The following is a 57,076-nucleotide window of genomic DNA, read 5'->3' as shown; positions in this document are numbered from 1 at the left end:
ACCCGCCCTCCGACGATTACCTGCCCCGTCAGCGCACGCCGCGGATCGGAAGGACGGCGAAGGCGGAGCCGAGCGCGATCACGAAGGCCACGACCCAGATTGGCCCGTACTGACCGCCGGCGACCGCCACGACGACTCCCGCCAGGATCGGGCCGAGCGCCTGCCCAATGTTCTGCGCCATGGTGGCAAGCCCGAGGTCGCGGCCGGCCGACAGGCGATCCGGCAGCACCGAGATGAACAGCGCCTGGTCGATCACGATGAAGAGGCCGAGACCAAACCCCGCCACGATGGCCTGCACGAACATGCCCGTCAGGGTCGGCAAGATCAATGGTGCGAGGAACGACCCGGCGATGAGCACCGAAGCCGCGAACACAAAGGGCTTCCGACGTTGAATCTTGTCCGACCACCGTCCCGAGATGGCCATCGCCACGATGGTGCCGGGAATGGCCGCGAGCTGCAGCAGCGGAGCAGTGGCCGCGGCATCGCTCGTGGAGAGGGCCGGCGCGATGTAGCTCTGCAGCATGTAGATCGCATAGATGCTCCCGGCGCCGTAGCCGATGAACAGGGTCACTTTGGCTATCCAGGCCCAGCGATAGTCGCGATTCCGCAGGGCGATGACGTAGGAGGCTGCGATCGTACCCGCCTTGAGTTTCGCCACGGGCATGCCTGCGCTCGACTTATCACGGGCCATGAGCAGCAGGGGCACGACGCTGACCGCCAGCGCGGCGGCGAGTACGTAGTACGAGCCCAGACCAATGACTCCGAAGAGAGCGCCCACAGCGGCCACACCGAGTCCGGCCGCGAGGAAGCCGACGACACCCGTGATGGCCGACACCGTGCCCACGCGCTCCTGGGGTACCCGGTCGGCCACCGTGGCGGAGAGGGGTCCCTGCGCGGTGTTCACCACGAGCTGCACCAACGACCAGACCACCAGCAGCATCGCGATGCTGCCGACGATCGGGAGCACAGCCAGGAGGACCGCGCCGATGAAGGCGCCGCTCGCGATCCACGGGGCCCGTCGCCCCCAGGGCGAGCGGGTACGGTCGGAGAGCATGCCCACGAGCGGCTGGATCAGCATCGTAAGGATGATCCCGACGGAGGAGAGGATCGAGAGGCTGCCCGCCCGAGCGGCGTTGTACTCGGCGAGCAGTCCGAGCACGCGCGTCTGCTCCGCCGTTGCGACGGCCTCCCCGGCATCGACTTGTGTGCGCAGGGCCTCGAGCGCGGGCAGATCGACTCCAGCATCGGCGCCCGTGAAGATCTGCCCGAACTCGATCCCCTGCACATGCAGCGGGAGCAGGATCGCGAGGACCGCGGTCCAGAGCAGTGCGATCCCTGTGCTCGCGATCGCGTAGCCGGTGACGTAGCGCCGCAACTGCGGCGTCTTCGCCTCGTAGCGCACGGCTACATGGGAGAGTGACTCGCCGCTCGGCACCTGGGACTCAACGGTCATCGTGTGCCGCCGCTCGTCATTGAACTCATCTGGAACTCCATCGTCCGGATCTGTCTGCCGCGTCGTATGGCCCGGCAGGGGGCATCCTGACAGAAAAGATTCCACTTGGTCAATCAACGGAACGGCAGTTCCGTCCTTTTTGTTGCTTTAAACAGGACAACACACTTGAATGGCAGGACTTCGAGCATTCGATTCAAAGGAGAATCATGTCCGCCCTCACCGCTGTCCCTGCCGAATCCGACATCGATCTGTTCTCCGCCGAGACCGTGGCCGACCCGTTCTCAGCACTCGACGTGCTGCGGGAGGCTGCACCCGTCGTGCACATGACCGGTCCCGACTTCTGGCTGCTCACCCGATATGCGGATGTGCGCGCCGCAGCGGCCGACTGGGAGACCTTCTCCTCTGCCCAAGGCGTCGCCCTTACACCTCAGTTCAATGCCAATATCGCAGGGTCGGTGCTTGCCACCGACCCGCCCGAGCACGATCAACTTCGCGCAGTGCTGGCTTCCAAGCTCGCTCCCCGCGGGCTGGCCGTCGTCCGCGAACAGATCAGCACCTATGCCCGTCAGCTGGTGGGGCAGCTCGTCGAACGGGGATCATTCGACGGGGTGGTGGATGTAGCGCGTGTGTTTCCGATCAACGTTGTCGGCGATCTCGTCGGACTCCCCTACGAGGGTCGGGAACGGCTGCACCCTGGCGCTGATGCGACTTTCGCGGGCTTCGGACCGTTCACCCCCTACGTGCTTGAACGGCTCCCGTTGCTCGAGGAGTACCACAAGTGGATGGGTACGATGGCCGACCGCAGCAAACTCCGCCCTGGCGGCTGGGGCGAGGCAGTCATGGACGCCGTCGACGACGGGCGTCTCTCGATGCTCGGTGCCGTCCGCACCATGAGCGCCTATCTCACCGCCGGGATGGACACCACAGTCAATGCGATCGCCGCGATGATGCGTCTTTTCGCCGATCGGCCTGATGTCTGGGAAGCGTTCCGAGCCAACCGTAAGTTGGCCGGTCCGATCTTCGAGGAGATACTCCGTTTGGAGTCACCGGTGACGGGCTTTTTCCGAGTGACGACCCGGGATGTCGACTATGACGGAGTCGTCGTCCCAGCGGGCGCACGAATCATGCTGCACTGGGCTGCGGCCAACCGCGACCCTCGGCACTACGCCAATCCTTCGGCCTTCGAGATCGATCGCAATCCGCTCGACCACTTGGCTTTTGGTTACGGCACCCACGCCTGTGCCGGCCAGGGGCTGGCCCGCTTGGAGGTGGTGACACTGCTTGAAGCCTTCGCGGAGCGGGTTGAGCGATTCACTCTCACGGGGCCGGTCGAGCGCCGGCTGAACCCGATCGTTCGCAGCCTCGAATCGGTTCCGCTCGCGGTTACGGTGGCGTGAGGTGCAGATGAACATCGCCATCGATCTCGCCGTCTGCGAAGGCCACGGTTTGTGCGAACAGGTAGCACCCTCCGTCTACCGCCTCGACGATGAAGGCTACGTGAGCCTCGCAATCGAGCCCATTCCCGAGCGCCTGGAAGGGGAGGCCGCCGCGGGAGCGCGCGTGTGCCCCGTCGCAGCGCTCACGGTGAGACCATGACCAATCGCGGAATGGTCGTTGTCGGCGGTTCGATCGCCGCAGCAACCGCCGCGAGCACCTTCCGAAGTGCAGGCTGGCAGGGACCGGTCACCGTCATCGCCGCCGAGTCGGTGCCGCCCTACTCGAGGGTTCCCTTGTCCAAGGGAATCCTGGCAGGTACTCAGGACCCCTCTTCGTCGGCATTGGCAAGCCTGCCCACGGATGTCGAGCTCCGGCTCTCGACGACCGCGGTCGCGCTACACCCCGGGCTCCATTCTGTGGAGTTGTCCGACGGCGAATTCGTAGGCTACGCCGGCTTGGTGATCGCCACCGGGTCACGACCCAGAAGACTCGCCCGCCCGGGCCAGCTGGGCGAATATGTAGTCCGGACTCTGTATGACGCCGCGGCCATCGCCGCGCGCATGCCCGGAGTGCAGAGCGCGATCGTCGTTGGCGCAGGCTTTCTCGGGATGGAAATAGCGACGACCTTGGTCCAGCGGGGGATCACGGTCACTGTCGTCGACCGTGATCCCCCGCTGGAACGCGTGCTGGGTGAATGGCTCGCGCGACGGTTGGTGCAGCACGCCGTTGAGGCGGGTGTGCGGTTCGTCAATTCTCCCGACGGGGTGGAGCTGATCGGCAGGCCTGTCCACGGCATCCGTCACTCGCCGGACTCCGAGATCCATGCCGACCTGGTAATCACGGCCGCGGGCGACATCCCGAACGTGGAATGGCTGGAATCCAGCGGCTTGCGCATTGCCGGAGGCGTGGTGGTCGATCGGCACTGCCGAGTGACGAACGACATCACAGCGGCCGGCGACGTCACGGTTGTCGAATCCGCGCCAGGAAGCTTCCACCGCACTCCGCATTGGAGCAACGCAGTCGCGCAGGGGCGGGCAGCCGCCCTGAGCCTGCTCGATCCCCGAGCCGCGCCCACCTGTTCCGACCACTACTTCTGGACTGAGCAGTTCGGCATCGATCTCAAGATAGCGGGACGCCTGCCCGTGGCCAGCCACCCAATCGTCCTAGACGGCGATCTGGACAAGAACACGGCCCTGCTGCAGTGGCGTGACTCTGAGGGCGAGACGATCGCTTCGGCCGCCTGGAACTATCGCATACCCGTCGCGCGACTGCGAAGCCTCTAGAAGGAGCCCGCTCATCGCGGCGAGTTGTCGCTCGATCGGTTTCACATCCGCAGCACGACCTTGCCGACCTGCGCACCGCTCTCGAGGTAGCGATGCGCCTCGGCCACGTCGGCGAGGGGAAAGACGCGGTCGATCACGGGTGCGATCTGGCCGCGGCCGAGCATCTCCATGCACACTTCCTGATCGCGCCGCGTCGCCGCGCGCACGCCCACCACATCCAGCTCTCCGAAGAGGAAGGAGAGAGTGCTCATCTCCAGCGCGAAGCCGCCGTCCATGGGGGCTCCGAAGACGGCGATAGCTCCCCCCACCCGCACGCACGACGCGGCGATCCGGAACGACGGGGTGCCGCCCACCGTGTCCCAGACCACGTCGGCGCCGAGCCCTCCCGTGAGTTTCCTCACCTCGGCCACGGCGGTCTCCTCGGTCACGTCGACCACGTCGTCGAAGCCGAGCGCGAGCAGGGCAGGGATCTTCGCCGCTCGCGTGGTGGTTCCGATGACGACCGCACCGCTCAACTTCGCGATCTGCAGGGCGGCGGTGGCGAGGCCACCGCTCGCACCGGTGATCACGAGGGTCTCGCCGAGGGCCACCGGAGCGCGCCGCCTCGCGCAGTTCAACGGGGTCGTGTAGGCCCACAGGGTGGAGCCGGCCTCCTCGTAGCCGACCCCATCGGGTATCGCGATCAGTGCATTCTCGCGACGCGCGACGTACTCGGCGTAGCTCCCGAAGGCTTGGTGCCCCGGGTAGGACGTGTTCACGCAGAGGTTGTCCTGGCCTCGAATGCACAGCGCGCAGTGCCCGCAGGCCGGGTGCGGCATCTGCACCACCCGATCGCCCACCGACCAGCGGGTCACGCGGTTACCGACCCGCACGACTTCACCTGCTCCATCCCGACCGAGTTGGAACGGCAACGGCCAACCAGGGCGGCCAGGAAGCGGCAGCGGGGGCAGTTGCCCCGCCCGGTACTTCAGATCCCAGGCATTGATGGCCGCCGCGTGCATGCGCACGAGGACTTCATCCGGTCCGATCTCGGGGACCTCGACATCCACGTACTGGAGCACGGAGGGATCCCCGTGCTCCATGATGCGAACCGCCTTCATAGATTTATTCATGATTCGTCCTTTCCGCTTCGTTGTGAGACCCCGTGTTTCGCACGGAACATCCGCCCCTTCTGACTCGCAAACGGCGCCGTCAGCGGCAGGCGAGCAGGGGTTGAGATCGCGACGGATGGCGGAGCTTGATCATGGCGATGCGCTCCAATCCGCGGCATCGTGCGATGTCGATCCCTAGCCGGTGGGCCGCATCTTCGATGCCGAGCCCGTCTCCCCCGTCGAGGCCGAAGCGCAATCGAAGGATGTCGGCTTCGACCCTCGGTAAAGCAGAGATCGCCGCGCGCACGGCCGTGCTGCGTTCATGTTCCAGAAGTTCCTGGTCGACCGGGGCGCCGGACTCGTCCGGGATGAGGTCGCCTACCTCGACGCAGCCATCCCCCTCGATGAGACGGTTCAGCGAGCTCGGCTCCGCAGCTTGGTTCTTGTAGAGCGCGATCTTCATCGGCGACAGTCCCATGAGCTCCGCTACTTCGGCGATGCTCGCGGGCCGGCCAGTGTCGATCTGGATGTCGGCCTCGGCCTTCGCGATCTGGCTCATCACCAGCGCGAGACGCTGCCCGATTCTGATTCCACGCTGGTTGATGAGCTCATCGCTGATGGCCTTCCGGATCCACCACGTGGCGTAGGTCGAGAACTTGAACCCCTTGGCAACGTCGAACCGCTGCACCGCGGTAATGAGCGCGAGATTGCCGGCCTGCACGATATCGCCGAATCGCGCATCGTCGACCCGGCCTGCATGGGTTCGCGAGATCGAGATCACCAGGCGGAGATTCGCCTCAACGAAGCGTTCAAAGGCCGATTCTCCCCGACGTGCCACCTCGCGCAGATCCTCAACCCTGGCTCGTACCGTGTAGCGGCCCGTGGCCAGCTGTTCTTCGGCGAGTTGCCCGGCTTCGATCTCCCGCGCCAAGGTGATCTCCTCGGAAGGTTCGAGAAGTGCGGACGATCGCCTGATATTGGTCAGGTAATCCTGTACGACCCCGCTCGACATGTGAGAATCCGCTAGTCGAAACGGCGCGAGTCCCCCGCCTCGAGGGGCACGATCTGCGTTCCCTCCGGCGCGAACTTCGTGAGTAACCCGCGGTGCAGTCCTCGGTGCGCGGGAGCGAGGCCTGCATCGTGGACGGGAATGGCGACCTTCGGCTTCACCGCGATGAGGAAGTCGATGGCTTCTGCCAGCTTCATCCACGGCCCGCCGATCGGCAGGAGCAGGATGTCGACCTCAAAGTCCGGCGCGTCGAACGAGTCGCCGGGAGCGAAGACACGCCCTCCCACCAGATAGCCGAGGTTGCCGGGAAGGGGAATGCCCGGGTAGATGACCTCGTGCGCCGTCTCCACCGCTGTGATCTCCACCTCGCCGAGGTGATGGGCGCCCGCGCTCCACTCGGTCACCGCGATCTCATCTCCGGCCGCGGCATCGGCTCCGGCGACTCCGTAGATAGAGAGTCCCTCCGTGCAGGAACGGAGTCGTTGGAGCTGAACCGGGTCCAGGTGATCGGGATGCGGGTGGGTGACGAGAACGGCGTCGAGCGCGCTCACCTCGGTGAGCGGAGGGGTCAGGTTGCCCGGGTCGAGGAGGATTCGCGTCGGTTTCCCGGAATCCTCGGACAGCTCGACCAGAACACAGCTGTGTCCGTAGTACGTGACGGTGACCGGAGTGCTCTTCATTGATGCCATCCTTTTTCTCGTTCTTTCATTTGTCAGGACACTGTTATCCTAAGATAGGACTAGCGTCGACGACGACCAAGGGAGAATTGTGGATTCCATGCATCCGGCCGAGAGTGACCCCCTCCGATTCAAAGGCGATTGGGGCGGCGTCAATCTCACCCGGGCCGCAGGCTGGCTGGCCATGTATGTCTATGAGCACACGGCCGAGAGTCGTCTGAGCGTGATCCACACGGGCCGGGGCATGGGCGACAACATCCAGGCTCTCGCCGACGGCATCGTCGACATCGCGATCGCGACCCCAGCCCCCTTCGCCGATCTCGCCCTGCGGGGCGTCGGCCCGTTCGAGGGCCGGGCCATACCCGAGCTGCGTGCCATCGCGACCCTCCCGCACCATGACGCGATGGTTCCGGTGGCGCGCAAGTCGCTCGGCCTGACCTCGCTGAGCGATCTCAGGAACATCGACCGCCCGCTCACCTTCGCGATGGGCGTGAATGACCCGAACGGCCTCATGGGCTTCGCCGCCGATGCCGTTCTTGAAGCCGCGGGGCTCAGCGAAGAGGCCATCGTCGCGGCGGGCGGCACGGTCCTGCGCCACGAGCAGCCCTTCGCGGCGATCGCAGACTACCGCGAGGGCCGCGCCGACATCATGATCTCCGAGGCGATCATGACGCCGGACTGGATCGCGATCGGCGAGGAGGACGACTCCGATTTCCTCTCGCTGACCGAGGTGGAGGAGTCGTACCTGGAGAAGACCTGGGGTCTCAAGTCACGCGAGATCGAGGCCGACTACTTCCCGAATGTCGGCTACCCCGTCACCGCGCTCGACTACGGCGGGTGGATCATCCTCACCACCACGGCCCTCCCCGACGACGTGGCCGCCCTCCTGGCCACGGCTATCGCCGAGGACAGCGAGACCTTCGTGCGCGGATACTCCCACCTGCCGGTGCGGAACTCGCCTTTGCACTACCCCATCGACTTCCGTATCGCCCGGAAGACGCCGATCCCGCTCCACCCCGGGGCCGAGGCCGTGTACGACGCGGCCGCCAGGGCCTGAGTCAACGCTGATTCGCAACCAATCCACCAGAAGGGACACCTCATGGGTACCGTCACAGAGATATTCGATGCCTTTCCGTTTGACCGTAAGTCGCGCGTGCTTCAGCGCGATGAGCAGGCGCTATTGTCGCCTGCAGTCTCACCTATGCCTGCGATCTCTTGGGATCCGATCCCCCCGCTCGCCGTGGCTCGCTTCGACCAGGCGTACCAGGACAAGGTCTTCCTCCCTCCGCGGATCCTGTTCGAGGGCGAGACGGGTCGCATCGAGTGGCAGCAGATGAACTTCCGTCAGCCGATGTACCACCGCAACCTCGACGTCGACGAGCTCGCCTACCAGATCCGAGGTGACCGAACGCTCATGACCGAGCTCGGCACCGCAGAGCTCAGCGACGGCGACTTCGTGCGCATCCCCGTGGGGGTCGGCCACGACAATTACGGTCGCCAGGAGAGCCACATCCTCTGGTACTTCCCGGCCACGCTAGACGATGTCGCACCGACCGTGCGCGAGAGCGCGTTCGTGATGCCGCCCTTCGAGGGGTGGACCTCCGCCGTGGTGAACGAGGTGCACACGGATTGCCTTGGCGGGCGGCACTGCGACCGCGCGGTGCAGCTCTCGGACGAGACGCGGATCCTCGAGCAGTTCCACGCCGAGGAGGAGCGGCTCCAGGTGATGAACCCCGAGCCCGAGGTGAACTCGACGGTGTGGATCTGGAAGGGTGAGACCAACTGGGTCGGCCTCACCAATGTGACCGACGACGACGGGCGCACCTACCGCCGCCACCGCAACCTCGACGAGGTGCAGTACCAGATCTCCGGCACGCGCCTACTCATCTCGGCCAACGGCGTCGTGGAGATGACGCCAGGGACCTTCGTGCATCTCCCGGTCGGCGTCGCCTTCGCGAGCATCACCTCGGGATCGTCGAACCACATCACCACCGTGACCACGGGCAAGCTCGACTCGGTGTGGGACGGCGCGACAGAGAGCACCCAGTGGTCGCAAGCGGAGATCGAGGACTACCGGGCGCGGACGTTCGCGGGTGCGCCCGCGGGCTCGGCCGCTCCCTCCGTCTCAGCCGTTCCGGCGTGACCGCAGCCGATTCGGAGATCATCGAGCGCACGATCCGGGCGGGTCGTGCGCTCGCTGCTGCCGGTCAACAGGACATGGTCTGGGGGCACGTTGCCCTTCGAGACCCCGATGGCCGGGGCGTCTGGATGAAAGCCTCCGGCTGGGGCTACGACGAGATCACCCCCGAGAGGGTCGTGCTCGTGGGTTGGGATGGGAGCCGCCTTCACGGAGATGGCAAGGTCCACATCGAGAGCCACATCCACCTCGAGATCATGGCCGCGCGCGGCGACGTGACGGCGAGCGTGCACGCCCACCCGGAAGCGGTGAACGCGTTTTCCGCGTTGGAGGTGCCGCTGCGGGCGATTTCCCACGATGGCGTGCCCTTCGCCGACCCGCAGATTCCGAGAACGGGTCTTTCCGGCGATCTCGTCTTCGACGCCAAGCGGGGACGGACTCTGGCCGCCGATCTGGGGTCGGCGCCGGCGTGCCTCATGCCGCGGCACGGCCTGGTGGCGGTAGGCCCGTCGGAGGCCCACGCGGTGATGCATGCCGTGCTCCTCGACCATGCCTGCTCCGCGCAGCTCCGGGCCCAGTCCGCCGGCGAGATCACGTCGTACTCCGACTCGACCGAGGTCGCCGAGAAGCTCCGGCACGCCTGGCCCGACTCGCAGATCGAAGCGGGCTACGCGTTCCTGCTCCGTCAAGCGGGGTTCTGATACACCGAAGGACGGTCGACCAGCATGCCTGGTCGACCGCCCTTCGGTGTTGTCGTCGTCATTCGCGGGGTTCTGCCACCACGACGCTGTCGATGCGGCCGACACCGTCGATCTCGACCGAGACCTTCGATCCCGGCACCAGGAACAGCTGGGGGTCGCGACGGAAGCCGACGCCGCCTGGTGTGCCGGAGAGGATGACGTCGCCTGGTTGCAGTTCGGTGAACTCCGAGATCGTCGAGACGAGGGTCGGGATGTCGAAGATGAGTTTGGTGAGATCGGAATCCTGCACCGTCTCGCCGTCGACGATCGTGCGGATGCCTGTGGCCGTGAGATCGACCTCGTCGCGCGGCACGATGGTCGGCCCGATCGGGGTCGAGCCATCCCAGGCCTTGCCCTGCATCCACTGATGCGTCTTGTACTGGTAGTCGCGCATCGTGACGTCGTTGGAGACGGCGTAGCCGAGCACGTGCGCCATTGCGTCCTCGCGCGCGATGCGGCGACCGGCACTGCCGATGATCACGGCGAGTTCGCCCTCATAGTCGATCTGATGCGACTCCGAAGGCGCCAGAATGGGCTTGTCAGCGGCGATGAGGCTGCTCGCGTACTTCGGGAAGAGCACCGGGTAGGTAGGCAGTTCCCGTTTGGTCTCGACGACGTGGTCGTTGTAGTTCAGCCCGACGCAGAACACCTTGCCCGCTGCTGGAGAAACCGGCAGCAGCTCCACCTCGCTCGCGAGCACTCGCCCCTCCTCGTCGCGACTCGCGGCGAGGAGCTCCTGCTCCCCCGCCCCTGGGCCGATGTGCGTGATCCCCACGAGTGGGGTGTAGTGCTCTCCGTCGACGATGCCCACGTGGTCCATTCCGCCGTGGCGGTAGCTGACCCATGCCATCAGATGTGCTCCTCGCTCGTCTTGCGCCAGGTGGGCGTCTGCCCACCCCACAGATTCACGGTCTCCGGCACCGGCGTCCACCGCCGCGGCACGTAGACCACTCGGTCATCGTGGAACTTCTCCATCTCGGCCGAGAGCTCGATGTGATTGCCTGCCGGGTCGTCGAAGAACACGAACAGGTTGTTGCCGGGTCCGTGACGCCCCGGCCCCCAGGCCACGGGCACGTCGAGCTCGGTCAAGCGGTCGCACCACGACTTGAAGTCCTCCCACTCGGCGAGGTCGTAGGAGTAGTGGTCAATGTCGCCGCCGCCGCCCACGTTCACGATCGCAAGCGTGTGGTGGTCGCGGTCGCTCCTCAGCCAGCAGAACCGGCCGTCGGAGAGCTGATCCGAGATACGGAAACCGATCGTGTTCACGAAGAACTCGATCATGGGCGGGATATCTGAGGTGCCCAGTGTGGTGTGCTGGAACTTGATCGGGCGCCGGCCGGTGTCGGCGGCGTTCTCCCCGTGGCGGCGCACGGCGGAGTGGAAGTGCACGGGCGTACCGTCGGGGTCGATAACCACGATGCCGTCCGGCTCGCCGACAGCGTCGTCGACGACGGCGGGATCGAGGTCATCGAACGCGACGCCCCTGGCGGTGAGTCGTTCGCGGATGCCGTCCAGGCCGTTGGTGTCCCGCACCTCGAATCCGTAGTGTGTGAGCCCCTGGGGGCCCTCGGAGAGGTCGATCACGTGATGGCCGGCGCCCCAGCCGAGCCGCACGGTGCCGTCGGCGAGCACGGCGTGCCGCGACATGCCGAGCACGCGCGAGTAGAAGTCCTCCGCTGCGGCCAGGTCCGGCACGGAGAAGCCGATGTGCGAGACGGCCGTGCGCCGGAGGGTTCCTGCGTTCTCCGTCTCCACGAGAGTGACGCGTTCTGGTCGTTGCATGGGTGTTCCTTTCGTAGGAGGGTTCAGCTCGCGAGCGCCGAGACGACGACGCGGGGCCGGATTCGGGAGAGCAGATCGGCGATGGAGGCTGCGAATCCGCGCGGATGCGCCACGAGGGCGACGACTCGGTCGGGGCGCACGAGCACGAAACAGCCCCTGGCCGGGGCCAGCTCGCGCACGAGGGTGGTGTCGAGATCGATCGCGACGGCGATCCCCTCTCCGGGGCGGGACTGGGTGTCGTCGAGCGGAACATCGATGAGCGAAGGGTTCAGCTCGGCTGCGGACCTACGGGCGTCGGTCCAGGCTTCGGCATCGAGACCGACGCCGATCAGGCTCCATCCCGTTCCCAGGAGCTGGTCGAGCGGCACCTGCTGCCGCCGGCCGAGTGAGAAGACCGTAGGTTGCGCCAGGGGCAGGCCGACCAGGGGCGATGCGGCCGGATCCGAGACGAGTCCGGTCTGGATCCGGGCCGAGGGGCGGTAGCGCATCTGCTCGAAGAAAGCGCGGCCCTCTGCCGTCGCGAGCGCACGCTTGACCACGTCGTCGCGGAACCGGGCGATCCGCGGGTTGGTGGTCATCACCACGCGCCCGAGTCGCTCCGAGCTGCGGATCACGGCCTCGGCGTGGGGCCGACGCTCGGCTTCGTAGCTCTCGAGCACCGCGGCATCCGATTCTCCCTGCACCACGGCGGCGATCTTCCAGGTGAGGTTCACGGCGTCGCGGATGCCGGAGTTCAACCCCTGGCCGGCGAACGGCGGCATCATGTGTGCGGCGTCGCCGAGGAGGAATGCCCGGCCGGACTGCCAGGCATCTGCCGCCAGTCCGTGGAAACGGTAGGCAACGGCGCGCTCCACTTCCTGGGTCGTGATGGTGCGGTACGGGCGGAGCAGATCCTGGATGAGCTCGAGTGAGGGCGCTTCGGCCGGATCGCACTCTCCGGGGTAGGTGTAGAACTCATAGCGGCACCGCCCGTCGAGCCCGGGCACGATCACGTGCGGTCGCTTCGGGTCGCCATGGTGCATGCCGTAGCGCTCGACGTGCCCATCGTGCAGAGTGTCGATGACGAGCCACACCTCAGGGTGGCTGCGCCCGGTCATGCCGATGTCGAGGATCGCGCGGACCCGCGATCGGCCGCCGTCCGCGCCGAGGAGGAAATGGGCTCCGACACGGCGCTTCCCCTGCGCGTCGGAGATCGTCGCGCTCACCCGGTCGGCGTCCTGCTCGAAGTCGAGGAGCTCGGTGGAGTACGCCACCGTGACCTTCGGATGCTCCGCGAGGGCCGCCGCGAGGACCTTCTCGAGGTCAGGCTGCGCGAAAGGGTTCTTGAACGGAAATCCGTACCGGAACGGCTGCGGCGCTCCGGCGTGGAAGAGGCGCTCCCCGTCCGCGTCGTAGTAGCTGGTGCCCGTTCCGGGCACCACGACCCCGAGGATCTTCTCCGCAATGCCCGCTTGCGCATACGCACGAAGGGATTCGTCATCGAGGCTGATGGCCTTGGGGTCGTTCGCCGTGCCGGCGTTCTTCTCGACGACCAGGACCGTGAGGCCCCGCGCGGCGAGGAGGATCGCCGAGGTCATCCCGACCGGGCCCGCTCCGACCACGATCACGTCGTGTGTCGTTCCGTTCAGCGACATCGCTGGTCTCCCTCGACTGATTCCTACTTTACAGATCACTGTACCTGAAAAATAGAAACTGAGTCGAGGCGTGCAGTGCGAGGTCCGGTTCGGAGCCCTCGGAGGTGCGTCATTCCTCCAAGAGCGAGATCTGCTCAGACAGCAAAGCCCCCGCCGCGGTGACGCCGTCGACGATCCTCTGCCGGTCCGCATCCGAGACCCTCGACTGGATGAGCACGATGCTGATGGCAGCGACGACCCGGCCATCGGACCCGAACACCGGAGCCGCGACACCCATCGCCGCCTCGTCGACCTCGCCGTAGGAGATGCCCACGCCGGCCTCCCGGATCTCGGCCAATCTCTTCAGGATGTCCTCGGGCTCCGTGAGCGTCGCATCCGTGTAGCGCTGCAGCTCCACCGACGCGAGCAGGCGGCGCACCTCACCCTCCGGCAGCCAGGCGAGCAGAACGAGAGCCGAGGCCCCCGCATTAAGGGTGAGCAGAGTCCCTCTCTCGTAGGAGAGCCGGATGTACTGCGAGGGCGATTCCTCGCGCTCGAGGCAGATGATCATGTTGCCGGACTGCTTGGTGAGCAGCGTGGTCTGGTGGAACTCCGCAGCCAGCGAGCGCATGGCCGGCACGGCGACATCGGCCAGACCGTAGCTCTTGCGAGCGAGCCGAGCGAGCTGCAGGACCTTCATGCCCAGGCGGAATCCACCGCGCCCGTCTTCCGAGAGGAATTGCGCCTGCACGAGTGTCTGCAGATACCGGTAGGCCGTGGATCGCGCCACCCCCATGTCTTCGGCCACCTCATTCGCCGAGATCACGAGGCGACCGTCGTCGAACATCTGCAGCAGCGTGAGCGCGCGATCCGCTGTGCTGTTGCGTTCCCGATAACCCGTTCCTGTGCCTGTGCGCGTGCCTGTGCTCATCGCCTCATTGAATCAGAGACCCACCGCGCGGCAGCGCACTTACCCGAAATGCTCGGACATGTCGTCAGAGATCGGGTCGCTTGTCAATGGGACGTCAACCCCGTTGTTGCTTTATTCAGGACTACAGGCTTGAATAACAGGACACAGCTTCGGATTCAAAGGAGAATCATGGTCACCCGACGCACCACACTCACCAGTAGCTCTGCACTGGCTTTCATCCTCTCCGTCGGCCTGCTCGCCGCCGGTTGCGCCGGTCAGGCCCCGAGCGGCGCCGAAGCTCCGAGCGGAGCCGCCGAGACCGAGGGTGCTGCCACCATCGGGCTCTTCGTCACCAACGCCTTCGGCGACCACAGCTACTTCGACGCTGCGGCCGGCGCGATCGAACCCCTCGAGGAGGGCGGGGCCACCGTCACCACCTACGAGGCGAAGCTGGACCAGCAGAGTTTCGCCCCGCTCCTCCAGGACGCCGCCGACGCCAACGAGCTCGTCTTCGTCGTGGGCCAGGAAGCGATCGACGCGACGTCCCAGGTGGCGTCGGAGAACCCGGACACCATCTTCGTCTTCGTCAACGGGGTCGTTCCGAGCGATGACGTTGTCTCCGTCGCCTTCCGCAACGCCGAGGGCTGCTACATGGGCGGAGCGGTCGCCGCCACTGTCAATGCCCAGGCCCAGCGCGACACCATCGGATTCATCGGCGGATTCAACGCACCCATCGTGCTCGATTGCGAAGCCGGATTCAAGCAGGGCGCCACAGATCTCACACCTTCGCTCTCGCTGGTGAGCCAGTTCGTCGGCTCGTTCAACGACCCGAATAAGGGCTTCGAGGTCGCGAGCGCCGTAGCTCAGCAGGGGGCCTACGCGGTCTACAGCTTCGCGGGGCTCTCCGGCCAGGGCGCCGTAAAGGCGGCGGAGAGCGGGGTCGACATCCTCCCGATCCTCGCCGATTACCCCTCGCTCGGTGCGAAGGTGCCCGCCACCATCAACAACCACACCGAGGTGCTCCTGCTCGACACGGCCGAGCAGTTCTCCACCGGGGAGCTCGAGAAGGGCACCTCGCACTTCTACGGCTTCGCCGAGGGCGCCTACGACGTCACCTACAACGACGACCTGCTGACGGCCGACGAGCAGGCATCGCTCGAGGCCATCCGCGCGCAGATCGAAGACGGAACGATCACGCCGAAAGGCGCCGGATCCTGATGAGCTCGAACCCCGAACCCATCCTCCGAGTCGCCGGGATCACCAAGGCCTTCGGACCGGTCGTGGCCAACGCCGACGTGAGTTTCGAGCTTCGGGCCGGAGAGGTGCACGCCCTCGTCGGGGAGAACGGCGCAGGCAAGTCGACCCTCATGAACATCCTCTACGGACTCCATCTCCCGGATTCTGGCACGATCGAAGTCGAGGGGCTGCCGGTGTCGTTCTCGCATCCCCGAGACGCCATCCGGGCCGGGATCGGCATGGTGCATCAGCATTTCACGCTCGTGCCCGAGTTCTCGGTGCTCGAGAACGTTGCGCTCGGCGACGAGGTCTCCCGGTTCGGGATGGTGCAGGAGTCGGCCATCGTGGAACGGCTACAGCTGCCGCTTCGCATGCTAGGCATGCCGATCGACCTCGGTGCGAAGACCGGGAGCCTGAGCGTGGCGACCCAGCAGCGGATCGAGATCCTCAAGGTGCTCTACCGAGGGGCGAGGATCATGATCCTCGACGAGCCCACGGCCGTGCTGACCCCGCAGGAGTGCGTGGGCCTCTTCGACACCCTGCGCACGCTCGCCGACGAGGGATTCGCCGTCGTCTTCATCTCGCACAAGCTTCGCGAGGTCATGGAGATCGCCGATCGGGTGACGGTACTGCGGGGAGGCCGGACGGTCGTGACCCTCGACCGCCGTGCCACAACCATCCCCGAGCTCGTGGCCGCCATGACCGGGCGGGAGACCGTCAACCTCGGCAGGGTTCCACGGGCAGCCCCCACCCCACGGCCGTTGCTCGAGGTGAAGGGGCTGAGCGGGGGCGTCGCGGGTGACGCCTCCCTCGTGGCTGCGGACCTCGTGGTGCACCAGGGTGAGATCGTGGGCGTGGCAGGAATCGACGGCAACGGTCAGAACTCCCTGTTCTCGCTGCTCACCGGCACGTCCCGTGCGGCGGGGAGCATCGAGCTCGACGGCAACGTCGTGACCCACTCATCGATAGCCGGGCGGCGCTCCGCCGGGCTCGCTTCCGTTCCGGAGGATCGCCATCGGGAGGGGCTGCCGGTGGCGGGATCGGTCTTCGAGGCACTGCTCGGCGGCCGGCTGGCCCGCACTTCGGTGGCCGACGGCCTCAAGCGCTCGCGCAATTCTTCCAATCGAGGGTGGGCCGACGAGTTGGTGCGCCGCTTCTCGATCAAGACGTCGAGCTCCTCGGCCGCGTGTTCGAGTCTCTCCGGCGGGAACCAGCAGAAGGTCGTGATCGCCCGCGAGCTCGCGGGCAGCCCGCGTTGCGTCGTGCTCGCACAGCCCACGCGGGGCGTCGATCTGGGCGCTGCGGACTTCGTCTACGCCACGCTCGCCGAGCACGTAGCTGCGGGCAACTGCGCCGTCGTGATCTCGGCCGATCTCGACGAGTTAATCCGACTCTCCGACCGCATCCTCGTGCTCTTCCGCGGTGTGATCGTGGCCGAGCGCCGAGCAGAGTCGACCACTCGCGAAGAACTCGGTCACTACATGACCGGCGGAGCGTCGGCGGACGCCGCATGAGCGCCGAAGTCGCCGTGGCGAAAGGCGTCGGAGAGTCGCCACCGACGAAGACCGGAAGGGGCAGGATGATCCGGGCCCTCAGGGTTCTGCTGGCCCCCGCAGTGGGTCTCGTCTTCGCCGTCGTGATCATCCAGTTCTATGGCTACCAAGCCCTCCCGACCATTGGCGTGGGCCTTCAATACGCCCTCGGGGATCCCGCAAGCATCGCCAGGACCCTCGCCTGGGGGCTGCCGCTGGCGCTCGCCACCGTCGGGGTCACCGTGGCGTTCAAGACCGGGATGTTCACGATCGGCGCCGAGGGCCAGGTCTACATCGGCGCGCTCAGCGGAGCCGTCGTGGGCGCCTATCTGCCTGCGGTCTTCCCCGCGGCCGATCAGATCGTTCCCCTGCTCGCCGCCGCAGCGGTCGGAGCACTCGTCTCCGCAGGGCTCGGCTGGCTGAAAGCCTACTGGGGAGTCGACGAGGTGCTCTCGTCGCTCCTCTCCAACTACATCCTGCTCCTGCTCTGCGGGTTCCTCGCGAACGGCATCTTCAAGGATCCCGCGGCGCAGTCCCCCGGTGCCACCGTTCCTGTAAAGGAGTCGGCGCTCTTCGCCGACATCCTTCCCCGCACTCAGCTCACGTGGGTGATCGTGATCGCCGCACTCGTGATCGCCGTGACGTGGTGGATCGTCGAGCGATCGACGATCGGCTACCGCTGGAAGATGGTGGGCACCGCTCCCGGCTTCGCACGAGCCGTCGGTATCGACGTGGCGAGAGCGCGCGTGCGTTCGATGGCACTGAGCGGAGCGCTGTGCGGCCTGGCCGGCGGCGTTCTCGTCGTCGCCGGCCACGGCCGCTACTCCACCGAAATCGCTATCGGGCTGGGGTGGGTCGCCCTCATGCTGGCACTCATCTCCCGATCGAAGCCCGGTCTCGCGCTGATCTGGGTGATCGTCTACTCGATCATGCAGAGCGCGGGTCGCAAGATCGAACAGATCGCGGGGGTTCCCACCGAGATGTCCCTCATCATCATCTGCGTGATCCTCATCACCGCCTCCAGCACCGCTGGCCTCATCGGGGCCGCAACCATCGTGGCCGCCCGCCTGCGCAGAAAGGTCGTGACGCGCTGATGGAATGGATAGACGCCTTCTTCGCCTCCGGCGTGCGGGTCACCACACCCATCCTGCTCGCCGCATTGGCATGCCTGCCGACGCTGTGGACACGAGACATCAACATCGGCCTCGAGGGCATCATGATCTTCGGCGCCTTCTTCGGCGTGGCGGCCGGATTGTGGTTCGACTCGGCACTGCTGGCCGTGGCCTTCACCCTCCTGCTGTCGATCGGCGCGGGGTTGGTGTTCGGCCTCCTGGTCACCAAGTTCAAGCTCAACGTGTTCATCGGGGGGATCGTGCTCTTCATCTTCGCCGGTGCCGCGACGGTCCTTCTCCTCGATGCGCTGTTCGGAGTGAAGGGGAACCTCTCCGATCCGGGCATCCCCGCTCTGCTGGTCGTCACCATCCCCGGGATCGACGCCGTGCCGATCCTCGGTGCGGTTCTCTCGGGCCAGACCATCCTCACGTGGGTCGGCTGGCTCCTCGTCGTTGTGATGATCGCCCTCGAACGCCGCTCGGTGATCGTGCGCCACCTCCGGGCCGCGGGATCCCTGCCTGCCGCTCTTGCTACCTCGGGTGTGTCAGTCGATCGGGTGCGGATCTCCGCCCAGGTGTGGTGCTTCGCCGTTTGCGGTCTCGCCGGCGTGCAGATCAGCCTCGGTCAACTCTCGGTCTACACCGATGGAATGACGGGCGGCCTCGGCTTCGTGGCCCTCGCGGCCGCCATCTTCTCCGGCGGCCGCGTCTACTTGGCCGCCCTCGTGAGCGTGGGCTTCGGCTTCGCCACCTCGCTGAGCTTCCAGATCGACAAGAACGTCATGCCCACCGAGCTCACCCAGATGATCCCCTACGCGGCCGCGTTCATCGGCCTCGTCGTTCTGGCACGACGCACGACAGGAAAGAAGGTCCTCACATGACAGATCGATCCCGGACAGCCCTCGCGGCGGTGGCCGAAGTTGGCGGGGGCATGACGCTCTCCTCCGTGGAACTCGACGAGCTGCGCGACGACGAGGTGCTCGTGCAGGTGGTCGCCGCGGGGCTCTGCCACACCGACAGCAGCGCCGCGGCGGGAGTCATCCCGTTCCCCCTGCCCGGGGTGCTCGGCCACGAGGGCGCGGGCCGGGTGCTGGCCGTCGGCACCGGCGTTCGCCGCACAAAGCCGGGCGACGCAGTGCTGCTCAGCTTCACGTCCTGCGGGCGCTGCACCTCGTGCCGCGCAGGTCACCCCGCATACTGCGACCATCACCTGCCCTGGAACCTCCTCGGCGGTCGACGACCGGACGGCTCGGCGACCCTCCGGCGCGACGGAGCGGAGCTCAACGCCCACTTCTTCGGCCAGTCGACCTTCGCCGAGGTCGCCATCGCAGATGAGCGTTCCGTGGTCGTGCTGCCGCCCGACACCACCGACGACGAACTCATCGACTTCGCTCCCCTCGGCTGCGGCCTGCAAACGGGCGCGGGCGCGGTGCTCCGGATCCTCCGGCCGTCGCCGGACTCCGTTCTCGTCGTCACCGGCGCCGGTGCCGTCGGCCTGGCCGCGGTCATGGCCGCCGCGGCCGTCTCGGTCTCGACCATCGTGGTGGTGGACCGTGTCGAGAGCCGGCTAGAACTCGCCGCCGAGCTGGGCGCCACCCACATCATCGACGCCTCGACCAGCGACACAGCCGAGGCCATCGCGGCCATCACCGGGGGCCTCGGAGCCTCCCACGCCGTCGAGACCACCGGCAGCACAGCCGTGCTGGAGATGCTGATCGGCGCCTTGAGCGTGCGCGGGACCGTCGCGGTGATCGGGGCTCCCCGCGCGGGGAGCCGCGCCTCCTTCGACGTCAACTCCCACCTCCCCGGCCGGTCGATCGTCGGCGTCACCCTCGGTGACAGCGAGCCGGAGCAGTTCATCCCCGAACTGATCGCGCTCTATCGCGCCGGACGGTTCCCGTTCCCACGGCTCGAGAGACGCTATCCGTTCACCGAGATCGAGAAGGCCCTCGCCGACGCCTCGAGCGGCGCCACCATCAAACCCGTGCTCGTCATGAGCCACGCTGAAGCGAAATGAGCGATCCTATGACAACCCGCATCCTCTCCTCAGAACGGCCGAGCTTCGATGACGTCAGTCCGATCGACGGCTCCGTCGTGGGCACCTTCCCCGCGCGATCGCCCGAGGAGGCCGTCGAAGTCGTGGCGGCCGCCCGAACTGCGGCGTCGGAATGGGCCGCGGCTCCGTTCACCGACCGTCGCGCCGTACTGCTCCGTGCCGCCGATGTGCTCGAGGAGGGCCTCGAGGAGACCGCAGCGCTGTTCGCCTCGGAGACCGGATCGGTGCGTCCCTGGGCCGAGATGAATGTGCGCGAATCCTCGGCCACACTCCGCGAGGCCGCAGGGCTCACGAGCTCGCCGCTCGGTCAGCTCCTTCCCTCGGAGGACCCCGACACCCTCAACCTCTCGATCCGGCAGCCGGCCGGTGTCTCGCTATCAATCGTGCCGTGGAACGCTCCGCTCATCCTCGCCACCCGCGCGAGTGCGATCTCGCTCGCGGTCGGCAACGCGGTGGTCATCCGGCCGAGCGAGGAGGCCCCCCTCACAGCTGGCCATTTGCTTGCGGGTGCGCTACGGAAAGCGGGTGCCCCCGAGGGGGTTGTCTCCGTGGTCACAACGGCACCCGGCGGGGGGCGGCGTGCGATCGAGGCGATGATCGAGGACACCGCGGTGCGTCGAGTCGTCTTCATCGGATCAACCCCCGTGGGCCGGTCGATCGCGTCGATGGCGGGGCGCGCCCTCACCCCGGCGGTTCTCGAACTCGGCGGCAAGAACGCCACCATCGTGCGGCAGGATGCCGACCTCGACATCTGGGCGGCACCGCTCGCATTCGCCTCGTTCGCGAACTCCGGCCAGGTGTGCATGTGCACCGATCGACTGCTCGTGCACCGTTCCCGCTACGACGAGCTCGTCGAGCGCCTCTCGGCGATCGCAGCCGACATGCCGGTAGGCGACCCGCGGGATCCCACCAAGGCCCTGGGGCCGGTCATCAACGACGCGGCGGCCGACCGCTTCGACGAGCTCGTCGCCGATGTGCGCTCCTCGGGCGGCAGCATCGCTCAGGGCGGCGGGCGCTCGGGCCGGTACCTCTCCCCCACGGTGGTCACGGGCCTGGCTCCGCAGGCGCGGCTGGCGAGCGAGGAGGCGTTCCTGCCCCTGGTCGAGGTCATCCCCTTCGAGACCGACGCGCAGGCGGTGTCCCTCGCCAACCAGGGTGACTTCGGCCTCATCGCGAGCGTCATCTCGAAGGAGTCCGGCGCCGCGATCTCGCTAGCCCGCCAAGTGCGTGCCGGCGCGGTGCACGTGAACGGGCCGTCGGTGGGCGACGAGCCCCACGTGCCGTTCGGGGGTCTCGGCGCGTCGGGGCTCGGCCGGCTGGGCGGCGAGGAATCGGTGCGGTTCTTCACCGACCAGCGCACCATCTACTGGCACGGCGGCCTCTGAGCCCAAGCGAGAATCAAGAGGGGGCGGCCGATCCACATGGATCGACCGCCCCCTCTTGGTCGTGCCCGACTAGCGCAGCTCGGGGCGCACCACGGCCATCCACATGGACTCGGCGCGAGTGGCGAAGTTGTCGCGAGCCCGCCCGGCCTCGTCGAGCGCGAGGCGATGAGTGATCAAGCGGCCGTAGCGTTCCGGGTCGGCCTGGAGCAGTCGGATCGCGTCATGAGCATCCTTGCGTGTGCCATTGCGGGTGCCCACGAAGGTGATGCAGTTGATGGAGAAGGCGGCGGGTGGGATCACAAGCGGCACGGGATTAACACCCATGTGCACGATCCGCGCTCCGGTGCGGAGCCCGCCGAAAACGTAAGAGGCACCGAGGCCGGAGGGGATGTAGTCGATGGCCGCATGAGCACCCTCGGGTTCGGTGGCCCGGATGCGGCCCGCGATCGACTTGGGGTCGGCCTCCTCGCCGACCGCGACGGTCGTGATGCGCTCCGGATCGAGTGCCTTGACCTCGGCGAGTCGATCTTCGTCGCGGCCTACCGCGATGATTCGATGCACGCCGTACTCGGCGGCGAGGGCGATCGTCGCCACACCCATGGCCCCGGTGGCGGCCGTCACGATGAGGGTAGAACCCTTCTCGAGTTCCGCGAGCTTTAGGGCGCGAACGGCGTTCGCGAAGTCGTGCACCTTGGCTCCGAGTTCCATCGACAGCGAATCGGGGAGCACATCGAGGTTGGCCGTGGGCGCGAGCACCTTCTCGGCGAGGCCGCCGTTGTGATATCGGGCGTAGCGGGGCATCGCGGCAGGACCGAAGATGGCGTGGCCGATCATGGCGTTCTGCGCGCACATCATCTCGCGATCGGTGCTGCAGTAGTCACAGGTGCCGCAGGAGAGCAATGGGTGCACGCGCACGCGCTTTCCCACGAGGTGCGCCGACGATTCGTCCCCTACCGACTCCACAACACCGGCGATCTCGTGGCCGAAGATCGTGGGGACGATGGGCACCGCGCCCATGCGCAGGAGGCTGAACGCGCCGGGGGCCAACCCGGCCACCTCCACGCGCACCACCGCTTCCCCCGCCCCGGCGATGGGGTCGGGCACGTCACCGATCTCGAGGGTGCCGTCGTTGTCGATTACCTGGGATGCGAGCATATGGGTCTCCTTTGACGTGTCCTACTATACACGTAGGCCATCCTGAATTACGAGACTCTGCTGCCGTTTGAGGCCATTGCAGTCGTCTCCGCGGCGGTCCTTCTAAGGTTCGTGCGCCGGTTCACCAGTGCGGACAGCCCACCGAGCAGGCCTCCCGGAAGCAGCTTGATGAGCACCACGAGGAGGACTCCCTCGATCAGGATGCTGAGTGTGGGCAGGCCCCGCAGTTGCACCGTGATGACGTAGTAGACGATGACCGCACCAAGGGCGGGGCCCCAGACCCGGCCGAGGCCTCCCACGATCGTCATGACGATGAACGTCATCGACCAGTTCAGGCTGAAGGCCGAGAACGGCTCGATCGTGATCTGCTGCAGCGCCACGATCCCGCCCGCGATCGCGGTGATGGTGCCGGAGAGCATGATGGCGCCCAGCTTGAGACGGAACGGCGAGAGGCCGAGGCTGTCGGCGACGTCCTGATCGTCGCGGACGGCCATCAACCGCAGGCCGAAGGCTCTGTGGGAGGTGCGGATGCTCACCGCGATGGCGATCGCCGCGATGCCGAGGCCGAGGAGGTAGAGCGTCGTGCGGTCCGGAGCGCTCGCCATCGGCACGCTGATGCCCGTCGCCGCCCCTGTGAAGTCCCAGTTCGACATCCAGATGAGCGCCGCGAGCCCCACGGCCATTGAGCCGATGGTGAAGTAGGCGTCGCGGAGGCGGAAGAGCAGGAGCCCCATCAGGAGCGACAGCAGGAGGCCGCACGCTCCGGCCGCGACCAGGGCCGGCAGGAGACCCCAGCCGAGGTCGCGCAGCACGAGTACGGTCGCGTAGGCACCCGTGCCGATGAAGGCCGAGTTCGCGAGCGAGAACTGGCCCGCGAAGCCTCCGATGAGGTTCCAGGCGCTGGCCGCCGCAATATAGAGGAAGAGCGTCGTGAGCAGATCCACCTGGTAGCGGCCGAGCACGTTCACCAGAATCAATCCCACAACGACGACCACCACGAGGCCCGACCACGAGAGACGCTCTCCTCTGAACGTCTTCACCAACCGTGCAGCCATCACGAACCACCTTTCAGAACGACGCCCCGGGCCCTCGAGGCCCGCACCGAGTCGGCGATCCGCCCAGCGAAAGGCTTCACCAGCAGGATCACGATGAACGCCACATAGATCACGAGATCCCGGTACTGACCTCCGAGCACCGAGCTGCCCGCGCTCTGGATGAGACCGAGTGCGAGTCCACCCCAGAGTGTGCCGAGGATGCTCCCGGTGCCGCCGAGCACAACGACCGTGAATCCGATCAGGATGTACGAGGCGCCCGTCGTGGGGGTGAAGGAGTAGCCCACACCGATCAGCACCCCCGCCACGGCGGCGAAACCGGCCGCCGCGGCGAAGGTGAGGGCGTAGATCCGCTTCACATCGATGGCCATCAGGCCCGCCGTCGCCGGATCGGTCGCCGCCGCCCTGAGTGAGGTGCCGAAGCGCGTGCGGGTCATCACGAGGTGGCAGGCGACCACGAGCACGACCCCGATCGCGAAGGCGATGACATCCGAGAGCCGCACCGTGATGCCCGCGATCTCGATACCCTGCAGAGCATAGGCCGCGGGCAGCGAGCGAGCGTTTCCGCTGAACGCGATGACGAGCGCAGAGCTCACGAGGAGCGATACACCGAAGGTCGCCACGAGCGGCGGTTCGAGCCCTCTGCGCAGGAGGCCCGTGAGCACGTAGCGCTGAAGAGGGTAGGCCAGGAGCGCCACCACCGGGGCGACGATGAGGATCGACAGCAGGGGATCCCAGCCCAGGATGGTGACCGCGAGCGAGGCACCGTACGCGCCCAGCACGATGATCTCGCCGTGCGCGAGATTGACGAGCTTCATCACCCCGAACACGAGCGAGAGCCCGAGCGCCACCACCGCGTAGAGGCCTCCCGTGAGGAGCCCCGAGAGGATCACGCCGCCGTCGATCATGGACCGCCCTCCCCTACCGCTGAAGCCCGGCCACGGGCGCCTGAAGCGCGCCCGAGGTATCGGTCTCCGGGTTGACTTCGACCATGCTCGTGCCCTGCCACTGAGCGGAGACCGGCGTGATGTCGGCGACGTTTTCGTCGTTGAACGAGATCGCTCCGCCAGAGAACTCGCCGTCGGTGGCTCCGATGGCCTCGTTGATGGCCTCCGGATCGGTCGATCCGGCGTCGGCGATCGCGGCGAGCATCACCGCGGCCGCCGTCTGGGCCATGATCAGGTTCGACAGGTCGATGTTGTCGCCGAGCTCTCCCACGAACGCATCGACCACTCGAGTGGTCTCGTCGTTGTCGGCGCGCAGGTAGTCGGTGGTCGTCGTGCCCTCGGCCGTCTCGCCGAGCTCGGTCTGGAAGGCGCCGGTGGCCCCGCACTTCTCGCAGAACACCACCTCGGGCACGAAGCCGAGGGCCTTCATCTGCTTCCACAGCGCGAAAGCATCCGGAGGTGTCATCTGGGCAATGACCACGTCGGCGTCCGCCGACTTCGCGTCGTTGATGAACGAGGTGTAGTCGGAGGTGCCCACCGGGAACTCGGCGCGGCTGGCGATCTCGTAGCCGAACTTGGGAGCCTTCTGCTCCCACAGTCCGCCCATGGTGATCCCGTCCTCCTCGTTGTCGGTGAAGAGGGCGACCTTCTTGTTGGTCTCCACGAGATCCGAGGTGGTGAACTGCAGCTCGGTCATCTGTTCCTCGTCGAAGAAGATATCCCAGGCGTACGACCAGCCGTCCGCGTTGGCCCCCCGCCACGCGCGAGTCGGCGTGAGCGAGGTGATGAACGGCACCTTCTCAAGTTCTGCGACGTTCGACATTGGGATGTTGAGGGGAGGGCTCACCGAACCGAGCAGCGCGACCGCATCGTTCTCGAGGATCAGGCTCCGCGCCTGCTCGCCCGCGGTCGTCGAATCGGACTTGTTGTCGAGCACGACGAGCTCGACCTGGCGCTGGGTGCCGTCGATCTCGATCCCGCCCGCGTCGTTGACCTGGGCGACGGCGTCTTCGTAGCCGCTCTGGATGAGCGGGGCGAAGCCCGCTAGAGCGCCCGTCAGCGGGATGCTCGCTCCGATCACGACGGAGTCCGAGGAGCCCTCGCCGCCGCCGCCAGCAGCGCAGCCGGTGAGGATCAGCGCGGACGCCACTGTCGCGGCGATGATGGTTCGTCTCATCTTCATTGATGGTTCCTTCCGGATGCGCGACCGAGGTCGCGAGGTGGGTGAGGCGGAGTCACCGGCCGAGGTAGGCCTGGTGCAGCACCTCTTTGGTGAGCTCTCGCGGGGACCCTGCGTAGACGACGGCACCGCGGGAGAGTACGTAGGCGTGGTTCGAGATGGAGAGACTGCGCTCGACGTCCTGCTCCACGAGCAACATGCTGGTGTTCGAGGCCGCGATGCGTTCGAGCGCCTCGTAGATCTCATCCGCGACGAGCGGGGAGAGCCCGAGGGTGACCTCGTCGCAGAGCAGCAGAGCGGGCCTCGACATCAGGGCCCGTCCGATCGCGACCATCTGCTGCTGACCGCCTGACATCGTCACCGCGATCTGCTTACGCCGCTCTTTCAGGATGGGGAAGATCTCGTAGATCTCGGCTTTGCGCTCCTCCCGCTCCGCCGCTCGGATGCGTAGCCCGCCGAGATCAAGATTCTCCGAGACCGTCAGCCCGGCGAAGAGCTTGCGCCCTTCCTGAGTGTGCGCGATTCCCTTGAGCGCTCGGCGGTGCGCGGGCAGGTGCTCGATCGCCTCGCCCTTCCAGTGAATCGCACCTGAGGAGACCTGCAGCAGTCCGCTGATGCACTGGGTGAGCGAGGTCTTGCCCGCCCCGTTCGCTCCGAGCACCGTGACGACCTCGCCGCCGTGGATGGCGATCGACACCTCGGCCAGGGCCACGATGCCGCCGCGATGGGCCGAGATGGCTTCCACTCGCAGGCCGTCATTGTGTGCGGCGGCTTCTCCGGCCGGCGTTGCGGCCGGGCCACGATCGGCAACCGCGACCGCGTCGGCTTTGGCCGCCCGGCCCCCGCCGAGGTAGATGCGGCTGACCTCCTCGTTCTGCGTGACCTCGGCCGGGGTGCCCTCCGCGATGAGCGAACCCCAGTTGAGCACGAGCACCCGATCCGCGAGTTCATGGATGACCTTCTGCACGTGCTCCACGATCAACAGGGAGGTGCCTGTGGCATGGATGGCCCTGATCATGTCGATCGCGTCATCGAGCTCGCCCTCGTTGAGGCCCGCGCTCACTTCGTCGAGCAGCATGAGGCGGGGTTCGGTCGAGAGGGCGCGCGCCACTTCGAGGCGCTTGAGGTCGAGCAGCGGGAGCTGCCGCGCCAGGCGCCGCCGCTTCGAGTCGAGCCGGGTGAGCTCGAGGATCTCGTCGAGCCGGTCGGCCGCTGACGAGTCGCGTCGGTGCCGCCCGGCCGCCATCCCCACTCGCAGGTTCTCCTCGACAGTGAGGCTCGGCAGCGGGCGCGGCACCTGTCGAGCGAGCGCGATCCCGGATCGGGCCGACCGGTGACTGATGCCGTGTGAGACGACACCGACCCCTTCGAGCACGACCTCCCCCGCGGTGGGCTTGTCGGCCCCGGCGAGAAGCTTGAGTAGAGTGCTCTTGCCGGCACCGTTCGGCCCGATGACGGCGAGTTTCTCACCTCCCGACAGGGCGAACGAGACTCCGGCGAGTGCTGTCACACCGCCGAATCGGCGCGACAGATTCGTGACCGTCAACAATGACACGTGTTCTTCGGGCTCCATTGCCATCCTGTCTGCAGATCGTCAGGTCATCGAGTTAGCGGGGTCAGACCGGAACGGTCGTTCCTCCGACCGACTCGAGGAACCCGAGTTCCAGGTCTCGGAGCTGCTCCACCGTGCGAGCGGTGCCGAACACGTAGAAGTCCTGGCGCACGAGCACCGCACCCGTGTCGAGCAGGCTCAGCCAGGAGCGGTAGGTGCCGTTGACATCATCGAACATCTGCACGCCGGCGGGGACATCGTCGGTGGCGGTGAACGCGGTCACGGCGATACCCGCGGCGGCCAGCGCCTCGATCGTCGCCGCGTCGACGGATCGCGCGAGCTCCGGGTCGCCGATGATGAGGGCACCGTGGCCGAAGACATCGTCGAAGCGAGTGGCCGTCGTCGTCGTGGCAGTGGTCACCTGCCCCTGCCAGGAGAGGTGACCTCCGTGTTCACCTCGGTGCAGGCCCGGGCCGAGGCGCGGCTCCGGCGGCGGTTCCGGGGTGGTGCCCTGCGCGCGTGCCTTCATCATCTGCTCGTCGCGCGCGCGGGCCTCGTCGACGTCGGTGATGCAGATGATGCGACCGAGCGACATCGAGAACTCGATGAACTCCTTGACGTGATCGAGTCGCTCCGACTCGTAGCTGTCGAGCAGGCTCTGAGGAGCGCTGCCGGCGAGCACCCGGTCGAGCTTCCACATGAGGTTGAGACAGTCTCGGAATCCTGCGGCGAGTCCCTGACCGGCGAACGGCGGCATGAGGTGCGCCGCGTCGCCCAACAGCAGCACGCGGCCCTTCCGCCACTGCTCCGCCCAGCCGGAGTTGAAGGTGTAGACGACACCGCGCTCGAGCGAGGCATTGGCCTCCGTGACGCCGAAGCGCTCGAGGAGCTGCCAGATGCGCTCGGGGCGAGTGAGCTCCTCCTTCGTCTCGTTCTCGAGCCGCATGAACTCCCAGCGGCGCCGACCGGGGCCGCCTGGCACGACCGTGGTGGGGCGCGCCGGATCGCAGACCTGGATGGCGGAGCTCGCCACGGGCAGCTGCTCCTTGGGGAGCACGTCGACCACGAGCCAGTCGAAGAAGTAGCCGAGGTCGTGCCACTCGATGCCGAGCGACGATCGCACTCCGCTGTTGGCTCCGTCGGCACCGAGGGCGTAGCGAGCACGGAGCTCCGTGGTCGTTCCGTCGCCCAGGTCGGTCAGCACTCCCGTGACGGAGTGCTCGTCCTGGTCGAGGACCGCGGCAGCGACGCCTCGAACGGTCCGCACTCCCGCGGCGGCGGCGAGCTGCTCCTCGAGGTACCCCTCGAGGGCGGGCTGGTTGTAGAAGTAGGTGTTGTTCCAGCCCGAGGGGTCGATGCCGGTCCAGTCCACCTGGTGCAGGACCTCGCCTTCGCCGTTCACCCAGGTGTACATGTCGTCGTAGGGTTCGACCGCATCCGGCATCGCGTTCGGAGAGAGGCCCGCCGACTGGAGGATGCGAGCGATCTCGGCGTCGTGGGCCACCGCACGCGGCAACCGGTAGGTGTCGGCCTTGCGGTCGGTGATGATCACGGAGTGGCCGGCGCGGGCCAGCAGTAGGGCGGCGAGCTTGCCGACCGGCCCCATCCCGATGATCAGGACGTCGACGTCGGTCGTGGTGGATGCAGTCATTGGATCCTCTTCAGCGTCGTGCTCGGCTCAGCGAGCCACAGGTGGGATGCCGTGGTCGAGGATGCCGGCCGGAACCTGGCCATCCCATTGGTTGATCCAGTACAGGTCATCTTCATCCCAGTGCCGGATCTGTCGTTCAGGATCGAAGATCCGTTCCAGATCGGTGTAGAGCTCGATCACCGCTCCCGTGGGTTCGACGTAGTAGACGGCGATGTTGTCGCCCGCGCCGTGCCGGACCGGCCCCCAGGCCAGTCGCGAACCGCGGCGGGCGAGTCGGTCACCCAGATTGCCGAGGTCGACGATGCTCTGCGTCTGCCAGGCGTGGTGGTGGAGCGCCGGCCGAGTGCTCTTGAAGACCGCGATGCCGTGGTGGTCGTTGTTGCAGCGCATGAAGAACGCCGCGTCGTGACCGATGCGGTCCGAGACCCGGAAGCCGAAGACGGTGCTGAGGAAGTCGCGCATGGCGAGCGTGTCGACGGCCTGGATGTTGACGTGCCCGAACCGGTCGGGGCCGAACCCGCCGTTCCTCACCATGCTGTAGGAGAAGTTCTCGGTGTAGACGTGCCAGGTGAATCCCTCGGGCCCCACGAATGCGAAGCCCTGTTCGATGAAGTCCTCGAAGGGGTGCTCGGAGATGACGTGATACCCGCCGCTCCTGACCTTGTCGCGGATGCTCGCGAGCTCGTCCGCGCTCGACGCCACGAGCCCGACATGGTCGAGTCCGTCTTCCTCGCCCTGCCTGTAGACGATCTCGCGTCGGCCGGCCTGAGCGGCGAAGACCGCCTTGCCGCCGCCGCTGTCGACCTCGTCGAGGCCGAGGATGTCCGTCGCGTTGCGAGCGACGGCGGAGAGGTCACGGGCGCGGAGTGCCACGTAACCCAGTTCACTGATCGAACCGGTGCCGGTCATGACGTGCCTTTCAGTCTGTTCGAGTGCGCCGTGGTCACTTCGCCGTGGCCACGGAAGGGGCAGCGACGAATCGCTGGTGGAGCTCGCCGATGCCCTCGGCCCAGGTGCGCAGCTGCTCCCCCGGCTGAAGGAAGCGCTGCGGGGAACGACCCACGCCCACACCCTCGGGCGTTCCGGTGAAGACGATGTCACCGGGCTGCAGGGTGATGATCTCACTGATCTTGGCCAGCAGAGCGGAGATCGGGAAGATCAGGTCGCGGGTGCTGCCGTTCTGCACGGTCTCGCCGTCGATGGCGCAGCCGAGGGAGATGGCATCAGGGTCGGCGAACTCTTCGGGGGTGACGAGCCAGGGGCCGATGGGTGCGAAACCGGGGAAGGACTTGCCGAGGGAGAACTGGGGAGCGGGGCCCTGCATCTGGGTGACGCGCTCGGAGAGGTCTTGACCGATCGCGAGTCCGGCCACGTGGCTCCAGGCCTCGCTCTCGGCGATCCTGCGCCCACCGCGGCCGATGATCACCACGAGCTCGGCCTCCCAATCGGTGTTGCCGCTGGCCGGCAGTTCCACCTCGGTGTCCGGACCGGTGATGCTCGAGACGAACTTCGTGAAGGTCGGCGGGAGGGTGTCGGGAACGGCGAAGCCGGATTCGGCCGCGTGCGCACGGTAGTTGAGACCGACGGCGACGGCTTGACGCGGGCTCGGGGAGGGGCTGCCGAGCCGCTCGCGGTTCAGTGGACTCGACGGCGCGGTGGCCGGATCGATCGCGCGGACGTTCTCGACGAAGTCGTCCCACTGCTCGAAGATCTGCACGAACGACGCGAAGCGGTCGCCCAGCACCTCGGCGAGATCGATCACCGCCGCCTCGTCGGGCGTCACCAGGTGGGGGCGGTTGTCGTAATTGGCGATCTTCACGGTTCTCCTTCGAACAGACGACGGGATGACGTGGCACCGGCCTCATCAACGCTTCGACACTGCCACAAAATTATCGAACATTACAAGGACATTCGGTATTTCGGTCGAAACTCATACCTGACATGATGGTGCGATGGCCAAGGCGACCCGAGCGGATGAACTCGCCGTTCAATTGCGCGCCGACATCCTCGGCGGTCGCCTCCGACCCGGTGAGCAGCTCAAGTTCCAGCCCCTCGTGGAGCGATTGAACGCGAGCATCGCCGTTCTCCGGGAGGCTCTGTCAAAATTGGTCGACAGCGGGCTGGTCGAGGTCGTGGCGCACCAGGGATATCGGGTGAAGTCTCTCTCCTACGCCGAACTGCACGACCTGACCACGGCACGCATCCAGGTCGAGGTAGCCGTGTTCATCGACTCCGTGCGCAACGGAACACTCGAGTGGGAGTCCGAGGTTGTGGCCGCCCATCACGTGCTCGACCAGACCCCCCTCTACGACGCCCTCGATCCCTCCCGATTGAGCGACGAATGGTCTCAGGCGCACGAAAGGTTCCATCGCGCACTGCTCTCTCGGGGCCAGAACCAGAGGCTCTCCGTCTTCGCCGCTCGATTGCGGGAAGAAGCCGAGCTCTACCGCCGATGGTCGGTCTCCCTCCCCGCCCAGAAGCAGCGCGACGTGCCGCACGAGCACCGGGTGCTGCTCGAACTGGCAATCGCCCGCCGCGCCGACGAGGCCGGGACGGCTCTCGCCGCGCACATCGAACGCACGACCGAACTCGTTCTCGCGACCTCGGGCGACAGCCGGGCTGCTCCCGTCGGCCGCTCCCGCGAGCCCTGAACCGCCGGAGGCGCCATGAGAAGACTCGAACCACTGCTGCCCGCCGATCTGTCGGAGGACCAGCTCGCCCTCTACTCCGACATCACGACGGGCCAGCGTGCGAAGGGCCCGCAGCACTTCGCCCTCATCGACGACGACGGCGGACTGGCCGGGCCTTTTAACGCCTTCTTGCTCTCCCCTCGGCTCGGTTCCGCTCTGCAGGCCCTCGGCGCGGCGGTGCGCTACGACACGGCCCTCTCGGCCCGTTGTCGCGAGATCGCCATCCTCGTGGTGGCCGCGTCATGGGACTCCGCGTTCGAACGGGACGCGCACGAGGCGGTCGGTCGCGCCGCGGGCCTCACCGAGGCCGAACTCGAGGCGATCCGCCTCGGCAAGGAGGGTGCCTTCGCAGATCCCACCGAGACCGCGGTTCTCGAACTCGCCCGGGCAGTGAGTGCGGGAGACCTCACCGATGCGGAGTGGGCCCGGTTCGCGAGCGAACTCGGCCGACGAACCGTGTTCGACGTCTCGACCCTAGTCGGCTACTACTCGACCCTCGCGCTGCAGCTGCGGATCTTCCGCGTCACCGGCGCGAAGCCGTAGCCATTCCCTCGGCCGCTTCGTCCACGATGACCTCCGCCTCCGCCGGACTGATCCCCAGAGCGAGACCGAACTCCACCACGAGAGTCGAGCGCGCCGAGCGGAGCAACTGGCTCTCGGACGACGCCGACGACTTCGGGTGCCTCCTCGTGACTTCCCGGACGACGTAGCAGAGCTGCTCCACGTCGCCCGTGTTGACACGCTCCTGGTAGCTCTTGATGCGGCGCGACCACCCCATCGGCTGATCGTCGATCGGCCCGCGCAGTATCTCTACGAGCTCGGCGATCCGGTCGGGCGACGCGACGGGGCGAATCCCGACCGAATCGGCGTTCGCAACGGGCACGCTCACGTCGAGCGGGTGCCCGAGTGATCGCAACTGGAGGTGGCTGAGTGTGACTCCGCGCACCGTGCGATCCGCGATCCGGATCACCCGGAGCGGGCCGTGGAACGGGTGGACGACGGTCTGGCCTTCGACGAATGGCATTCTGGAACCTCGAGGTGTGGGCGAGTGTCCGGCCCAGCATCTCGCAGCGGCTGAGCCGCTGCGGACGACTTCAGCGATGCCCGAGAGAGGCACGTGAAGCACGAGAATCCCGATCACCGCACGGACGGTTCGAGGAGGTCTTGTGAGTTCGACAGTGACTATTTTATCGCACAGCGGGAACGCGCTTCAGGAGATTCTCAGCTCAGAACCGGCTCGAGCGGCGCAGAGCGATCAGCCGCTCCTGCGAGGCGGTCGCGCCCCCGACGACGGTCTCGACGTCGTGCGAGACCATGCGGCCGAGGCGCTTGACCCTCGCCCCCGCCACGAACACCGTGTCCACGTTGCCCTCGTGCGCGCCGAGCACGACAGCGGCCACCGGGTCGAGCACCGGGGCCAGGTTGAGGTCTCCCGCCCGGATGCACACCAGATCGGCTTGCTTTCCCGGGGTGATCGAACCGATTCGGTCGGCCAGACCGAGCGCTCGAGCGCCGCCCATCGTCGCGAACTCGAGAACGTCGCGCAATCGCAGCGGGACGGGTTCTGCCACGCTGCTGTGCCCTCCGCCGATCCACGACCGGTAGTAACCGAAGAGCGATCTCATCTGCGTGAACATGTCTCCGCTGCACTTGGTCTCGGTGTCTCCGCTGAGACTCGGCCGGATGCCGCGGGAGAGCAGGCGATCGAGGGGGATGTCACCCATCCCTTGCGAATTGAGCTCGCAGTGCACGCCGAGCGAGACGGTTGCGCCGGTCTCGGCGATGCGGTCGAGCTCCGAGTCGGAGAGGTGATTGCAGTGCACAATCGTGAAGTCCTCGGCAAGGAGGCCGGCCGCGTGGTACTGCTCCACCGCGTGGAGCTCGGCGTTGCGAGCGTACGCACCCGCGTGCACGCTGATCCGGATTCCCAGATCTCGAGCGACCCGCACTTCGTTCCGCCAGACCTCGTCGGTCGCCATCTCCGGCCCGCGCGCGGAGAGCGCGAGAGTGAGCAGGGGGTCCCCCTCGAGCTCCCGCCCGACTCGCCGAATGTCGGCGGGGTGGTCGAGCTCGCTCCGCACCGTCCACTCGCCCGTGGACACCAGCGGCCACCCGTGCCCGAACACCCCGCGGATGCCGGATTCCCGCAGAGCGGCGACGCCCGCGTCGGAGTGGGCCGGGGAGTTCTGGATGTGGGCCCAGTCGAACAGGGTCGTCGTGCCGGCACTCAGTGCGGAGACGGCTCCAAGGAGCGTGCCGACGCGCACATCCTCGGGGGAATAGCGGGTTCCGAGGCCGTCGAGCACCTCGGTGAAGTAGACGAGGGGGTCGATGTCGGCGTAGCTGTGCCTGATGGCGCTTTGCCAGGTGTGCCGGTGCGTGTCGACGAAGCCCGGCACGACGATCCACCCTGAAGCGTCGAGCACCTCGGCTCCCGGCGCCTCCAGCTCGGAGCCGACCGCGGAGATGACGTCGCCCTCGATCAGGATGTCGCCCTGGTCGATGTCTCCGACGGCCGGGTCCATCGAGACGATCCGGGCTCCCGCCAGCAGGATCCGGGTCATGCGATCGCCCACTCGGACAGCCGCTCGCGGAGCCTGACCTGGTCGCCATCGGTCCCGACCCAGTCGACGTAGCCGTCGGGCCGCACGAGGGCGCAGGTGACCTCCGCCCAGTCGGGGGTCGGGCGGGGCACGACTCCGCTCACGACCAGGACCCCCGGCTCCGCGACGTCGGCGAACCGTCCGTCGCCCGTGAGATCCAGCACCAGGAGCCGGCCGTCCACCAGGTGCGTCGCGACCCGGCTGAGGGTCTCGCCGACCTGGATCGAGATCGGGGGAACGGGCCGTCCGATGGCCGGATGGCTCGTGGGACTGGTCTCGTAGGGCGCCGACAGCCCGTTGAGCTGCAGGGCCAGCTCCCGGTTGAGCGCCGGCAGCGGCAGCAGGTCGCGCTTGAACATGCGACGGTGGGCGATCCCCTCGTCAGTGAAGTCGAATTGAACCGAGCACTGCGCGCGCACGCTCTCGAGAAGTGCCTCCACGACGGGGCGGCGCTCGCTCTCGTAGGTGTCGAGGATCGCTTCGGGGGAAGTTCCGGCGACCACCCGCCCGAGCTTCCAGCCCAGGTTAAAGGCATCTTGAATGCAGAAGTTCATGCCGACGCCACTGGCCGGGTAATGGATTCGGGCACTCTCCCCTACGAGGAACACGTTCCCCTTCCGGAATTCCGACGCCAGCCGCATCGCATCCGTGAATCGCGAGGCCCAGGTGATCTCGTCGAAGTCGAACTCGCGCTCGAAGATCTGCTCGAGGCACGAGCGCACCTCCTGGGCGGTCACCGGCTCGGACTTGTCGGCGTGCCGGCGTTCGGCGTGCACGATGTTGAAGCGCGTGGTCGCACCGCGGTCTCCGAACGGGAACGAAGCCGCCCAACCGTGGCGGTTGTCGTTCATGCCGCGCCCACCCGGCCACTTCATGTCGATCGGCACGTCGGCGATGATGCCCGTGAAGGTGGCGTCGTGGCCCTCGAAATCGATTCCGCTGAGCGACCGCACCGCGCTTCGACCGCCATCCGCCCCCACCACGAATCGAGCCGAGAGCTCGATCCGGTCGCCCCCGTCGAGCACGCCACCGACCGTCACGCCCTCCTCGGATTGCTCGAGCCGGTCGACGGTGCAGCCCGAGATGAATCGCGCTCCGTCGTCTCCCACGATCTCGCGCAGCACCTCCTCGGTGATGTTCTGCGGCAAGATCAACCGATACGGGAAATCGGTGTCGAGGTTCTGCCAACGAATGGGCTGCATGCCCGCCCAGATGTGGGCGAGGAGGAAGGGATTCTCCCTGATCTCCTTCGCCCGTTCGATGAACCGGCCGGCGTGCCCGCGGTAGTCGAGCAGTTCGAGCACTCGAGGGAGCACGGTTCCCGCGCGGGACTGCACCGGCGCGGTGCGGCGCTCGAGCACGATCACGCGACTGCCCTGCAGTGCGAGCTCCGCGGCGACCGTGAGTCCTGACGGTCCCGCCCCGACGATGATGACGTCTGCGTCCATGAGTGGTCTCCTATCGAATGGTCGCACGGGTGCGATGGATGAAAGCGGCGATCGTGCCGATCGTGTGTTCGGAGGCGAACACCGGGTCTTCGTGGTTGGCACCGGGAAGGAGGTGGAGCTCACTTTCAACCCCCAGAGCGAGTGCGCGCTCGTGCAGCCTCTCGGAGTGCCGGTGGTCGACGACGGCATCGCCCGTGCCGTGCAGCAGCAGGAGCGGCGGAGCGAGCGGGTGGAGTTGCTGGACCGGACTGATCCGCGCGAGCACGAGGTCGTGGAGGTCGTCAGGTCGCACCCCCGCGAGAAGGGCGAGCCTCTCGGCGTGCGTACGGGCGCCGAGCGGCGGGGGCGGCCCCCCGGTGATGTCAGCGGGGACCTCGAGACCCTCGACCGGTCGGAGACCGTCGGCCTCGGAAGTGAGGTCGTAGCGCCCGAACAGGCCGATGAATCCCGCGATACCGTTCGAGGAGAAGGCGGTGAGGGCGGCCAGGTGGGCGCCGGCGGAAGCTCCAAGAAGCCAGATCGGCCCTGCGGCGATCGGTCCTGCGGGGCCCGGCCCTGCATGGCTACGCTCGCGGAGGAGGCGCACGACCGCGTCGACGTCGTCCCGCTGGGCGGGATACGGGGCCTCGGTGGCGAGGCGGTAGTCGAGAGCCGCGACGGTGACTCCCCGCTCGCGCAGGGCGCGATAGCGTTCCGCGTAGTCCGATCGCGAGCCCAGTACCCACGCACCGCCGTGCAGCGCGATGACCGCCGGCGCATCGGGCCGGTCCGCCTCGTAGAGGTCGACGACGGTCGAGCCGACCGCAGTGGTGCGTGGTTCCTCCAGGGCGGAGAACTCCAGTCGATTCATTTCCAAAATCCTTCGAAGTTTGAAATCATAGGGCGATGCAAGCTCCACGTACCCGGGTCGAACCCGTGCAGGCCAGGCTGCGATCCGCCATCCTGTCTGGGGAGCTTGCCCCCGGGGCCAAGCTCCCCCTCGCCGAACTCGCCGGCCGGCTCGAGTGCCGTGTGGGACTTGTGCGCGAGGCGTTGATCCGGCTCGCGTCGGAGAGCCTCGTGGTGTCCGAGCCCCAAGTGGGTTTCCGGGTCGCCCCGGTCTCCGCTCGCGATCTCCGCGAGCTCATCGAGACGCGCTGCGTGATCGAGTGCGAGGCTTTCTTGCGAGCGATCGAAGAGGGCTCCCGGGAGTGGGAGGGCGCGGTGATGGCGGCCTACCACACCCTCGAGGGGCTCGAGCACGACGACGGCGTGCGCACGAGCGGGGAGTGGGTGGCGGCGCATCGGCGCTTCCACGAGGTGCTCATCGAGGGCTGCAACAACCGGCGGATGATCGCGGTCACCATGTCGCTGCGCGACTCGGCGGAGCTCTATCGCTCCTCCTCGACCGCGTCGATGACCGACGGGCAGAGCGCGCATCGCGACAGCGAACACTTGGCGCTTCGCGACGCCGCACTCACGAGGGATGTCGTGGGCGGCCCTGCGCTGCTCCGCGAGCACATCCGCATGACCGCCCATTACTTCAACCTCTCGCACTGAGGCGCCCGGCCGGCCCGGTCAATCCGACTCGACACCCTCGGCGATCGTTGAGTCGACCTCGATCTGCTCGGTCGTGATGCCGGCGGTCTGAGCCCACACGAAACCCGCTTCCAGGCCGGACAGTGACAACCCCGAGTCGTACTCGTAGCCGGTGATCCGGTCCTTCAACTCGCTCGTGTCCGGAGTGCCGCTGTCGACGGCGATCTTCGCGACCTCGTCGATGTTCGCCGGATCCTTGATGTAGTCGACGGCAGCGGCGATCGCCTTCTGGATCCGCCCTCCGGCGTCGGGATGCGCGGTGAGAGCCGCCGCCGACAGGAACACGGCGGCGTTGGTCTGATCGGCGAAGGCCGGCACATCCTTGCCGAGGCTCAGAACTCGCTCGCCGAGGTCGTTCTCGATCAGCGGTGCGTCGAAACCGCCACCCGATAGCACGGCGGTGACCTGCCCCGCGGCCAGAGCATTGCCGGCGGCGGCACCGGGAGTGTCGACGAGCGTGTAATCGCCATCGGCCACGCCTGCCTGGCGCATGAGCTCGGAGACGGTCAGGCCGATTGGTCCGGCCTTGGCGGCGACTCCGATGGACTTGCCCTCGAGCGCGGCGAAGGAGGCCTTCCAGCCATCCTCTCCACTCGTCGGATCAGGCACGTCCGCGCCGATCGCCCGAACGAGGGTGAAGTCCACCGAGTCGTCGAGCCCCGAGACGTACTTCACCTCGACACCACTGCCGAGGTAGCGGGCGACGTTGTAAACGACATCGGCCGACATGTCGATCTGACCCCCGCTGAGGGCCGCCGGCAGAGCTTGGGCCGAGGTCTGCTGCACGGTGACGGCGATGTTCTCGTCATCGAAGTAGCCCTTCGCGACGGCGACGTCCACCGGGAGGAAGGGCAGAGCCCCGGCTACCGGCGGACTGTAGTTGAGCTCGATCGCCTCGCCGCTCGCGGCGGGGGTGGACGACGCCGATCCGGCGTCGGAGTTGCAGGCGGCGAGGCCGCCTGCGAGGAGAAGTGCGACGGCGACGACTGCTGCGTTGCGGTGCGTGGTGCGCATGGTCTTCCTTTCGGTGAGGTGGTTTTCGAGCGCGTTGTAGTGCACGTTCCGGGGTGCGCGGCGTGGGCCCGCCGCGTGGCGTACCCTCAGTCGCGCTGCCAGCGGAGGAGGATCCGTTCTCCCCAGGCGACGATCCCGTTCATGAGGGTGGCGATGACGGCGAGGAAGACCAGCACGGCGAAGACGCCGGCTGAGTTGAAGTTCTGACCGTAAAGCACGATTTTCTGACCGAGCCCGCTCGAGGACGCGACGATCTCGGAGGAGACCACGCCGAGCAGGGAGACCACGACCCCCAGTCGCAGTCCGGCCATGATCGCCGGAATACAAGCGGGTAGAAGGACCGTGCGGAATCGCTGCCAGGGGGAAGCGTGGAACGCCCCTGTCAGCTCGATGAGGTCCGGCGGAACGGACTTCATGCCCGAGGCGGTCGTGACGAGGACCATGAAGAACACGAGTGAGATCGCGAGCGCGACCTTGGAGGTCTCGGTGATTCCGAACCAGAGCAGGAAAAGCGGCGCAAGCGCGATGCGCGGAATGCTCATGAGTACCGAGATCCAGGGTTGGAGGATCCGGTCCAGCAGGGGGACGGCGTTGATCGCGAAAGCCGCCGCGATGCCGGTGACTCCGCCGATCAGGAAGCCTGCGATGGTAGCCCGGAGGGTGACGAGGGTGTCGCTCAGGAGGGTTTGGAAGTTGCCGACCATGAACTCCGCGATCGCGGTGGGCTGGGAGAAGAACAGCGGGTTGAGCACCCCGATGGCCGCGAACAGCTCCCACAGGGCGAGGAAGGCGACGAGGCTGAGCACCTGCAGCACCCGCACGAGTACGCTGCGGTTCTTGCGCCGAGCGCGAGCGGTGGCCTTGGAGGCGGCTATCGCGTCGGCGAGGTCCTGACTGCGCACGGGCTCGGCCTGGGTGACGGGAGTGGAGGTCATCGTTCCATCCCTTCGGAGAACAGGTCCCACAGTCGTCGCACGAGATCCTGGAAGTCAGGTTCGAAGCGCAAGGCGTCGAGATTCCGAGGCCGCGGGAAGTCCACGGCGATGTCCCTCTTGATCGCACCATCGCTCATAACGATGATGCGGTCGGCGAGTAGTGCCGCCTCCGTGAGATCGTGGGTCACGAAGACCACGGTCTTGCCCGTTCCCTCCCAGATGCGCAGGAACTCGCCCTGCAGTCTCGCTTTCGTCTGAGCATCAAGTGCCCCGAACGGCTCGTCGACGAGTAGCAGTTCGGGATCGACCGCGAGGGTGCGTGCGAGGTTCGCCCGCTGCCGCATCCCGTGGGACAGCTGTTTGGGAAGCATGTGTTCCTTGCCGCCGAGGCCGACTAGGCCGATCATCTGCTCTGCTCGCTCGCGTCGTTCGCGGCGGCCCACCCGGCGAAGTTCGAGGCCGTACGCCACGTTGTCGCGAATGTTCCGCCACGGCATGAGCGAATCCCTCGCAAACATGTAGCCCACCGCTGAGGCGACAGGTTTGGTCGTGGTGACGGAGACGCTTCCGCGCTCCGGCTGAAGCTGCTTCGAGATCATGTTGAGGAGTGTTGTTTTGCCGCAACCGCTCGGACCCACAAGGCACACGAACTCGCCCCGCTCGATCGTGAGCGAGACGGACGAGAGCGCCACGTGGGTCGACTTCTCCGAGGGGAACCAATGGGTGAGATTGTCGATCTGCACAACTGCAGGACTTGGTTTAGATTGGCGCCCGGCCGGCTCCGTCAGGGTCTGCTTCGGGTCTGTGTCCACCAACATCGAACCTCCATTGCGCGTCGTTGCGTGTTAAGTCTGTGGAGATATGTTCGATTTGTCAACGGATTTTCGAACATTTTGCTGACATGGGGAATAGCAGTGTGCGCACACTGAACCGTGCTCGAACTTGAGCTGTTCATTGCAGGTGAATCCGGATTATCGGCTGCAGAACGTGTATTTGATGCCTGCGTCGACAATGACGAAGCCGAGAATTGGTTGAAATTGACGACAATTTAGCGGCGAGGTCCGTAGGCACGTAGAAGGCTGCCTGCGATCCTTTTTTTGCCCGTCACAGTCGAATTCTCGGGTCGGAACTGCAGCAGTGAGGTTCAGTGATCACTAAGTGAGGCGTGATGTCGTCTGTCGGGTATATGGGAAAGTGAATTCCATGACTTCGCCGCACTAATCCCCTCGGCGCAAAACGCGGGGGCCATAGGTGCGGAAGGCCGAGATGAGACGCCGGGTTCTCGGTGCTGCTCTAGAGGTGATCGCCGATTCGGGTTATCGTTCGGGGTCGCTCCGGGAGATCGGCTACTAGATCGGAATCACCGACGCCGAGTGCTGCGTCACTTCGGCAATAAGCGCGCTCTGCTGGCTGGTGTCCTCGACCGCCGGGGCGAGGTGATCGCGCACCTGCCGCCTCCAGGGGACGACGATGGGATCGAGACGCTCATTGGCGATGTCGCGGCCTTCATCCCGACCCACCCCAGTGTCGTAGAACTGCACTGCACGCTCCATGCCGAGGCGACGACCCCGATCATCCGGCTCACGCATATTTCGTGGCGCGCTAAGCGCGCACCCGCGATCAGCTGGAGCGGACGTGACGAGCGTCTCTATGAGGGGTTGATCCCCACTGGCCCTGTTGGACGACCTTCATCTGCAGTGGCTGCTGAATCGCGACGCTGTAGACATGCCGCGGACTCTCCGTGCCCACTTCCACAATTTCGTCGATCTCCGCCCCAGGACCGCTGCTAATCCTCGGAGGGTCTGATCGGCGGAGACCATATCCGTGCACAGAGGGTTCAACGGCGACTAGGAGCGCTCGGCCACCGACAACTGGTACCTAACCGTTCGCGTCGCGCAGCGGCCGAGCACTACCCAGGATGTCATCGCCTCCCGGATACCGAACCTGCGCTAAGTCGGCAAGTACGTCCGTTCTTGACTCTGGGTCAATTCCCCCGCTACCGTGCCCGGCGTCGTGGTTGAGCTGGTCGCGTCCCCCTCCCGCTTACCGGCATGGGTCGGCAGCGCCGGTCCTGGCATTGCTTCAGTCACGAGCGTGCACCTGCTCGAGATCGCCGAGGGCGAGGGATACCGAGTGGAGGAGCGCCCCGGCGTCGGCACAGTTCTGTCCGCTCTCGTGCACGTCCTCCCGCCCCATCTGGTGACCGGCAACCCCGGGCAAGCTCAGGACGCCGCGGCCCCTCCCCTTTGGCCCCGCATCGACCGGGTTGCAACGATTAGTGGGGGCTGCCCTCTGGTCGTGCTGCACGCTGGTGTCTCGCGGCATCCCGACCGCAGGACTGATGGCGGTACCGGCAGCCGGTGCCGACTCTTCGGCAGGCGGGCTTTCGGTGTTCGATCTCGACGACAAACGCTCGGTCGCCCTCAAAGATTCGGCCTCGCACCGGAACATGCCACTCGAGCAGGAAGGCAACCACGCGGCGCTGCAGCTCTCTCAATCTCGGCCCAGGATCGCGGCAGACCGCGATCGGCACACGACGCCTATGACCAAGATGAGCGGCCTTCGTTACGACCGAGGACCGGGACATCCTCCGCAGAATCATGGGTTAGGTGATTGCGCTCACCGGGCCGGCCCCGCCCGCCCGCCCGCCCGCCACCCGCACGCTGACCGGACGCTGGCCTCCACGCCGACATCTGGGTGACGCGTTGCGAATCAGTGCACCATGGCGGGTTCCGCGTCGGGGTCGACTGGAAAGGAACCGCTTTGGAACATGACCGCTGTGAGCGCCGCGATCCCCACGAAGATGGCCGAGGCGATCCAGAACACGACGTGGTCTTCGGCCAGAGTGGCATTGATGAGGGTGGCGGGCTCACCGGCTGCCACTGCATGCTCGGTGATGTAGCCGCTGATCGCGGTCGCCGCCGAGCTGAACACCGCTATACCGACGGATCCGCCGATCTGCTGAGCAGTGTTGAGCATGGCTGAGGCGACCCCGGCAACCCGAGTGTCGACGCCGCTCCTCGCCGCGTTCTGCGCCGGGTGCTCAAGCGCGTGATCTGATCGCGGTGCGGCTCAACGGGCCAGAGAACCACGTGGTGCCGCCTCGCATCCGCTGGTCGGCGCCACGTCACTTCGACTGGGTCAGCCACGACGAGTAGGACCAACTCTTACTCGAAGACGCGGTAGTTCAGGGCATAGAGCCCCCTAGAGTTCGGCGGCCGGTGACTTGGTCGGCACTACCTGCGGCTGATTCATCCGAGTTGAACTAACGCCTCTTTCGTTCGAGGAGTCCTGCTGCTTGTTCCAGCTTGCGGTACGAGCTTTGAACGCTGCGTCCTTCTCTGCTTCCTGCTGCGGGGTGCCAGGCCGCGGCGCGGTCGGTGCTCCTGCGGACGGGGCTGGGTTGCCGAGCAACCGGGCGCGGCGCGCGATAGCTGCCTGCTCGGCCCCGCGTGCGGCGTCGAGGTGGGCGCTTGCCCCTGGGCGGGTTGCGGCGCGCGCCCACGCCACTTTCTGGGCGGCGGGGGCGGTTGGTGCCGGTGCGGCCTTGTGGTTGGCCTGGAAGCGGCTGCGTGCCGCCTCGGCGTCCTTCTGCGCGGCGCTGCGCCGGATCACGGATGCGGTCTGAGCTGCGGACTCGGCTTGGGTCACGGCGGCGTAGTCGGTCGACCACTGCTGCTCGCCTGCGCTGACCCCCTCGGCCGCGGTGGTGTTCTCGAGGATTTCGCGTGCCGCGGTTGCGTCGCCGGCAGCGACCTCGGCCGCGGCCGCGGCCGCTGGGTAGTCGGCCACGGGCACGTCGGGGTTGGCCTGCTGCCAGCGCTCGCGCGCGGCCTCCCCGGCTCGCATCTCGCTTTGGAATACTCGTTCCTCGGCTGCCAGGCGCGCGGCGCGTACCTGCGGGTCGTGAGCGTGCGCGGGCAAGACAACTCCCTCCAAATCGCGCTGCGCGGCTGCGCGTGCGGCGTCGATGCCGCGGTCGCCGCCCTCGCGGGTCATGGTCGATACGAACACATTGCGGGCCTCGTCACGGTCGCCAGCCACGATGTGCAGCGCGTTGTGTACGCGGCCGCGGGTCGCGGCGACGTAGACGGCCTGAGCTGACGACGAGTCGGTGACAACGCCGTGGCCATAGTCGACGGTCGCGCCCTGCACGCCGTACTCCGTCGATGCGTAGGCCAGGTGGGTGTTCTCCTCGACGTACCCCCGGGGCAGCCGGGCCGCGCGTGCGCCGTCGCTGACGGTCACCGACCCGTCGCGGTGTACCCGATCGACGGTCCAGGTGTCACGGTTGGCGACGCCCAGGTCGGTGTCGTTCTGGCGGGTCATCAGCCGGTCGCCCACCCGGAGGGTGAGCGCGTCGGTGCCAGCGACCTCGACGGCCGGTTGCCGGGTGCGACCTGCCTCGCCGTGCGCGGCCTGCACGAGCGCGTTGAGCTCGGTGGCCTGGTCGTTGGTGGCCACGGCGACCGCGACGGATGCGCCGGCCTCGGCGCGAGCTGCGACGTCGGCGGTGATTGCCTCCCACGCTTCCTCGGCGGTGGAGTGCACGACGATGTTGCCGCGGGCCTCCAAGTCGTCGAACAACGCCTTCGGTGCGGCGCGGTCGCGCATCTGCAAGGTGAGGTCGGCGTAACCGTCCTCACGGAAGCGGTACAGCTCCGAGAGGTCGAGCGGGCGCGGGTGCGCGGCCACAGCCATATCGAGCACGCCGCCGCGGCCGATCGCGGGCAGCTGCGCACGGTCGCCCACTAGCGCGAGCGGTGCGCCGTTCTCGTCGGCCACGGTCATCAGCGCGTGCGCCAAGTCCTGGTCAATCATGCCGGCCTCGTCGATCACCAAGCGGGTGTCGGCGGTGACGGCGAATGCCTCGCCGGGTCCGTTGTAGGCGGCCCCGGCGGCCTGGTCGACGTCACCCACGGCCAGGCGACTCCATCGGCCGTCGTCGTCCCAACGGAAGCCGTGTTCGTGCACGAGCTTGTGCACGCTCGACGCCTGCGCGCCGATCGAGCTGGCAGCCTCGTTCGCCGCTCGGAGGGTCGGTGCGAGCACCACGAAGCGGATGCCGTCTGCGGCGGCGAGGTCACGAGCTGCGGCGAGCATCGTCGTCTTGCCGGCACCGGCCGCGCCCTCCACCACCACGAGCGGAGCACGGGTGGCCAGAGCGCGAGCTGCGATCGACTGCTCACCATTCAGGCCGGCCACGTCGGGGGCATCGACGTCAATCGTCAGACCGGAGTTCAGACCGCGCTCGGTGAAGCCCGCGCGCAACTCCCGCTCGATCCGCTGCACCCGCTCGCTAGTCAGGTGACGTACCCACGTCGGCACTTGGCCGGGCACGTCCATGTGCAGTTGCGGCAGCGTCGCGGCAACGTCGGCCGCGACGGTGCGGGCGAACACGGTCACCTCTCCGGGGGTTGCCCGGACACCGGCCTGCCCGACCGTGACTCCTACGTGGCCCTCCAGGTCCGCGAGCGACCAGGCCGACGCTTTCGACCCGGCAATGGTGACGACGCGCTTTGCGATTGCGTCGCGGTCGAGCTGGTCGAGGGTCGCGGCCGCGGGTCGACCGACGGGGGCAAAGCCGTCGACCTGGAGGCCGTCTTCGTGGAGCTCGCGCACCCATTTCGCCTCGGCGTTCTCGGTGGCTTGGCGCTTGCGCGGCCGCTCGTGCGCCCACGCCCTCTGATCCCACTCACGCTGCACGGTTGCGTCGGGTTCCTGGCTCGGGTTCTGCCGCCGCCATTCGGCCTCGAACCGTGCCCGGTTCGCGTCGATCTGGTTGGCGCGTTTTGACATCGTGCGCGCGTGCTTCTCCAAGTTCATGACCTTGCCAGTGCTCGCGTCGAACGTGAAACCGGCGTCAGCGAGAGCCGCCTGCAGCTGCTCGCTGGAGTTGATTGCGGCCTCCCCCACCCCGCGCAGGGCAGCCTGCTGTTTCAGCGTCGCGGCCGTATGCAGGCCGCGCCACTTGCCCTCGGCAAAGACGCGAGTGGTCCACTGCATATGCACGTGCCGGTGCGGGTCGCCAGCACGGGACGATCGGTGCACCACGGACACCGACTCGAGCCGTTCGACCGGCACAAACCGTTGCGCCCCACGGGGGCCAATCCTGGTCACTGAGTTCTGCGCCATGTACCGATTCATGGCCTCCCCGCCTGCTGCCTGCGCCTGGTCGAGGGCCTCGGACACAGCCGGATTCAGTGCTGCCGCGACGGACAGGCTCTTGTCGCAGTTCACGGTGAGCTCGACGAAGCGAGGGGATGCCGGGTTGACGACGACTTCACCGTCGCGGTTGATTCGCGTCTCGTCTCGGGGGATGCCGCGTTCGGCACCCGTCTCGGGGTCGAGCCAGTCCACCCACGCCTGATACTGCACGCCATCCAGGGATGCCCCCGCGCGCTCAGCGCCGGCTCCGTCCCAGGCCTTCCAGTCGGCCACCGCGCCGGCGTCTACGAGGTAGTACTCGTCGGCGTGGGAGTGGTCCGACTCGAGGTAGGCGCGCGCAGCTGCGCCCGCTCCCCGGAAGAACACCAGACCGCCGCGCATGCACCGAATCTACTATGGGCGAAGCCCGTAGCATACGTGCATCTCGTTCATTGCCCTTAAATGACGTTCCCTTGCTGGTCAAACGATTCATACTGATCTAACCTCGAAGCATGTCGAAGACAGTGCAGGAACTCGTACACGAGCAGGTTGCAACGAAGATCGCTGCTGGTGAGGAACTAGAGCGGAAGGTGACTGAGGTCACCGAGCGAACGGCCGATCTGGCTGCCGCCGAGAAGGGCGCCGCGACAGCACGCCGAGCGGCGCTGGGGGCCGGCTGGACTGAGACCGAGCTAAAGAGCCTCGGGCTGGCGGAGCGGTCGCGCCCGCGACGTCGCGCGGCGGCTCCTCCTGCTGCGCCGGCTGAGGATGACGGCGGGTCGGAGCAGTGATGCGCGGGGCGCGCACGGGCGGGTTGGCGGTGATGCTTGCAGTCACGGCCGGTTCGCTCGTCGGCTGCATTGCCCCGGCATCCGCCCCGACCGAAACACCGACGTCCGCTGACGGGCAGTCGTCGACCGAATCTCCGCGGCCTTCGGGCTCGGTGCCGGCGACGCCTCCGCAGGATGCCAAGCCAGACAACGACCCCGACGCGGCGAACGAAGCGACCACCGCGGCAGTGTTGGCGGTCACCGCGTACTGCCGTCCCGACCTGGAAAAGGGCGCGTGGATCGCGGCTCTGTCTCCGCTCCTGACGGACGCGGGCGCGGTCGCTTACAACACAGTGAGCCCGGCGACGGTTCCGTGCACGTCGGTCACGGGCGGGTCGACCGTCCGCGACGGGGATAACGCCTACGTCTTCCGCATCAACGTGCCGACCGACGCCGGTACGTATGAGGTCTACGTCACCCGCCCAGCGACGACTGAACCGTGGCGGGTCGAGCGAATGGCACCCCCGAAATGAAGACCGGCGCAATCGTCGCCGCGGTGATCGCGCTTCCCATGGCGATCGTCCTCGGGCTGGTGCTCGCGATCACGTCGCTAGGGGGCAGCAGGGCGGACGCCTGCGCCCCTGCGGCTGCCGACACGGTGAACCCAGCGGCGATCCCGGCCGATGTGAACGTGGTCGGCTTCGGGGCTGAGTCGCTGGGCTATGCCGCGGCGATCATCAACGCGGCATCGGCCATGCAGCTGCCGGCCGCGGCACAGGTGCTCGGGGTGCAGACGGCGATCGGTGAATCAACGTTGCAGAACCTCACCTATGGCGACGGCGCGATCAACCCTGACGGCACCGTGGCAGTCTCCATCGGGCTCTTCCAACAGCAGTCGTCATGGGGCACGGTCAAGGAGCGGATGGACCCGCCCACGGCGGCGCGGCTGTTCTTCGAACGCCTCGTGAACGTGCCGGGCTGGGAGCAGCTGGAACCGTCCGTTGCGATCAACTCGGTGCAGATCAACGCCGACCCGTACTATTACGTTCCGTTCCGAGCTGCGTCGACTGAGATAGTCGACTACCTCGCGAAGCTCGGCAGAGCGTCGAGCTCGGCGTGCACCGTGTCGGGCGACGCGAAGCAAGTTGCTCAGCAGCTCCAAACCGCCATGGATAACGGCACCCTCGTGGTGGCCGAAGGCCGCTACGCGGAGCAGATCACCAACATGGCCAACGACACCGCGGTGGAGGGCTGCACGATCGACCTCGGGGTGTTGCAGTTCATCGCACTAGCGGTGCAGAAGTTCGAATCGGTCGGAGTCTCTGACCTCAACCGGCACTGCACCGGCTCCCTGGAAGGGGCCGGCACCGGCTCAGCTCACTACTTCAAGGGCGGCGGCTACGCGGTCGACTTCTTCTCGATCAACGGCGGCGGGCTCGGCAACGACGGGGCCGACAACCTCGCCCTGGTCGACCTTCTGTCATCGGTCGCACCGGACGGGACGCGCGCCGGTCAGATTCAGTGTCGGAGCGGCGAGACGTGGGCTCACATCGTGCAGTTCGAGGACACCTGCAACCACCAACACATCGACTTCGGATACACCGACGGGCAACTCAACGTCACCAACTGATCGACCGAAAGGGGGCGCACAATGAGCGCCACTCCCCCAGAGCCCGGCACCCCTCAGCCGGTCTAAATCATGCAGCCGGTTTACCTGGCGCCCCCGGCCCGCGGCAAGAGCCTGTGGTCAATGTGGCTCGGCATCCTGTCGCTGTTCGTCGGGTTCTCGATCCTGCCGCCCGTGCTCGGCTTCGTGCTGGGCCTGGTCGCTCAGAAATAAGAGCCGGCCGGCCGCGGCCCGGCGATAACCGGCAGCATCATGAACGGCCTAGTTCTGCTCTGCCTCGTGCTCGGCGCGAGGGCCATAGTGCTGGTGCTGGTGCTGGTGCTGGTGCTCGCCAACATGGGGCAGGACTACGGCCCCACGAACCCCTGACAACCGCTTTCGGTGGCGTCGGGCTGGCGCCGGGGCTCTGGCCCTGGCTGCGCCGGCTTCGTCCCAGCTGAGCGCCACATCCACGCCTCGGCCACTCCCCCGCCGAACATCGGGAACCGAACCAGCACAACCCGGTCGTTGAACGCGGCTGCTTCACCCTCTACCTAGGCCTGCCCGCTCAGCGTGCCATCTGGCCGACGAGCGCCACCCGTGCCCACCTTGTTGGCGCCGTCAAGGCTCGACCGAGCCACCTTGAAGATGAGCTCCACGTAATCCGGCCGAGAACCGTGACATCGTCGAACGGGTTCTCGACTACTCTCGCCAACGATTGCTGACGGAGGGCACGCCCCTCGACCGGCCGCAGTCGTCCGCCGAGCTCGACCGTCTCGCCGGCACCACGATCACCGAAAGGGGGATTGGTGGAGCGGCGGCGCTGTCGATCTTCCAGCATGTGCTGGCGCCCGCGTGCATCTCGACCGACGACCCGCGCTACCCCTCCTTCATACCTAGCGCGCCCTCTAAAGCGGCGGCAGCCTTCGACGTCGTCGTGTCGGCCAATGCGCTCTACGGCGGCTCGTGGCTCGAGGGTGCGGGCGCTGTACACCCGAAAACGAGGTGCTCCGCTGGTTGGCAAGAGAGTTCGGCCTTCCGGCGGAAGCCGGCGGAGTCTTCGTGCAAGGGAGAACGCTCGGCAACCTGTCGGCGCTGGTCACCGCTCGCGAGTCGGCCCGAGCGGCACTTGCGGCGAGTGGCGGAGACGCTCCCGTCCGGTGGAGGGTGGTCTGCAGCGCCGAAGCGCACTCATCGATCGCTTCTGCGGCCCGGGTGATGGATGTCGAGGCCGTGGCAGTACTCGCAGACTCGGACGGCGTGCTGAGCGGCCGCGCGGTGGAGGAGGCGATCGCGACGTACGGGGCCAGTGTCTTCGCTGTGGTCGCTACTGCAGGCACCACCAATTTCGGCATTGTCGACGACATTGACTCCATAGCCCAGGTGACGGCGCAGCACGGTGTGTGGCTTCACGTCGATGGATCGTACGGTCTCTCCGCGATGCTCTCCCATACGGCGAAGCCCCGGTTCCTCGGTGTAGAACGCGCCGACTCCGTCGTGGTCGACCCGCACAAGTGGCTGTTCGCTCCGTTCGATTTGTGCGTCCTGATCTACCGCGATCCCCAACAGGGCCGTCGTGCACACACGCAGCATGCCGACTATCTCGATACCCTCACCGGTGCCGATGAGTGGAACCCCTCTGACTTCGCCGCACATCTCACGCGCCGCGCACGCGGACTGCCTCTGTGGTTCTCCCTCGCGACCTACGGCGCCCAGGCCTACCGCGATGCGATCTTGAGCTCACTTGATCTCGCGCAGCGGATCGCCGTCGTCGTCTTCGAACGAGTCGGTTGGGAAAAGGCGGACTACGCGGCGTGGTCGAATCGGCTGCTCGAAGAGCAGCTCGCCTTCGTCACGCCGAGCGCCCACCATGGCCGCACCAATGCTCGGTTCGCCATCCTCAACCCTCGTACCACGATGGCCGACCTCATCCTGATTCTCGACACCTTGCGATGACGTGCGGCGACATGACGACACCGACGGGTAGGTCGATATCGTTGCCGCCATGCACATGAGAACGGGCGCCAGGTTTACCGACCTGGCGCCCGTTCTCATTGGGGTGTGTCGCTACGGGGAGCAGCTCACCAGGTTCTCTACAGCCGCGCTCAGCGTGGCTTCTCCACCGAGGAGGGTGATCTGCTCGGCCCCCAGCGAAGTGATCTGCGCCAGCGTCTCCGCCGGTATGCAGGTGCCTTGAACAGTGAACAGCGGGGCGCCCCTGCGTGGGCCGAACGCCGAGCCCGATAGGGCGTCCGGGAAGTTCGCGCCGGTCGCGAGCAATACATTCTTAGCGCTCGATACGAAGTGGTCGTTGATCGCTCTTGACGCCGCGAACCTGTCCGCGCCGCCCAGACGCACGGTCTCGGCGATCACCGCCGCATCCGTCTGGATGCCCGCTGAGACCGACGCAGTACCACCTGCCACCGCGACTTCATCCACGCCGAGGTCGGCCAGCAGCGACTTCGTCGCTGAATCCAATCCGGTCGCGCCACCGTCGACCAGGATGACCGGGCCTCGACCAGCGACCGCCGCACCCGCGGAGAGGGCGTCGGGGAAGTTCAGGCCAGTAGCCAGAACCGCCACCTCAGCGCCGTCGGGGAAAGCATGCTTCGCAATGTTCCGCGACGCCTCGAACCGGTCGGCTCCACCAATGCGAGTCACCGTTCCGAGCTTCGCGAGCTCGGCCTCGACACTCGCGCTGATGGTCTTCGGCCCACCCACGATCACGATGTCCGCAGCACCCAACCGCTGGATCTCGGCCTTGACCGACGCCGGAAGAGAACCCGACGTCGCCAGGAGAATCGGCGCACCCGCCACCGACGCCGCCGATGCGGCGGACAGGGCATCAGGGAACACCTCCCCCGATGCCACATACACCATGTCAGACCCGTCAGCCCAGCCCGCCTTCGACGTGTTCACCGACACGTCAAACCGATCGGCACCGGCGATGCGATCCACCTCGAGTTCGGGCTGCGGCTCCGTGTCGCGCACGATCGAGATGCGGTACCCCTTCTCCGTGGTGTGATCCTGGGCCAGGGACCGGAGCACGATGGTCGGTGAACTTCCCGCGGCGAGGGCAACAGTACGGCTGATGGTGTCGTCGATGAGAATGCCGTCGACATAGATCAAGCCGCTTTCGACCGCCGGGTCGGCATCCAAAGCCATCGAGGTGGCGTCGTGGGGCACCGTGACTGTGTAGTCGTACACGCCATCCACGAGCGCAGGGGCCAACGATCCACCGTCGACCTGGAGCGCCGACAGGTCGGCGTCCGTTCCGTAGCCGGTTGTGGTGTACAGGCCGAAAACACCTCCGACGTTGCTTACGCCCGTGCCCTGGAAGCGCACGGTCACGACCGGGATCTTCTCGCCGTTCGCGTCGAGCACGTAGGCGCCATTCTGGTCGCGCTTATAGCTGTCGCGCGATTCGATGTCGGCCAGCACTGCGGCGGGAATCTCGTCGTACTGGACGTAGAACGTGTCGGAACCCGCTGCGTTGCTGACACGTTGTGTCTTCAGTTTGGCGTCGTTGAGGTAGACGTCAAAAGTGCGCCCATCGTCGCCGCCGTAGTAGCGCACGCCGAGGTAGTTCGTCGGAGCATCCGGATCGACCTTCATGTCCCATTGGAAGAACGCATCCGCTGCCCACTCGCCGTCGCGGTACTGCGTACCGCGCCACACGCCCCAGCCTGACTTGTTGTACTTGACGTTCTTCTCCGCCTCAACCGGTCCATTGTCGAAGTCAGTCAGCGAGTCGGTAGTGGTCTGTTCGGTGCGGAGTTCCTCCTTGTCGCGGAGAATGAGGGCCTGAGCCTCCGGTGAGTCCGGTTCTGCCACAGTCAGGTCAGCGGCGGACACTGTGAAGAAATAGTTGTCTACCGCCTCAATCTTGAACCGTGCCTTGGTGGTCGCTGTGAGGGGGAGAGTGACAGTCTCGCTTCCGTCGTTCGTGGTCGAGTCCAAGAGAACGACCGGGAAGGTCCTGCCCCCGTCGGTCGACATGCTCACCCGCACCATCGGAGCCAGCTCGGGCTTGTCCGTGGCGTTGACGGCCCAGGTCACGTCCACCGTCTGGCCGATGGTGAGTGACTCGGCCGGGTCCCCGAGACTGGTGAACTGGAGCGGTCCGGCTTCACGGTCCACACCGATGCGCACATCGGCCGTGGCAATCGCACCGCCATCGGCTCGCTGGTCGCGGGCCGTGACCCGGAAGTCCATACCGCCGACACCGTTGCCCTCGTAGGCGGCGGTTGGGAGAAACTCCGAGTAACAATCCCTCTGCTCGAACCAGCTCCACCCGGAGTCGCAGCCTCCTGTGTGCGCGTTCGTGGTGCCCCGAAGGACCTGCTCCATGTCGGGGAACACTCGCGTACCAGCTGTTCCAGCGCTGTTCTGACCGCCGGAGTAGTAGGAATGCGCCTGGCCCCAGTCCAGATCAGCAGACTTACCGAATACGCGGAAAAGTGGGCCGTTCACCTTGTTCGCATCGAAGACATTGCGCTTGAAGTCACCGGTGTTCCGCTGCTCCCAGGAGTAGGTCAGCACATCGCCGGGGGTGTCGGAACCGACGGCCGTGAGTGAGAACGGGGTGCGACTCGGGATCGTCTTCGAAGTCGGAGCCGTGACCACCGGCACCGAGTTCCCCGACTCATTGGTTGCGCCGACCCAGTAGATGTGACTCTGGATCTGCTCGATGCTCGTGCTGGAGAAGTACGGGTCGGTGTTGGACTGGAGGTTGTTGTTGCCGCAGATGCCCGCGTACCCCATGACGGTCGACCCTGAACCGGGCTCCACCGCGGTGTCCCATGCTTCATAGGAGCAGTTGTTGAACGAGTGCCCCGCACCGAACTGGTGCCCGAGCTCATGCGCGACGTAGTCGACAGCCCACATGTCGCCCACCGGCTGGTCGAGCATCGAGCACCCGCGACCTTTCCAATAGTCCACACCGGCTGACGCGAAGGTTCCGAGGCCGTTCGCGGGGCCCACCATCATGAGGTGGCCCACATCGTAATTGGCATCTCCGATCAGACGCTGGATGACGCCGGCTGCTCCGTCAATTGCGTTTTGGTTGCAGTCGTCGAAGGCCCATGGCGGCAGGCAAGGGTCATCACCACAAGGCCCCGAGGGCCCGAAGGCCTTGTCCCACGTGTCGAAGTTGAGCTTGTCGGTGTCGTTCACCAGCAGGAGTCGCACACCGAGGTCGTCGTTGTAGATCTGAGCGACGCGGTTCATCGCTGTGACCTTCGCGGCGAGAACGTTCCCGGTACCGAAGTACTGGGCGTAGTCGATGTCGTTCATCATGGCCGCCCGGATAGTCCGAGAGGAGCTGGGCACACCGCGCGCCTCCGGGGTCAGACCCTCCGGCACCGTCAGGTCGGCACCCTCTTCGGGCTCGATGAGCTGCATGTCGTCCCTCTGGGCCGAGCGACCGTAGGAGGCGTAAGTGCTCATCGTGCCAGCATCGATCGGATCGACGTACCAGGCCTCGGTCGAGTTGTCGCCGCTTCGCACAGATGCGCTGAATCCCAGCGGGGTGATACCAGCACGCACGGTCACCGATGGATCGCCCGACGCGTGCCCCGCGAAGGTCCTGATCTCCGGATGAGCCGCAGCGAGCTCGGCTTCCATGACGGTCGATTCGGTCACGTCGAAGTTGACGAGAACACCGTCGGGATTCGGGATGGTCAGGGTGCGGGTCTCCGGGCCGGTGGTCTCCGGGTTTGTGGAGAAGGCGTGAAAGCTCGCGTCAGCATCCGTTCCCAGCAAGGCAGTCGACATCGCTCCGAGATCGAGGTCGTACCCTCGCACGCCATCGCTGCCGACGATGCCGAGCGATGATGTGTCCACTCCGTCGACCGATTCCCAGAGCGCATCTGGTTCGGCGCTGCTGCTCGGCGCCACGGGCGCGGCCGATGCGGCGCTTGCTGTTGCAATCGGCACAAGGGCGGAAGCCGCCAGGGCTACGACGAGGGCGATCGAGGCCCCACGTCTGCGCGGCTCTCGGCCGCGCGCGTCAGTGGTGTCCATGTTCTTCTTTCTGTGAGCAAGAGGTGAAGTGAGAGCGGGGAACGAACAGTCAGGGGGTGCAGGTCGTCAGGTTCTCGACGGCCGCGCTCAGGGTCGCGGTACCGCCCAGGAGGGTGATCTTCGTTGCACCCAGGCTCTTTATCTGGGCCAGGGTCGCGGCCGGGATGCAATCTGGCGTCACCGTGAAGAGCGGGGCATCGATGCTCGGTCCGTACGCCGAGCCCGAGAGAGCGTCGGGGAACGTCTGTCCGGTGGCGAGCAGCACATGGTCTGCCTCGGAGAAGAGGTAGGCGTTGATGCTCCGGGATGTTTCGTACCGGTCGGCACCACCCAGTCGAACCGTTGGGGCGATCGACTGGGCGGTAGTCTCGATCCCTGCGGATACCGACGCGGGGCCGCCGGCGATCGCGATGGACTTCACATCGAGATCTGTCAGCAGCTGTTTCGTCGCTGCATCCAGCGTGGGTTCGGTTCCGTTCACCAGGATGACCGGGCCGTTGCCGTCGATCGCCGCTCCTGCAGACAAGGCGTCGGCGAATGTGGTGCCTGCTACGAGGACCGCGGTGGGGGTTCCGTCAGGGAACGCCGCTTTCGCGATGTTCCTAGAGGCCTCGAAGCGGTCTGCGCCACCGATTCGGGTGACCGTTCCCAGTGCCTTAAGGGTTGTTTCGACCGTGGTGGACACAGTTGCAGGACCGCCGACTATGACGATTTTCGACGCGCCTAGGCGCGTGATCTCCGCCGCCACAGAGGCGGGCAGTTCATCCTTTGTCGTCAACAGGATCGGCGCTCCCGCGGTCGCGGCAGCGGGAGCCGCTGACAGCGCGTCCGGGAACACAGCCCCCGATGCCACGTACACCGTGGACGCACCGGCCGGGAACCCGGCCTTTGAAGTGTTCACAGATACCTCGTACCGGTCTGCGCCTGCGATCCGGTTCACCTCGAGACCCGGAGCCGGAGGCGCTTCGGACGTCGTGAAGGTGACGACAGCAGGATCCACCTGCGATCCGAGCTGGGTAGAGACCGCCGTGATCTCGATGTCGGCGTTGGAGGAATCGGCGCGGACGGTGAACGGAAGGGTGAGTTGAGCGTTCTCTCCGGGTTGCAACGCAGGAATTGTCCACACCGGGGTTGAGCCCTCGACCGAGACACCTGTCGGCAGGGGTTCGGGCAGAGTGACGTGCTGCAGCAGCGCGGCAGATTCGAGTGAGACGTTGGAGTTCTCTAGTGCCACCTGTCCGACGTTCTGCACCGAGAGTTCGAGAGCGCCGGTGTCGCCCGCGTCGAGCTCTTTGCCCTCGACATCGCTCACGAGACTCACGGCGTACTCGGCAGGCCAGGCCGGCTTACCGCCGCTGTAGACCCAATCATCGAAGAAGGCGCTCAGATCCCGGCCTGAGACCTCCTCCGCGAGCGCGACGAAGTCGGCTGTCGTCACCGACCCCCCGCCGAATCGATGTACCCATTCCGCGAAGAGCCGATCGAAGTCATCGTGCCCGATTGCAACCAGGAGCGCATTCAGGGCGTAGTTGCTGCGGGTGTACACCTGCCACCCGTAAAGGTCGGCGGGGTTGGTCCACCCGGCACTTGGCAGGTTCCATCTGCCGTCGCCAGCTGAGATGTCCCGCCAGCTGGCGAAGTGGGTGTCTTCGACAGGCAGGTCGGTCGCCCCGGTGTCGGAGTTGTAGTAGTCGGTGTAGAACTCCGCTCCACCTTCGTTCAGCCAGATGTTCGAGAAGTTCGCGGGGCTCACGGAGTTGCCGAGCCACTGATGCACGAGCTCATGGATCAGGGTGTCCTGGTCTACGGTCCATGGAAAGTACGGCCGTTCCTGGGTCTCGAGCGCATAGTTCGCCGCCGGGTCCACAATGACACCGATACTCGAGCCCGGGTATGGGCCGAGCTTGGACTCGAGCCAGTCGAGGATGGGCTTGAACTGGGACCGCTGCCCGTTCGCCTGATCCTTGACCCACTGGGGTAGACCGGAGTCTAGGAACGTCCACTCCTTCAGAACGGTCCCGCTGGCGAGTTCGACGTCACCCTCAAGCACGTCGAAGTTGCCGATTGACAGGGCGATCAGTTCCGGAGCTGTGGGCGTCTGGACGCTCCAGTTCCAGGTCGTGGTGCCGTCAGCCGGATTGCTTTCCCGGCTGTCCAGACTGCCGACGCTGGCAGCACTCAGAGGACCGGTCTCGTTCGCATCGGGTGTCGTGACGTGCAACGCATAGGTCGCCTTGTCGGCGGGAGTGTTGTTGTTGGGGAACCACGTTCGGGACCCCAGGGGCTGGCCGAGGGCGCTCACGCCGTCGGGGGTCTGCATCCAGCCCTCCTGCGATCCGTCTGCGTCGCGTGTGATCTCTGGGGCGCCGGAGTACGACACTGTCACGACGAAGTCGCCGGTCACCGGGGTCGACGGGATGATGCGGAGCTTGTGCGTGTCGGTGCCGTAGTCGATGTTGCGGGTCCACCCTGCGGGTGCTCCGTCGACGCTGACAGCGTTCACCGCCAGCCCTTGCAGATCCAGGGAAAAGGAAATCAGTTCCTCTTCGGTCAATGCTTCGATGGTCGTCGTGGCGCTGATCGCGTTCTTCGCGTAGTAGTCGAGGTCGATGTCATAGTGACTGACCTCGTATTCCGACGTGCCACTGTTCGGGAAGACATCGGCGATCTCGGGCTCGGGAACGGCCCCGGATGCCGCATCAGTGCCGAGCGGTGCAGCGAACGTCGCTAATCCGACGCCTAGCGCAACGACCAGACCGGCAAGTTTTGGGATGCCGCGCCGTTCGACCGATGCGGGGATGGTGGAGGTATTCACGGGAAGTCCTTCGGAGGTAGTGAATGTCGTCATCGCCGCTCTGAGACACGCGCCCAGGCTGGCGAAACCGAATGTAGGGAGCCATTGTTTCGTTCCCGTTTCCCCCGCCACCCTTTTGCTGTTTCAACATCGGAGGGCGGCGAAGTGAAGCTCATTAGCCAGTCAGTTTGACGATCTGTGACGAAATTTCGCCGCAACTGATGGCCATTTATGCGCTCATGCCGGGTGATCCCTAATCTGGTGAAATGGATGACCTCGACCACCTGATTGTGGCTGCGCTGAAGGACAACGGCCGGCTCTCGTACTCAGAGATCGGGCGACAACTTCGCCAGCCCGCCTCCACGGTCAAACGACGAGTAGAACTAATGCAAAGTGCCGGCGACATCACCGGATTCACCGTGCTCACCCGCGCCGATGGCCCCTTCAAAGGAACCGAAGCCGTGATCGAAATCTACT

The 57,076-nt window shown here is 66.5% G+C and carries 48 protein-coding genes and 1 pseudogene (1 of these 49 running past the window's edge); 21 read left to right on the top strand and 28 right to left on the bottom strand.

The genetic code is table 11. From position 1 onward, the window contains the following. Positions 1-28 precede the first annotated feature (28 nt). Complete coding sequence (locus ACEXQC_RS19020) at positions 29-1,453, bottom strand: MFS transporter (RefSeq protein ID WP_374825910.1); 1,425 nt, start codon at positions 1,451-1,453, stop codon at positions 29-31. A 206-nt stretch (positions 1,454-1,659) separates the two neighbouring features. On the opposite strand from ACEXQC_RS19020, the gene ACEXQC_RS19015 reads away from it, so the two are divergent. Genes ACEXQC_RS19015 through ACEXQC_RS19005 form a run of 3 tightly spaced genes read left to right on the top strand, consistent with a single transcriptional unit; the run spans position 1,660 to position 4,173 of the window. Next, the gene (locus ACEXQC_RS19015) at positions 1,660-2,850 is read left to right on the top strand and encodes a cytochrome P450 (RefSeq protein ID WP_374825908.1); all 1,191 of its coding nucleotides are present in this window, start codon (positions 1,660-1,662) and stop codon (positions 2,848-2,850) included. 7 nt (positions 2,851-2,857) lie between these two features. Further along, positions 2,858-3,049 carry a ferredoxin gene (locus ACEXQC_RS19010; protein WP_374825962.1) on the top strand — a complete coding sequence of 64 codons (192 nt, stop codon included), beginning with the start codon at positions 2,858-2,860 and terminating at the stop codon, positions 3,047-3,049. Then, positions 3,046-4,173 (top strand): NAD(P)/FAD-dependent oxidoreductase, encoded by a 1,128-nt coding sequence (locus ACEXQC_RS19005; RefSeq protein ID WP_374825906.1) that lies wholly within the window; start codon positions 3,046-3,048, stop codon positions 4,171-4,173. The genes ACEXQC_RS19010 and ACEXQC_RS19005 overlap by 4 nt, the downstream gene beginning before the upstream one ends. A 41-nt stretch (positions 4,174-4,214) precedes the next feature. Here ACEXQC_RS19005 and ACEXQC_RS19000 read toward each other — a convergent pair whose 3' ends face one another. The 3 genes from ACEXQC_RS19000 to ACEXQC_RS18990 form a co-directional block, all read right to left on the bottom strand. Further along, on the bottom strand, positions 4,215-5,273 hold the full coding sequence (locus ACEXQC_RS19000; protein WP_374825904.1) for a quinone oxidoreductase family protein: 1,059 nt from the start codon (positions 5,271-5,273) through the stop codon (positions 4,215-4,217). Between the two features lie 91 nt (positions 5,274-5,364). Further along, positions 5,365-6,276 (bottom strand): sigma-70 family RNA polymerase sigma factor, encoded by a 912-nt coding sequence (locus ACEXQC_RS18995; RefSeq protein WP_374825902.1) that lies wholly within the window; start codon positions 6,274-6,276, stop codon positions 5,365-5,367. Between the two features lie 11 nt (positions 6,277-6,287). After that, positions 6,288-6,953 carry an MBL fold metallo-hydrolase gene (locus ACEXQC_RS18990; protein ID WP_374825900.1) on the bottom strand — a complete coding sequence of 222 codons (666 nt, stop codon included), beginning with the start codon at positions 6,951-6,953 and terminating at the stop codon, positions 6,288-6,290. 181 nt (positions 6,954-7,134) lie between these two features. Here ACEXQC_RS18990 and ACEXQC_RS18985 point away from each other — a divergent pair, with 181 nt between their 5' ends. The 3 genes from ACEXQC_RS18985 (at position 7,135) to ACEXQC_RS18975 (ending at position 9,788) form a co-directional block, all read left to right on the top strand. Next, on the top strand, positions 7,135-8,007 hold the full coding sequence (locus ACEXQC_RS18985) for a TAXI family TRAP transporter solute-binding subunit (protein ID WP_374825898.1): 873 nt from the start codon (positions 7,135-7,137) through the stop codon (positions 8,005-8,007). Between the two features lie 144 nt (positions 8,008-8,151). Further along, entirely contained in the window at positions 8,152-9,093 is a 942-nt protein-coding gene (locus ACEXQC_RS18980; RefSeq protein WP_374825896.1) for a hypothetical protein, read from the top strand. After that, positions 9,090-9,788 carry a class II aldolase/adducin family protein gene (locus ACEXQC_RS18975; RefSeq protein WP_374825894.1) on the top strand — a complete coding sequence of 233 codons (699 nt, stop codon included), beginning with the start codon at positions 9,090-9,092 and terminating at the stop codon, positions 9,786-9,788. Before ACEXQC_RS18980 ends, ACEXQC_RS18975 begins: the two co-directional genes overlap by 4 nt. Positions 9,789-9,846: 58 nt before the next feature. On the opposite strand, the gene ACEXQC_RS18970 is transcribed toward ACEXQC_RS18975, so the two are convergent. The 4 genes from ACEXQC_RS18970 to ACEXQC_RS18955 form a co-directional block, all read right to left on the bottom strand. After that, the gene (locus tag ACEXQC_RS18970) at positions 9,847-10,677 is read right to left on the bottom strand and encodes a fumarylacetoacetate hydrolase family protein (protein WP_374825892.1); all 831 of its coding nucleotides are present in this window, start codon (positions 10,675-10,677) and stop codon (positions 9,847-9,849) included. Beyond that, a complete protein-coding gene (locus tag ACEXQC_RS18965) occupies positions 10,677-11,609 on the bottom strand; it encodes a VOC family protein (RefSeq protein ID WP_374825890.1) in 933 nt (310 codons plus the stop codon). The genes ACEXQC_RS18970 and ACEXQC_RS18965 overlap by 1 nt, the downstream gene beginning before the upstream one ends. Before the next feature lie 23 nt (positions 11,610-11,632). Next, positions 11,633-13,243, bottom strand: a complete 1,611-nt coding sequence (locus ACEXQC_RS18960; RefSeq protein ID WP_374825888.1) for a bifunctional 3-(3-hydroxy-phenyl)propionate/3-hydroxycinnamic acid hydroxylase — start codon at positions 13,241-13,243, stop codon at positions 11,633-11,635. A 109-nt stretch (positions 13,244-13,352) separates the two neighbouring features. Then, entirely contained in the window at positions 13,353-14,153 is an 801-nt protein-coding gene (locus ACEXQC_RS18955) for an IclR family transcriptional regulator (RefSeq protein ID WP_374825886.1), read from the bottom strand. A gap of 168 nt (positions 14,154-14,321) precedes the next feature. On the opposite strand from ACEXQC_RS18955, the gene ACEXQC_RS18950 reads away from it, so the two are divergent. The 6 genes from ACEXQC_RS18950 to ACEXQC_RS18925 all read left to right on the top strand — a co-directional run bounded on the left by ACEXQC_RS18950 (position 14,322) and on the right by ACEXQC_RS18925 (position 21,453). After that, positions 14,322-15,350 carry a BMP family lipoprotein gene (locus tag ACEXQC_RS18950; protein ID WP_374825884.1) on the top strand — a complete coding sequence of 343 codons (1,029 nt, stop codon included), beginning with the start codon at positions 14,322-14,324 and terminating at the stop codon, positions 15,348-15,350. Beyond that, the gene (locus ACEXQC_RS18945; protein ID WP_374825882.1) at positions 15,350-16,882 is read left to right on the top strand and encodes an ABC transporter ATP-binding protein; all 1,533 of its coding nucleotides are present in this window, start codon (positions 15,350-15,352) and stop codon (positions 16,880-16,882) included. The genes ACEXQC_RS18950 and ACEXQC_RS18945 overlap by 1 nt, the downstream gene beginning before the upstream one ends. Positions 16,883-16,947: 65 nt before the next feature. After that, positions 16,948-17,994: an ABC transporter permease gene (locus ACEXQC_RS18940; protein WP_374825880.1), complete on the top strand. Its 1,047-nt coding sequence runs from the start codon at positions 16,948-16,950 to the stop codon at positions 17,992-17,994. Further along, complete coding sequence (locus tag ACEXQC_RS18935) at positions 17,994-18,893, top strand: ABC transporter permease (protein ID WP_374825878.1); 900 nt, start codon at positions 17,994-17,996, stop codon at positions 18,891-18,893. The genes ACEXQC_RS18940 and ACEXQC_RS18935 overlap by 1 nt, the downstream gene beginning before the upstream one ends. After that, positions 18,890-20,029, top strand: a complete 1,140-nt coding sequence (locus ACEXQC_RS18930) for an NAD(P)-dependent alcohol dehydrogenase (protein WP_374825876.1) — start codon at positions 18,890-18,892, stop codon at positions 20,027-20,029. Before ACEXQC_RS18935 ends, ACEXQC_RS18930 begins: the two co-directional genes overlap by 4 nt. Positions 20,030-20,037: 8 nt before the next feature. Further along, a complete protein-coding gene (locus ACEXQC_RS18925) occupies positions 20,038-21,453 on the top strand; it encodes an aldehyde dehydrogenase family protein (RefSeq protein ID WP_374825874.1) in 1,416 nt (471 codons plus the stop codon). A gap of 69 nt (positions 21,454-21,522) precedes the next feature. On the opposite strand, the gene ACEXQC_RS18920 is transcribed toward ACEXQC_RS18925, so the two are convergent. From ACEXQC_RS18920 to ACEXQC_RS18885, 8 genes are all read right to left on the bottom strand, one after another. After that, positions 21,523-22,608, bottom strand: coding sequence for a zinc-dependent alcohol dehydrogenase (locus ACEXQC_RS18920; RefSeq protein WP_374825872.1), 1,086 nt, complete (start codon positions 22,606-22,608; stop codon positions 21,523-21,525). A 47-nt stretch (positions 22,609-22,655) separates the two neighbouring features. Then, positions 22,656-23,663, bottom strand: a complete 1,008-nt coding sequence (locus ACEXQC_RS18915) for a branched-chain amino acid ABC transporter permease (protein WP_374825870.1) — start codon at positions 23,661-23,663, stop codon at positions 22,656-22,658. Further along, positions 23,663-24,568, bottom strand: a complete 906-nt coding sequence (locus ACEXQC_RS18910) for a branched-chain amino acid ABC transporter permease (protein WP_374825868.1) — start codon at positions 24,566-24,568, stop codon at positions 23,663-23,665. The genes ACEXQC_RS18915 and ACEXQC_RS18910 overlap by 1 nt, the downstream gene beginning before the upstream one ends. Positions 24,569-24,581: 13 nt before the next feature. Continuing rightward, entirely contained in the window at positions 24,582-25,790 is a 1,209-nt protein-coding gene (locus ACEXQC_RS18905; protein ID WP_374825866.1) for an ABC transporter substrate-binding protein, read from the bottom strand. 52 nt (positions 25,791-25,842) lie between these two features. Then, on the bottom strand, positions 25,843-27,297 hold the full coding sequence (locus ACEXQC_RS18900) for an ATP-binding cassette domain-containing protein (RefSeq protein ID WP_374825864.1): 1,455 nt from the start codon (positions 27,295-27,297) through the stop codon (positions 25,843-25,845). Between the two features lie 106 nt (positions 27,298-27,403). Then, positions 27,404-28,990: a bifunctional 3-(3-hydroxy-phenyl)propionate/3-hydroxycinnamic acid hydroxylase MhpA gene (gene mhpA, locus ACEXQC_RS18895; RefSeq protein ID WP_374825862.1), complete on the bottom strand. Its 1,587-nt coding sequence runs from the start codon at positions 28,988-28,990 to the stop codon at positions 27,404-27,406. A 27-nt stretch (positions 28,991-29,017) separates the two neighbouring features. Next, positions 29,018-29,899 (bottom strand): VOC family protein, encoded by an 882-nt coding sequence (locus ACEXQC_RS18890; protein ID WP_374825860.1) that lies wholly within the window; start codon positions 29,897-29,899, stop codon positions 29,018-29,020. Between the two features lie 34 nt (positions 29,900-29,933). Continuing rightward, positions 29,934-30,809 (bottom strand): fumarylacetoacetate hydrolase family protein, encoded by an 876-nt coding sequence (locus tag ACEXQC_RS18885; RefSeq protein WP_374825858.1) that lies wholly within the window; start codon positions 30,807-30,809, stop codon positions 29,934-29,936. A gap of 133 nt (positions 30,810-30,942) precedes the next feature. On the opposite strand from ACEXQC_RS18885, the gene ACEXQC_RS18880 reads away from it, so the two are divergent. Both ACEXQC_RS18880 and ACEXQC_RS18875 read left to right on the top strand, forming a co-directional pair. Next, the gene (locus ACEXQC_RS18880; RefSeq protein ID WP_374825856.1) at positions 30,943-31,641 is read left to right on the top strand and encodes a GntR family transcriptional regulator; all 699 of its coding nucleotides are present in this window, start codon (positions 30,943-30,945) and stop codon (positions 31,639-31,641) included. A 15-nt stretch (positions 31,642-31,656) separates the two neighbouring features. After that, a complete protein-coding gene (locus ACEXQC_RS18875) occupies positions 31,657-32,223 on the top strand; it encodes a carboxymuconolactone decarboxylase family protein (RefSeq protein ID WP_374825854.1) in 567 nt (188 codons plus the stop codon). Here the strand turns inward: ACEXQC_RS18875 and ACEXQC_RS18870 are convergent. From ACEXQC_RS18870 to ACEXQC_RS18855, 4 genes are all read right to left on the bottom strand, one after another. Continuing rightward, a complete protein-coding gene (locus ACEXQC_RS18870; RefSeq protein WP_374825852.1) occupies positions 32,204-32,704 on the bottom strand; it encodes a CarD family transcriptional regulator in 501 nt (166 codons plus the stop codon). The genes ACEXQC_RS18875 and ACEXQC_RS18870 overlap by 20 nt on opposite strands. Before the next feature lie 202 nt (positions 32,705-32,906). Continuing rightward, the gene (locus ACEXQC_RS18865) at positions 32,907-34,244 is read right to left on the bottom strand and encodes an amidohydrolase family protein (RefSeq protein ID WP_374825850.1); all 1,338 of its coding nucleotides are present in this window, start codon (positions 34,242-34,244) and stop codon (positions 32,907-32,909) included. Then, positions 34,241-35,731 carry an FAD-dependent oxidoreductase gene (locus ACEXQC_RS18860; protein WP_374825848.1) on the bottom strand — a complete coding sequence of 497 codons (1,491 nt, stop codon included), beginning with the start codon at positions 35,729-35,731 and terminating at the stop codon, positions 34,241-34,243. Before ACEXQC_RS18860 ends, ACEXQC_RS18865 begins: the two co-directional genes overlap by 4 nt. Positions 35,732-35,741: 10 nt before the next feature. Then, positions 35,742-36,581, bottom strand: coding sequence for an alpha/beta hydrolase (locus ACEXQC_RS18855; RefSeq protein WP_374825846.1), 840 nt, complete (start codon positions 36,579-36,581; stop codon positions 35,742-35,744). A gap of 35 nt (positions 36,582-36,616) precedes the next feature. On the opposite strand from ACEXQC_RS18855, the gene ACEXQC_RS18850 reads away from it, so the two are divergent. Continuing rightward, positions 36,617-37,270 carry a GntR family transcriptional regulator gene (locus ACEXQC_RS18850; protein ID WP_374825844.1) on the top strand — a complete coding sequence of 218 codons (654 nt, stop codon included), beginning with the start codon at positions 36,617-36,619 and terminating at the stop codon, positions 37,268-37,270. An 18-nt stretch (positions 37,271-37,288) separates the two neighbouring features. On the opposite strand, the gene ACEXQC_RS18845 is transcribed toward ACEXQC_RS18850, so the two are convergent. The 6 genes from ACEXQC_RS18845 to mobF form a co-directional block, all read right to left on the bottom strand. Then, the gene (locus tag ACEXQC_RS18845; protein WP_374825842.1) at positions 37,289-38,323 is read right to left on the bottom strand and encodes an ABC transporter substrate-binding protein; all 1,035 of its coding nucleotides are present in this window, start codon (positions 38,321-38,323) and stop codon (positions 37,289-37,291) included. An 86-nt stretch (positions 38,324-38,409) separates the two neighbouring features. Continuing rightward, positions 38,410-39,258 carry an ABC transporter permease gene (locus ACEXQC_RS18840; protein ID WP_374825840.1) on the bottom strand — a complete coding sequence of 283 codons (849 nt, stop codon included), beginning with the start codon at positions 39,256-39,258 and terminating at the stop codon, positions 38,410-38,412. Then, entirely contained in the window at positions 39,255-40,001 is a 747-nt protein-coding gene (locus ACEXQC_RS18835; protein WP_374825838.1) for an ABC transporter ATP-binding protein, read from the bottom strand. Before ACEXQC_RS18835 ends, ACEXQC_RS18840 begins: the two co-directional genes overlap by 4 nt. Before the next feature lie 606 nt (positions 40,002-40,607). Beyond that, a complete protein-coding gene (locus ACEXQC_RS18830; RefSeq protein WP_374825836.1) occupies positions 40,608-40,799 on the bottom strand; it encodes a hypothetical protein in 192 nt (63 codons plus the stop codon). Between the two features lie 1,171 nt (positions 40,800-41,970). Next, positions 41,971-42,237 (bottom strand): hypothetical protein, encoded by a 267-nt coding sequence (locus ACEXQC_RS18825; protein WP_374825834.1) that lies wholly within the window; start codon positions 42,235-42,237, stop codon positions 41,971-41,973. Positions 42,238-42,462: 225 nt separating this feature from the next. After that, the gene (gene mobF / locus ACEXQC_RS18820; RefSeq protein WP_374825832.1) at positions 42,463-45,807 is read right to left on the bottom strand and encodes a MobF family relaxase; all 3,345 of its coding nucleotides are present in this window, start codon (positions 45,805-45,807) and stop codon (positions 42,463-42,465) included. A gap of 110 nt (positions 45,808-45,917) precedes the next feature. On the opposite strand from mobF, the gene ACEXQC_RS18815 reads away from it, so the two are divergent. The 5 genes and pseudogenes from ACEXQC_RS18815 (at position 45,918) to ACEXQC_RS18795 (ending at position 49,737) form a co-directional block, all read left to right on the top strand. After that, on the top strand, positions 45,918-46,196 hold the full coding sequence (locus ACEXQC_RS18815; protein WP_374825830.1) for a hypothetical protein: 279 nt from the start codon (positions 45,918-45,920) through the stop codon (positions 46,194-46,196). Then, entirely contained in the window at positions 46,196-46,708 is a 513-nt protein-coding gene (locus ACEXQC_RS18810) for a hypothetical protein (RefSeq protein WP_374825828.1), read from the top strand. The genes ACEXQC_RS18815 and ACEXQC_RS18810 overlap by 1 nt, the downstream gene beginning before the upstream one ends. Continuing rightward, positions 46,705-47,805 (top strand): hypothetical protein, encoded by a 1,101-nt coding sequence (locus ACEXQC_RS18805; RefSeq protein WP_374825826.1) that lies wholly within the window; start codon positions 46,705-46,707, stop codon positions 47,803-47,805. The genes ACEXQC_RS18810 and ACEXQC_RS18805 overlap by 4 nt, the downstream gene beginning before the upstream one ends. Positions 47,806-47,874: 69 nt before the next feature. Further along, positions 47,875-48,015: a hypothetical protein gene (locus tag ACEXQC_RS18800; RefSeq protein WP_374825824.1), complete on the top strand. Its 141-nt coding sequence runs from the start codon at positions 47,875-47,877 to the stop codon at positions 48,013-48,015. A 428-nt stretch (positions 48,016-48,443) separates the two neighbouring features. Then, positions 48,444-49,737 (top strand): annotated as a pseudogene (locus ACEXQC_RS18795) (pyridoxal phosphate-dependent decarboxylase family protein). A gap of 111 nt (positions 49,738-49,848) precedes the next feature. Here the strand turns inward: ACEXQC_RS18795 and ACEXQC_RS18790 are convergent. Beyond that, positions 49,849-53,805, bottom strand: coding sequence for a cell wall-binding repeat-containing protein (locus ACEXQC_RS18790; RefSeq protein WP_374825822.1), 3,957 nt, complete (start codon positions 53,803-53,805; stop codon positions 49,849-49,851). Positions 53,806-53,854: 49 nt separating this feature from the next. After that, entirely contained in the window at positions 53,855-56,620 is a 2,766-nt protein-coding gene (locus ACEXQC_RS18785; protein ID WP_374825820.1) for a cell wall-binding repeat-containing protein, read from the bottom strand. A 245-nt stretch (positions 56,621-56,865) separates the two neighbouring features. Between ACEXQC_RS18785 and ACEXQC_RS18780 the strand changes: the two genes are divergently transcribed. Further along, positions 56,866-57,076, top strand: the beginning of a protein-coding gene (locus tag ACEXQC_RS18780; RefSeq protein WP_374825818.1) for an Lrp/AsnC family transcriptional regulator. It continues 257 nt past the right edge of the window; only the first 211 of its 468 coding nucleotides appear in the window; the start codon lies at positions 56,866-56,868; its stop codon lies beyond the right edge, outside the window.

The sequence above is a fragment of the Herbiconiux liukaitaii genome (genome assembly GCF_041927495.1).
In the GTDB taxonomy this organism is placed as follows: domain Bacteria; phylum Actinomycetota; class Actinomycetes; order Actinomycetales; family Microbacteriaceae; genus Herbiconiux; species Herbiconiux liukaitaii.
Note: the sequence above shows the minus strand (reverse complement) of the source record. Positions and strands in the feature narration are given on the sequence as shown.

Bases quoted from the DNA above. Each gene is read 5' to 3' on its own strand.
- ACEXQC_RS18970 (WP_374825892.1), bottom strand. From the start codon at position 10,677: ATGGCATGGGTCAGCTACCGCCACGGCGGAATGGACCACGTGGGCATC.
- ACEXQC_RS19015 (WP_374825908.1), top strand. From the start codon at position 1,660: ATGTCCGCCCTCACCGCTGTCCCTGCCGAATCCGACATCGATCTGTTC.
- ACEXQC_RS18890 (WP_374825860.1), bottom strand. From the start codon at position 29,899: ATGACCGGCACCGGTTCGATCAGTGAACTGGGTTACGTGGCACTCCGC.
- ACEXQC_RS18905 (WP_374825866.1), bottom strand. From the start codon at position 25,790: ATGAAGATGAGACGAACCATCATCGCCGCGACAGTGGCGTCCGCGCTG.
- ACEXQC_RS18790 (WP_374825822.1), bottom strand. From the start codon at position 53,805: ATGGACACCACTGACGCGCGCGGCCGAGAGCCGCGCAGACGTGGGGCC.
- ACEXQC_RS18840 (WP_374825840.1), bottom strand. From the start codon at position 39,258: ATGACCTCCACTCCCGTCACCCAGGCCGAGCCCGTGCGCAGTCAGGAC.
- ACEXQC_RS18860 (WP_374825848.1), bottom strand. From the start codon at position 35,731: ATGGACGCAGACGTCATCATCGTCGGGGCGGGACCGTCAGGACTCACG.
- ACEXQC_RS19020 (WP_374825910.1), bottom strand. From the start codon at position 1,453: ATGACCGTTGAGTCCCAGGTGCCGAGCGGCGAGTCACTCTCCCATGTA.
- ACEXQC_RS18800 (WP_374825824.1), top strand. From the start codon at position 47,875: ATGCAGCCGGTTTACCTGGCGCCCCCGGCCCGCGGCAAGAGCCTGTGG.
- ACEXQC_RS18940 (WP_374825880.1), top strand. From the start codon at position 16,948: ATGATCCGGGCCCTCAGGGTTCTGCTGGCCCCCGCAGTGGGTCTCGTC.
- ACEXQC_RS18920 (WP_374825872.1), bottom strand. From the start codon at position 22,608: ATGCTCGCATCCCAGGTAATCGACAACGACGGCACCCTCGAGATCGGT.
- ACEXQC_RS19005 (WP_374825906.1), top strand. From the start codon at position 3,046: ATGACCAATCGCGGAATGGTCGTTGTCGGCGGTTCGATCGCCGCAGCA.
- ACEXQC_RS19010 (WP_374825962.1), top strand. From the start codon at position 2,858: ATGAACATCGCCATCGATCTCGCCGTCTGCGAAGGCCACGGTTTGTGC.
- ACEXQC_RS18955 (WP_374825886.1), bottom strand. From the start codon at position 14,153: ATGAGCACAGGCACGCGCACAGGCACAGGAACGGGTTATCGGGAACGC.
- ACEXQC_RS18985 (WP_374825898.1), top strand. From the start codon at position 7,135: ATGTATGTCTATGAGCACACGGCCGAGAGTCGTCTGAGCGTGATCCAC.
- ACEXQC_RS18855 (WP_374825846.1), bottom strand. From the start codon at position 36,581: ATGAATCGACTGGAGTTCTCCGCCCTGGAGGAACCACGCACCACTGCG.
- ACEXQC_RS18925 (WP_374825874.1), top strand. From the start codon at position 20,038: ATGACAACCCGCATCCTCTCCTCAGAACGGCCGAGCTTCGATGACGTC.
- mobF (WP_374825832.1), bottom strand. From the start codon at position 45,807: ATGCGCGGCGGTCTGGTGTTCTTCCGGGGAGCGGGCGCAGCTGCGCGC.
- ACEXQC_RS18915 (WP_374825870.1), bottom strand. From the start codon at position 23,663: ATGGCTGCACGGTTGGTGAAGACGTTCAGAGGAGAGCGTCTCTCGTGG.
- ACEXQC_RS18990 (WP_374825900.1), bottom strand. From the start codon at position 6,953: ATGAAGAGCACTCCGGTCACCGTCACGTACTACGGACACAGCTGTGTT.
- ACEXQC_RS18980 (WP_374825896.1), top strand. From the start codon at position 8,152: ATGCCTGCGATCTCTTGGGATCCGATCCCCCCGCTCGCCGTGGCTCGC.
- ACEXQC_RS18910 (WP_374825868.1), bottom strand. From the start codon at position 24,568: ATGATCGACGGCGGCGTGATCCTCTCGGGGCTCCTCACGGGAGGCCTC.
- ACEXQC_RS18875 (WP_374825854.1), top strand. From the start codon at position 31,657: ATGAGAAGACTCGAACCACTGCTGCCCGCCGATCTGTCGGAGGACCAG.
- ACEXQC_RS18810 (WP_374825828.1), top strand. From the start codon at position 46,196: ATGCGCGGGGCGCGCACGGGCGGGTTGGCGGTGATGCTTGCAGTCACG.
- ACEXQC_RS18815 (WP_374825830.1), top strand. From the start codon at position 45,918: ATGTCGAAGACAGTGCAGGAACTCGTACACGAGCAGGTTGCAACGAAG.
- ACEXQC_RS18825 (WP_374825834.1), bottom strand. From the start codon at position 42,237: ATGCTCAACACTGCTCAGCAGATCGGCGGATCCGTCGGTATAGCGGTG.
- ACEXQC_RS18850 (WP_374825844.1), top strand. From the start codon at position 36,617: ATGCAAGCTCCACGTACCCGGGTCGAACCCGTGCAGGCCAGGCTGCGA.
- ACEXQC_RS18945 (WP_374825882.1), top strand. From the start codon at position 15,350: ATGAGCTCGAACCCCGAACCCATCCTCCGAGTCGCCGGGATCACCAAG.
- ACEXQC_RS19000 (WP_374825904.1), bottom strand. From the start codon at position 5,273: ATGAAGGCGGTTCGCATCATGGAGCACGGGGATCCCTCCGTGCTCCAG.
- ACEXQC_RS18935 (WP_374825878.1), top strand. From the start codon at position 17,994: ATGGAATGGATAGACGCCTTCTTCGCCTCCGGCGTGCGGGTCACCACA.
- mhpA (WP_374825862.1), bottom strand. From the start codon at position 28,990: ATGACTGCATCCACCACGACCGACGTCGACGTCCTGATCATCGGGATG.
- ACEXQC_RS18880 (WP_374825856.1), top strand. From the start codon at position 30,943: ATGGCCAAGGCGACCCGAGCGGATGAACTCGCCGTTCAATTGCGCGCC.
- ACEXQC_RS18965 (WP_374825890.1), bottom strand. From the start codon at position 11,609: ATGCAACGACCAGAACGCGTCACTCTCGTGGAGACGGAGAACGCAGGA.
- ACEXQC_RS18960 (WP_374825888.1), bottom strand. From the start codon at position 13,243: ATGTCGCTGAACGGAACGACACACGACGTGATCGTGGTCGGAGCGGGC.
- ACEXQC_RS18950 (WP_374825884.1), top strand. From the start codon at position 14,322: ATGGTCACCCGACGCACCACACTCACCAGTAGCTCTGCACTGGCTTTC.
- ACEXQC_RS18995 (WP_374825902.1), bottom strand. From the start codon at position 6,276: ATGTCGAGCGGGGTCGTACAGGATTACCTGACCAATATCAGGCGATCG.
- ACEXQC_RS18870 (WP_374825852.1), bottom strand. From the start codon at position 32,704: ATGCCATTCGTCGAAGGCCAGACCGTCGTCCACCCGTTCCACGGCCCG.
- ACEXQC_RS18805 (WP_374825826.1), top strand. From the start codon at position 46,705: ATGAAGACCGGCGCAATCGTCGCCGCGGTGATCGCGCTTCCCATGGCG.
- ACEXQC_RS18845 (WP_374825842.1), bottom strand. From the start codon at position 38,323: ATGCGCACCACGCACCGCAACGCAGCAGTCGTCGCCGTCGCACTTCTC.
- ACEXQC_RS18865 (WP_374825850.1), bottom strand. From the start codon at position 34,244: ATGACCCGGATCCTGCTGGCGGGAGCCCGGATCGTCTCGATGGACCCG.
- ACEXQC_RS18930 (WP_374825876.1), top strand. From the start codon at position 18,890: ATGACAGATCGATCCCGGACAGCCCTCGCGGCGGTGGCCGAAGTTGGC.